50 protein-coding genes (1 of these 50 cut by a window edge) are annotated in these 57671 nt (G+C 72.3%); 29 read left to right on the forward strand and 21 right to left on the reverse strand.

Annotated elements, in window-relative coordinates; all coding sequences use genetic code 11:
• Positions 1-224: 224 nt before the first annotated feature.
• Together AC0KTA_RS13740 and AC0KTA_RS13745 are read left to right on the forward strand one after the other, a co-directional pair.
• A complete protein-coding gene (locus tag AC0KTA_RS13740) occupies positions 225-1364 on the forward strand; it encodes a ferredoxin reductase (RefSeq protein ID WP_481055415.1) in 1140 nt (379 codons plus the stop codon).
• A gap of 35 nt (positions 1365-1399) precedes the next feature.
• Complete coding sequence (locus AC0KTA_RS13745; RefSeq protein ID WP_481055416.1) at positions 1400-2473, forward strand: fatty acid desaturase family protein; 1074 nt, start codon at positions 1400-1402, stop codon at positions 2471-2473.
• A 134-nt stretch (positions 2474-2607) separates the two neighbouring features.
• Here the strand turns inward: AC0KTA_RS13745 and hutH are convergent, their stop codons facing one another.
• The 5 genes from hutH to AC0KTA_RS13770 all read right to left on the reverse strand — a co-directional run bounded on the left by hutH (position 2608) and on the right by AC0KTA_RS13770 (position 9521).
• Positions 2608-4155: a histidine ammonia-lyase gene (gene hutH / locus AC0KTA_RS13750; RefSeq protein ID WP_481056413.1), complete on the reverse strand. Its 1548-nt coding sequence runs from the start codon at positions 4153-4155 to the stop codon at positions 2608-2610.
• A 567-nt stretch (positions 4156-4722) separates the two neighbouring features.
• The gene (locus tag AC0KTA_RS13755) at positions 4723-5871 is read right to left on the reverse strand and encodes a GGDEF domain-containing protein (protein ID WP_481055417.1); all 1149 of its coding nucleotides are present in this window, start codon (positions 5869-5871) and stop codon (positions 4723-4725) included.
• Between the two features lie 106 nt (positions 5872-5977).
• Complete coding sequence (locus AC0KTA_RS13760) at positions 5978-6772, reverse strand: enoyl-CoA hydratase/isomerase family protein (protein ID WP_481055418.1); 795 nt, start codon at positions 6770-6772, stop codon at positions 5978-5980.
• Positions 6773-6846: 74 nt separating this feature from the next.
• Positions 6847-8076 carry an adenylate/guanylate cyclase domain-containing protein gene (locus tag AC0KTA_RS13765; RefSeq protein WP_481055419.1) on the reverse strand — a complete coding sequence of 410 codons (1230 nt, stop codon included), beginning with the start codon at positions 8074-8076 and terminating at the stop codon, positions 6847-6849.
• A gap of 473 nt (positions 8077-8549) precedes the next feature.
• A complete protein-coding gene (locus AC0KTA_RS13770; RefSeq protein WP_481055420.1) occupies positions 8550-9521 on the reverse strand; it encodes a biotin--[acetyl-CoA-carboxylase] ligase in 972 nt (323 codons plus the stop codon).
• A 127-nt stretch (positions 9522-9648) separates the two neighbouring features.
• Here AC0KTA_RS13770 and AC0KTA_RS13775 point away from each other — a divergent pair, with 127 nt between their 5' ends.
• From AC0KTA_RS13775 to AC0KTA_RS13790, 4 genes are all read left to right on the forward strand, one after another.
• Complete coding sequence (locus tag AC0KTA_RS13775) at positions 9649-11313, forward strand: acyl-CoA carboxylase subunit beta (RefSeq protein ID WP_481055421.1); 1665 nt, start codon at positions 9649-9651, stop codon at positions 11311-11313.
• 100 nt (positions 11314-11413) lie between these two features.
• Positions 11414-11620, forward strand: a complete 207-nt coding sequence (locus tag AC0KTA_RS13780) for an acyl-CoA carboxylase epsilon subunit (protein WP_481055422.1) — start codon at positions 11414-11416, stop codon at positions 11618-11620.
• An 80-nt stretch (positions 11621-11700) separates the two neighbouring features.
• On the forward strand, positions 11701-11829 hold the full coding sequence (gene mmpB, locus AC0KTA_RS13785) for a morphogenic membrane protein MmpB (protein WP_481055423.1): 129 nt from the start codon (positions 11701-11703) through the stop codon (positions 11827-11829).
• Between the two features lie 61 nt (positions 11830-11890).
• Entirely contained in the window at positions 11891-12496 is a 606-nt protein-coding gene (locus AC0KTA_RS13790) for a nucleoside triphosphate pyrophosphatase (protein ID WP_481055424.1), read from the forward strand.
• On the opposite strand, the gene AC0KTA_RS13795 is transcribed toward AC0KTA_RS13790, so the two are convergent.
• A complete protein-coding gene (locus tag AC0KTA_RS13795) occupies positions 12474-12923 on the reverse strand; it encodes a hypothetical protein (RefSeq protein WP_481055425.1) in 450 nt (149 codons plus the stop codon). The two genes, AC0KTA_RS13790 and AC0KTA_RS13795, sit on opposite strands and share 23 nt — an antisense overlap.
• 358 nt (positions 12924-13281) lie before the next feature.
• On the opposite strand from AC0KTA_RS13795, the gene AC0KTA_RS13800 reads away from it, so the two are divergent.
• Positions 13282-15054 carry an acetyl/propionyl/methylcrotonyl-CoA carboxylase subunit alpha gene (locus AC0KTA_RS13800; RefSeq protein ID WP_481055426.1) on the forward strand — a complete coding sequence of 591 codons (1773 nt, stop codon included), beginning with the start codon at positions 13282-13284 and terminating at the stop codon, positions 15052-15054.
• A 169-nt stretch (positions 15055-15223) separates the two neighbouring features.
• Positions 15224-15802: a TetR/AcrR family transcriptional regulator gene (locus AC0KTA_RS13805; RefSeq protein ID WP_481055427.1), complete on the forward strand. Its 579-nt coding sequence runs from the start codon at positions 15224-15226 to the stop codon at positions 15800-15802.
• A gap of 140 nt (positions 15803-15942) precedes the next feature.
• On the opposite strand, the gene AC0KTA_RS13810 is transcribed toward AC0KTA_RS13805, so the two are convergent.
• Together AC0KTA_RS13810 and AC0KTA_RS13815 are read right to left on the reverse strand one after the other, a co-directional pair.
• Positions 15943-16932 (reverse strand): DeoR/GlpR family DNA-binding transcription regulator, encoded by a 990-nt coding sequence (locus AC0KTA_RS13810; protein WP_481055428.1) that lies wholly within the window; start codon positions 16930-16932, stop codon positions 15943-15945.
• A gap of 216 nt (positions 16933-17148) precedes the next feature.
• Positions 17149-18597 carry an NAD(P)H-quinone dehydrogenase gene (locus AC0KTA_RS13815; RefSeq protein WP_481055429.1) on the reverse strand — a complete coding sequence of 483 codons (1449 nt, stop codon included), beginning with the start codon at positions 18595-18597 and terminating at the stop codon, positions 17149-17151.
• A gap of 87 nt (positions 18598-18684) precedes the next feature.
• Here AC0KTA_RS13815 and AC0KTA_RS13820 point away from each other — a divergent pair, with 87 nt between their 5' ends.
• From AC0KTA_RS13820 to AC0KTA_RS13835, 4 genes are all read left to right on the forward strand, one after another.
• On the forward strand, positions 18685-19122 hold the full coding sequence (locus tag AC0KTA_RS13820) for a gamma-glutamylcyclotransferase family protein (protein ID WP_481055430.1): 438 nt from the start codon (positions 18685-18687) through the stop codon (positions 19120-19122).
• A 447-nt stretch (positions 19123-19569) separates the two neighbouring features.
• On the forward strand, positions 19570-20394 hold the full coding sequence (locus AC0KTA_RS13825) for a purine-nucleoside phosphorylase (RefSeq protein ID WP_481055431.1): 825 nt from the start codon (positions 19570-19572) through the stop codon (positions 20392-20394).
• Positions 20395-20462: 68 nt separating this feature from the next.
• Positions 20463-22118: a phospho-sugar mutase gene (locus tag AC0KTA_RS13830; RefSeq protein WP_481055432.1), complete on the forward strand. Its 1656-nt coding sequence runs from the start codon at positions 20463-20465 to the stop codon at positions 22116-22118.
• A gap of 146 nt (positions 22119-22264) precedes the next feature.
• Complete coding sequence (locus AC0KTA_RS13835) at positions 22265-23482, forward strand: hypothetical protein (RefSeq protein WP_481055433.1); 1218 nt, start codon at positions 22265-22267, stop codon at positions 23480-23482.
• Between the two features lie 263 nt (positions 23483-23745).
• Here the strand turns inward: AC0KTA_RS13835 and AC0KTA_RS13840 are convergent, their stop codons facing one another.
• Positions 23746-24399: a PH domain-containing protein gene (locus tag AC0KTA_RS13840; protein ID WP_481055434.1), complete on the reverse strand. Its 654-nt coding sequence runs from the start codon at positions 24397-24399 to the stop codon at positions 23746-23748.
• Positions 24400-24577: 178 nt separating this feature from the next.
• Here AC0KTA_RS13840 and AC0KTA_RS13845 point away from each other — a divergent pair, with 178 nt between their 5' ends.
• The 4 genes from AC0KTA_RS13845 to AC0KTA_RS13860 all read left to right on the forward strand — a co-directional run bounded on the left by AC0KTA_RS13845 (position 24578) and on the right by AC0KTA_RS13860 (position 30567).
• Complete coding sequence (locus AC0KTA_RS13845; RefSeq protein ID WP_481055435.1) at positions 24578-26911, forward strand: glycosyl hydrolase family 18 protein; 2334 nt, start codon at positions 24578-24580, stop codon at positions 26909-26911.
• A 290-nt stretch (positions 26912-27201) separates the two neighbouring features.
• The gene (gene deoC, locus AC0KTA_RS13850; RefSeq protein WP_481056414.1) at positions 27202-28209 is read left to right on the forward strand and encodes a deoxyribose-phosphate aldolase; all 1008 of its coding nucleotides are present in this window, start codon (positions 27202-27204) and stop codon (positions 28207-28209) included.
• A 5-nt stretch (positions 28210-28214) separates the two neighbouring features.
• Positions 28215-29651, forward strand: a complete 1437-nt coding sequence (locus AC0KTA_RS13855) for an aldehyde dehydrogenase family protein (protein ID WP_481055436.1) — start codon at positions 28215-28217, stop codon at positions 29649-29651.
• Complete coding sequence (locus AC0KTA_RS13860; protein WP_481055437.1) at positions 29644-30567, forward strand: aldehyde dehydrogenase family protein; 924 nt, start codon at positions 29644-29646, stop codon at positions 30565-30567. Before AC0KTA_RS13855 ends, AC0KTA_RS13860 begins: the two co-directional genes overlap by 8 nt.
• A gap of 258 nt (positions 30568-30825) precedes the next feature.
• Here AC0KTA_RS13860 and AC0KTA_RS13865 read toward each other — a convergent pair whose 3' ends face one another.
• Positions 30826-31287 (reverse strand): hypothetical protein, encoded by a 462-nt coding sequence (locus AC0KTA_RS13865; protein ID WP_481055438.1) that lies wholly within the window; start codon positions 31285-31287, stop codon positions 30826-30828.
• Positions 31288-31671: 384 nt separating this feature from the next.
• On the opposite strand from AC0KTA_RS13865, the gene AC0KTA_RS13870 reads away from it, so the two are divergent.
• From AC0KTA_RS13870 to AC0KTA_RS13885, 4 genes are all read left to right on the forward strand, one after another.
• Positions 31672-32793, forward strand: a complete 1122-nt coding sequence (locus AC0KTA_RS13870) for a sensor histidine kinase (RefSeq protein ID WP_481056415.1) — start codon at positions 31672-31674, stop codon at positions 32791-32793.
• Positions 32790-33479, forward strand: a complete 690-nt coding sequence (locus tag AC0KTA_RS13875; protein WP_481055439.1) for a response regulator — start codon at positions 32790-32792, stop codon at positions 33477-33479. Before AC0KTA_RS13870 ends, AC0KTA_RS13875 begins: the two co-directional genes overlap by 4 nt.
• 135 nt (positions 33480-33614) lie before the next feature.
• Entirely contained in the window at positions 33615-34847 is a 1233-nt protein-coding gene (locus AC0KTA_RS13880) for an alpha/beta hydrolase family protein (RefSeq protein WP_481055440.1), read from the forward strand.
• Positions 34848-34896: 49 nt separating this feature from the next.
• On the forward strand, positions 34897-36186 hold the full coding sequence (locus AC0KTA_RS13885; protein ID WP_481055441.1) for an ROK family protein: 1290 nt from the start codon (positions 34897-34899) through the stop codon (positions 36184-36186).
• 22 nt (positions 36187-36208) lie between these two features.
• Here the strand turns inward: AC0KTA_RS13885 and AC0KTA_RS13890 are convergent, their stop codons facing one another.
• The 5 genes from AC0KTA_RS13890 to xylA are packed head-to-tail and all read right to left on the reverse strand — an operon-like array spanning position 36209 to position 41868.
• A complete protein-coding gene (locus AC0KTA_RS13890; RefSeq protein WP_481055442.1) occupies positions 36209-37588 on the reverse strand; it encodes a GH1 family beta-glucosidase in 1380 nt (459 codons plus the stop codon).
• An 8-nt stretch (positions 37589-37596) separates the two neighbouring features.
• Positions 37597-38433, reverse strand: coding sequence for a carbohydrate ABC transporter permease (locus AC0KTA_RS13895; RefSeq protein WP_481055443.1), 837 nt, complete (start codon positions 38431-38433; stop codon positions 37597-37599).
• Between the two features lie 5 nt (positions 38434-38438).
• Positions 38439-39389, reverse strand: a complete 951-nt coding sequence (locus AC0KTA_RS13900; RefSeq protein WP_481055444.1) for a carbohydrate ABC transporter permease — start codon at positions 39387-39389, stop codon at positions 38439-38441.
• Between the two features lie 15 nt (positions 39390-39404).
• A complete protein-coding gene (locus AC0KTA_RS13905; RefSeq protein WP_481055445.1) occupies positions 39405-40670 on the reverse strand; it encodes an ABC transporter substrate-binding protein in 1266 nt (421 codons plus the stop codon).
• A 28-nt stretch (positions 40671-40698) separates the two neighbouring features.
• The gene (gene xylA, locus AC0KTA_RS13910) at positions 40699-41868 is read right to left on the reverse strand and encodes a xylose isomerase (RefSeq protein ID WP_481055446.1); all 1170 of its coding nucleotides are present in this window, start codon (positions 41866-41868) and stop codon (positions 40699-40701) included.
• Positions 41869-42181: 313 nt separating this feature from the next.
• Between xylA and yicI the strand changes: the two genes are divergently transcribed.
• Together yicI and AC0KTA_RS13920 are read left to right on the forward strand one after the other, a co-directional pair.
• A complete protein-coding gene (gene yicI, locus AC0KTA_RS13915) occupies positions 42182-44410 on the forward strand; it encodes an alpha-xylosidase (RefSeq protein ID WP_481055447.1) in 2229 nt (742 codons plus the stop codon).
• Positions 44411-44516: 106 nt separating this feature from the next.
• Positions 44517-45197, forward strand: coding sequence for a uridine kinase family protein (locus AC0KTA_RS13920; RefSeq protein ID WP_481055448.1), 681 nt, complete (start codon positions 44517-44519; stop codon positions 45195-45197).
• Positions 45198-45476: 279 nt separating this feature from the next.
• On the opposite strand, the gene AC0KTA_RS13925 is transcribed toward AC0KTA_RS13920, so the two are convergent.
• A complete protein-coding gene (locus AC0KTA_RS13925; RefSeq protein ID WP_481055449.1) occupies positions 45477-46253 on the reverse strand; it encodes a SigE family RNA polymerase sigma factor in 777 nt (258 codons plus the stop codon).
• Positions 46254-46454: 201 nt separating this feature from the next.
• On the opposite strand from AC0KTA_RS13925, the gene afsQ1 reads away from it, so the two are divergent.
• From afsQ1 to AC0KTA_RS13950, 5 genes are all read left to right on the forward strand, one after another.
• Positions 46455-47132 (forward strand): two-component system response regulator AfsQ1, encoded by a 678-nt coding sequence (gene afsQ1, locus AC0KTA_RS13930; protein ID WP_037659607.1) that lies wholly within the window; start codon positions 46455-46457, stop codon positions 47130-47132.
• Positions 47129-48733, forward strand: coding sequence for an ATP-binding protein (locus tag AC0KTA_RS13935; RefSeq protein ID WP_481055450.1), 1605 nt, complete (start codon positions 47129-47131; stop codon positions 48731-48733). The genes afsQ1 and AC0KTA_RS13935 overlap by 4 nt, the downstream gene beginning before the upstream one ends.
• Positions 48730-49338 (forward strand): hypothetical protein, encoded by a 609-nt coding sequence (locus AC0KTA_RS13940; protein WP_481055451.1) that lies wholly within the window; start codon positions 48730-48732, stop codon positions 49336-49338. Before AC0KTA_RS13935 ends, AC0KTA_RS13940 begins: the two co-directional genes overlap by 4 nt.
• Positions 49339-49513: 175 nt before the next feature.
• The gene (locus AC0KTA_RS13945) at positions 49514-50011 is read left to right on the forward strand and encodes a VanZ family protein (protein ID WP_481055452.1); all 498 of its coding nucleotides are present in this window, start codon (positions 49514-49516) and stop codon (positions 50009-50011) included.
• Between the two features lie 103 nt (positions 50012-50114).
• The gene (locus AC0KTA_RS13950) at positions 50115-50315 is read left to right on the forward strand and encodes a PspC domain-containing protein (protein WP_481055453.1); all 201 of its coding nucleotides are present in this window, start codon (positions 50115-50117) and stop codon (positions 50313-50315) included.
• Between the two features lie 112 nt (positions 50316-50427).
• On the opposite strand, the gene AC0KTA_RS13955 is transcribed toward AC0KTA_RS13950, so the two are convergent.
• On the reverse strand, positions 50428-50991 hold the full coding sequence (locus AC0KTA_RS13955; RefSeq protein ID WP_481056416.1) for a hypothetical protein: 564 nt from the start codon (positions 50989-50991) through the stop codon (positions 50428-50430).
• A gap of 79 nt (positions 50992-51070) precedes the next feature.
• On the reverse strand, positions 51071-52255 hold the full coding sequence (locus tag AC0KTA_RS13960; protein WP_481055454.1) for an adenosine deaminase: 1185 nt from the start codon (positions 52253-52255) through the stop codon (positions 51071-51073).
• A gap of 102 nt (positions 52256-52357) precedes the next feature.
• Between AC0KTA_RS13960 and AC0KTA_RS13965 the strand changes: the two genes are divergently transcribed.
• Positions 52358-53119, forward strand: a complete 762-nt coding sequence (locus AC0KTA_RS13965; protein WP_481055455.1) for an alpha/beta hydrolase — start codon at positions 52358-52360, stop codon at positions 53117-53119.
• Between the two features lie 426 nt (positions 53120-53545).
• Positions 53546-55249: an ATP-binding cassette domain-containing protein gene (locus tag AC0KTA_RS13970; protein WP_481055456.1), complete on the forward strand. Its 1704-nt coding sequence runs from the start codon at positions 53546-53548 to the stop codon at positions 55247-55249.
• A gap of 26 nt (positions 55250-55275) precedes the next feature.
• Here the strand turns inward: AC0KTA_RS13970 and AC0KTA_RS13975 are convergent, their stop codons facing one another.
• The 3 genes in view from AC0KTA_RS13975 to AC0KTA_RS13985 are tightly spaced (each overlapping or abutting the next) and all read right to left on the reverse strand, a layout consistent with a single transcriptional unit that may run on beyond the window.
• Positions 55276-55704, reverse strand: coding sequence for a lasso peptide biosynthesis B2 protein (locus tag AC0KTA_RS13975; RefSeq protein ID WP_481055457.1), 429 nt, complete (start codon positions 55702-55704; stop codon positions 55276-55278).
• Complete coding sequence (locus AC0KTA_RS13980; RefSeq protein WP_481055458.1) at positions 55701-55964, reverse strand: lasso peptide biosynthesis PqqD family chaperone; 264 nt, start codon at positions 55962-55964, stop codon at positions 55701-55703. The genes AC0KTA_RS13975 and AC0KTA_RS13980 overlap by 4 nt, the downstream gene beginning before the upstream one ends.
• Positions 55961-57671, reverse strand: partial view of an asparagine synthase-related protein gene (locus AC0KTA_RS13985; protein WP_481055459.1) — the 3' portion only. 224 nt of this gene lie beyond the right edge of the window; 1711 of the gene's 1935 nt are visible here — the last part of the coding sequence; the start codon falls outside the window, past its right edge; the stop codon is at positions 55961-55963. The genes AC0KTA_RS13980 and AC0KTA_RS13985 overlap by 4 nt, the downstream gene beginning before the upstream one ends.

The raw sequence follows: 57671 nt of genomic DNA on the forward strand, positions 1-57671 counted from the left end.
GACCGCCCCCGTGTTACGCGCCAGTATCCCCGCAGCGCAGCACGCCGCGCGGCCGCCGACCCCCCGTGCGCGGGCCCGCGGGCGCGTGGCGGGATCTCCGCCCGCGTTCTCCCCACCGCCGCCGCGGTGTGTCTACGGTGACGGAGTCGGGCCGACCCCCTCGTACCCCGAGGGCTCAACACGCGTGTGCCTCCCACCACTTGGGCAACGAGAGGACTTCGCGTATGCCGCCGCACCCGGCCGCCCTCAGCGGGCTGTTACCCGGCTTGCCCGAGCGCCTCGCCCGGCAACTCATCACCCCGCTCCTGCGCGCGGCCGCCCCGCTGACCAGCCCGCTGGCCCCGGACGACTATCTCGGCCTGCTCGACCCCCTGCTCGACGCCCGCCACCCGGCGGGCCGCGTCACGGCGCTCCGGGCGGAGACCGACGACGCCACGACGCTGCTCATCCGGCCAGGACGCGGCTGGGCGGGGCACCTGGCAGGGCAGTACCTGCCCGTCGGCGTGGAGCTCGACGGCTCCTGGCACTGGCGTACGTACTCCCTCACCTCGCCGCCCGAGCGACGCGACGGGCTCCTGACGATCACCGTCAAGGCCGTTCCCGGCGGCCGGGTCTCCCCGTACCTGGCGCACCGCGTACGGCCCGGCACGGTGCTCCGCCTCGGCCCGGCCCAAGGCGAGTTCACACTGCCGCCCGCGCCGCGCCCACGCATGCTGATGATCACGGCGGGCAGCGGCCTCACCCCGGTGATGGGACTGCTGCGTACGCTGCTGGACCGCCGCGACGCCTGCGGCCAGCCCGACGTGGTGCTGCTGCACAGCGCGCCCGACGCCGCCGCCTCGATCTTCCGTACCGAACTGCGGCTCGCGCGGGAGCGGTTGGCGTGGCTGCGCTACCACGAACACCACACGCGGACCGCCGGTCGCCTCACCCCGAAGGACTTCGAGCGGCTCTGTCCGGACTGGCGCGAGCGCGAGACCTGGGCCTGCGGTCCGGCGCCCCTCCTCGACGCGATCGAGGAGCACTGGGCGAGGGCGGGGCTCACGGACCGGCTGCGCGTCGAGCGCTTCCGCCTCACCCCCTTCACACCGGCCGCCGCCACCGCCGTCGGCGGCCCCCTCCGCTTCACCCGCTCCGGCGCCGAGACCACGACCGACGGTTCCGAACCGCTCCTTGAGGCCGGGGAGCGCGCGGGGGTGGCGATGCCGTACGGCTGCCGGCGCGGCATCTGCTTCGGCTGCCTCGCCCCGCTGGCGTACGGCAGGGTCCGTGATCTGCGGACCGGCGACATCCACGACGAGCCCGGCCGGCTGCTCCAGACCTGTGTGACGGCGGCGGTCGGCCCGACGGCACTCGACCTCTGAGCAGCACCACATCCGTACTCCGGCCAAGGAGGACCATGGTGACCACGACGCCCACGGCACCCCAGCTGTCCCCGTCCCAGATCGAGGACCTCGGCAAGGAACTCGACGAACTGCGCGCCGAGATCACCGCCGCGCGCGGCCACGAGGACGCCCGCTACATCCGGACGGTGATCGCCACCCAGCGCGGCCTGGAGGCCGGCGGGCGCCTGGCCCTCGCCGTGTCGATCCTGCCGCCCGCCTGGCTGGCGGGCACGGCCATGCTCACCACCGCCAAGATCCTGGAGAACATGGAGCTCGGCCACAACATCCTGCACGGCCAGTGGGACTGGCTGGGCGACCCGGCCATCCACTCCACCACCTGGGAGTGGGACGCCATCGGTCCCGTGGACGCCTGGAAGCACTCCCACAACCTGCTGCACCACACCTGGACCAACGTCCTCGGCCGTGACCGCGACTTCGGGTACACGGTCTCGCGCCTGAGCCCCGACCAGCCCTGGTACCCCTTCCACCTCCTGCAGCCGCTCTACAACGCCCTGGCCATCCCGTTCTTCGACTTCGGCGTCGCGGTGTACGACATGGAGCCGGACGGGGTCGTCTCCGGCCGCAAAAGCCTGCGCGGCCTCCTGCGCGACGCCGCCGCCCTGACGCGGAAGGCGACCCGCCAGCTCGCCAAGGACTACGTCTTCTTCCCGCTGCTCGCCGGGCCCTCGGCGCTGCCCTGTCTCCTCGGCAACCTCACCGCGAACACCGCACGCAACATCTGGACGCACACCGTCATCTTCTGCGGCCACTTCCCCGACGGAGTGCGGACCTTCACCGAGGAGGAAGTGGCGGACGAGACGCGGGGCCAGTGGTATCTGCGGCAGATCCAGGGCTCGGCCAACATCGAGGGCAGCACCCTCTTCCACGTGCTCAGCGGCAACCTCAGCCACCAGATCGAGCACCATGTCTTCCCCGACCTGCCCAGCAACCGCTACGCGCAGATCGCTCCCCGCGTGCGGGACCTGTGCGAGCGCTACGGCATTCCCTACGTCACCGGGCCACTGACCCGGCAGTACGCCTCCATGTGGGCCCGCATCCTGCGCCACGCGCTCCCGAACAGGGCATGACGGCACCCCGGCGACCGGCCGCCGCCGGGCGTCACCGGGCGGGCGACGGCCCGGCTCCGGACGAACCGGAGCCGGAGCCGGAGCCGCGCGGGTGACTGCCTGGAGCAGCCGATGGGTGACTTCCGGAGCAGTCGCTAGGCCAGCGGCCCGGTGACCGGCTCCACCGCCGCGACGAGGCGCCCCTCGCGTACGAAGGTGTCGGCGGCCGCGAGGTCGGGGGCGAGGTAGCGGTCGGGGCCGGGGCCCTCGACGCCCGCCTTGCGGACCGCCTCGATGACGGCGCGGCTCGCGGGGGCCGGGGTCAGGGCGTTGTCCTGGGAGCGCAGCTCGATCGCGCGGGTGGCGGCGTACAGCTCGACGGCGATGATCCGGCCCAGGTTGGCCACCGCCGTACGCAGCTTGCGCGCGGCCGACCAGCCCATGGAGACGTGGTCCTCCTGCATCGCGGAGGAGGGGATGGAGTCGGCGGAGGCAGGCACGGCGAGCCGCTTCATCTCGCTCACCAGCGCCGCCTGCGTGTACTGGGCGATCATCAGGCCCGAGTCGACGCCCGCGTCGTCCGCGAGGAAGGGCGGCAGGCCGTGCGACCGGTTCTTGTCGAGGAGCCGGTCGGTGCGGCGCTCGGCGATGGAGCCGAGGTCGGCGGCGGCGATGGCCAGGAAGTCCAGTACGTACGCCACGGGGGCGCCGTGGAAGTTGCCGTTCGACTCGACGCGGCCGTCGGGCAGCACGACGGGGTTGTCGACGGCGGAGGCGAGTTCGCGCTCGGCGACGGTGCGGGCGTGCGCGAGGGTGTCCCGGCCCGCGCCCGCGACCTGCGGGGCGCAGCGCACCGAGTACGCGTCCTGCACGCGCGGCGCGTCGTCCTGGTGATGGCCCGTCAGGCCCGAACCGGCAAGCACCGCCAGCATGTTGGCGGCGGAGGCGGCCTGGCCCGGGTGCGGGCGGATGGCGTGCAGCTCCGGGGCGAGCACCTTGGCGGTGCCGAGCAGCGCCTCCAGGCTGAGCGCGGCGGTGACGTCGGCGGACTTGTAGAGGGTTTCGAGGTCGGCGAGGGCCATGACCAGCATGCCGAGCATGCCGTCGGTGCCGTTGAGGAGGGCGAGGCCCTCCTTCTCGCGGAGTTCGACGGGGGTGATGCCGTGCTCGGCGAGCAGTTCGCCGGCGGGGCGGGTGGTGCCGTCGGGGCCCTCGGCGTCCCCCTCGCCCATCAGCGTCAGCGCGCAGTGGCTGAGCGGGGCGAGGTCTCCGGAGCAGCCGAGGGAGCCGTACTCGTGGACGACCGGGGTGATGCCCGCGTTCAGTACGTCCGCCATGGTCTGCGCGACCTCGGGGCGTACGCCGGTGTGGCCCGAGCAGACCGTCTTCAGGCGCAGGAACATCAGCGCGCGCACGACCTCGCGCTCCACGCGCGGGCCCATGCCGGCCGCGTGCGACCGCACGATGTTCCGCTGGAGCTGAGCTCGCAGATCCTGCCCGATGTGCCGGGTGGCGAGGGCGCCGAAGCCGGTGCTGACGCCGTAGACGGGGTCCGGCTTGGCCGCGAGCGCGTCCACGATCTCGCGGGCCGCGGCGAGGGCGGTGACGGCTTCCTCGCCGAGTTCGACGCGTGCGTTGTGGCGTGCGACGGCTACGACGTCCTCTGCGGTTGTGCCGGTGGTTCCCAGCACCACGGTCTGCATATCCATATTCAGGGAGCCTACGCACTGAATCGCCTCGTGTCACGAGTCCGTCTGCTCCCCTGTTTCCGGGCGCCGCTCCGCGGCGAAACTCTCCCACCCGCCCACCCGTTTCCAGCACACCGGCAGCTCCGGGCCGGAACAGTGGCCACCGCCCACCTGCCGTCCACGCAGTCCGGACTTCCGGTGCCGGGACAGGCCGTCCGGCGACGACGGGTGGGTGGGTGCACAGCAGGACACCTCCCTGCTGTGGACGCCTGACCGCCACCACGGGCCCCCGCTGCGCGCACCTCGGCCGACGGCCCCCGTCAGGCCGCTCCTGCTGTGGGCGCTGGGCCCCAGATCCCGGCTCCCGGTTCCCGTCACCTGCTGTGGGCAGCTGGGCCGACGCCCCCCTCCCGCTCCTGCTGTGGGCAGCTGGGCCGCCAGGGGCGGCACGGGTGGGCACAGCCCAGGCCGACGGTGCCGGTATATGGAGGGAGCACAGCCCCAGGCCGACGGTGCCGGAATGCGGAGGGGGGCACCGCCCACGCCAACGGGGCCGTTACGCCCGGGGCCACCACGGTCCCCCTACCCCCCGCGGAAGCGCCGCCGCTCCCCCGCCCCCGCCGGGCGGGCCGAGTCGGCGAGGCGGAGGACCGGGTCGTCGACGCCCTCGCGCCCGGCCACCACGGGCCCCCGCGCCCGCGCGGCCTTGGCCCGGTACTGCGCCGCGTCCGCAAGCCGGAACAACCGCCGCGCGGACCGCACCGCACCGATCGGATCCCCCGTGGACGCCACACCGCAGGCGACCCCGTCGCCGATCTCCAACTCCCCCGCCCGCAGGCACAGTTCCTCGGCGACCCGCACCACCTCGTCCGACGAGGGCCCCACCGAAAGCAGACAGAACTCGTCGCCGCCGAGCCGCGCCGCCAGCGCCCCCGGCAGCATCGCCCCGCACAGCGAGAGCACCGACCCGAACCGCTCCAGAAGCCGGTCGCCCACCGCGTGCCCGAGGCTGTCGTTGACCCGCTTGAGCCCGTTGACGTCGCACACGACGAGGCTCACCACCACCCCCTCGGCCCGGTGCCGCTCCACGGCCTCGTCGAGCCGCTGATCGACCGCGCGCCGGTTGGCGAGCCCGGTCAGGGAGTCCGTGAAGGCGAGCCGCCGCGCCTCCTCGAGCCGCTCGGTCTGGGCGATACCGGCGGCGACCACGGAGACGAGCACCGAAGCGAAGTCCGCGTCCTCCCGCCCGAAGCCGCGCTCCCCCGCCGCCCGCGCCACATACAGCTCGCCCCACGCCCGCCCGTGCAGCACGATCGGCGCGACCACACAGCACCCGCGCCCGCGCCGCCGCAGCGCGGCCACCCGCTGATGGCAGTAGCCCGCACGGGCCCCGTCGCCGGGCCCGGGCCCGGCCGCCGTCTCGACCCAGGCGTGCGGCTCCCCGCCCCCGGCCCACCGCTCGTGCAGAAACTCGGTGATCTCCGGGAACTGGTGCACGGGGTAGGCCTCGTTCTCGGGGAACTCCTCCTCCCCGGCGGCGCGTTCACCGACGTTGGCGAGCACCCGCAGCCGCCCGCGCTCGCGCTCCCACACGGACAGCGCGGCGAAGCTCCCGCCCAGGGCGGTCATCGCGCCCTGGGCGGCGGCCCGCCAGGCCTCGCGCGGGGTGTGCGCGGCGGCCATGCCCTGCGCCAGGGCCACGACGGCGCGCAGCCGGACGTCCTCACCCATTGCTCCAGGTTACGGACATTTCACGCAACGCGAGCTCCAGCGGTCCAAAAGCCCGTGGTCACGGCCCTCCCGCGGCCGCCCGCACCGCTCCCGCCCCCGGGACCGGCTACTCCCCGGGCCACTCCGGCTTCCGCTTCTCGTTGAACGCGGCGACGCCCTCCGCCCGGTCCCCGGAGAAGGCCACCGACCGCCAGGCCGCGTCCTCGACCTCGAGGCCCGCGCGCAGGTCGAGCCCGTGGCCGAGCCGCAGCGCGCGCTTGGCGGCGCGCAGCCCGACGGGCGAGTTCCCGGCCATGCGCGCGGCGAGCGCGAGAGCCTCATCCCGATCCTCACCGACTCCCGCCACCACATCCACGAGGCCCAACTCCTTGGCCTCGGCGGCCTCCACGCGCCGCGCGGAGAAGATCAGCTCGGCAGCCCGCGCGGCCCCGACCCGGCGCGGCAGCAACTGCGTACCGCCGCCCCCGGGAATGACCCCGACGGAAACCTCCGGCAGCCCGACGACAGCCGTCGGATCGGCGACGATGACGTCGCAGGACAAGGCGAGCTCGAACCCGCCCCCCAGCGCGAAGCCGTGCACGGCGGCGATGGTGGGCATCGGCAGTTCGAGCACACCGGTGTACGCGGCCCGCGCCACGGGCCGCTGCCGCACCAACTCGGCGTCCGTGAAGGAGTTCCGCTCCTTGAGGTCGGCGCCCACGCAGAAGGCCCGCTCGTGCGTGGAGCTGAGTACGACCACGCGTACGTCACGGTCCTCGGCGAGCGCGGCGCAGGCCTCGCCGATCGACCGGGCCATGGCGCTGGACACGGCGTTCATGGCCTTGGGCCGGTCCAGCGCGAGCTCGGCCACGTACCCGTGCCGCCGCACCTCCACGAAGTCCCCGAACCGACGCTCGCCCATGACCCCTCCATCTCCGGTTAACGACCGTTACCCGGCGATCATGTCAGCCGCGCGGGCCGATGGGTACCCGCCGCTCAGCCGCGGCGAGCGAGCAGCCAGGGTTCGACGATGCCGAGCCCGCGGACGGGCCGCTGCCACATGGGCTGCAGGGCGAAGCGGTACGCGGGCGGCTCCTCGCCCTCCTTCTCGGCCTTCTCGGCCAGGGCGGCGGCCTCGGTCTCGGAGGCGGGCGCGTCGCCGGTCCTGACGAGTTCCTCCGCAAGCGCACCGTCCACGAGCACGGCGTCACGGGGCGCTATCGAGGTGAGCCGGGACGCCAGATTCACCGTCGTACCGAACACATCGCCCATACGCGTGGTGACGGTCCCGAAGGCGATGCCGACGCGCAGCTCGGGCATGGTCTCGTCGTTGGCCATGGTTTCAATGAGCCGCAGCGCGATTTCCGCGGCGGTCCCGGCATCGTCGGCGGCGTACAGAACCTCATCACCGAGCGTCTTGATGAGCCGCCCACCGTGCGCGGCCACGAGATCCGCCGCAGTGGTCTCGAACGCCTCGACCAACTCGCCGAGTTCCTCTTCCTCCATGCGTCGCGTGAGCCGCGTAAATCCGACGAGATCGGCGAACCCGACGGCGAGCCGCCGATCCACCATCTCTTCATCATCGGCGGCCTGAACGACCCGCCCCGTGGCCGCGGCGAGCTGCCGCCGCCACACATACACAAGAAATTCCTCGAGCTCCGGCAGCAACAGCTCGACCAGCGGATACGTCACTTCCGTACGGGTCATGCCCGGCTCCGGGGGCTCGGTCAGCCCCTCCAGGAACGAGTCGATCTGCCATTCGGCCAGCCGGGCGGTGGTCTGCCCCGTCGAACGGGCCACCTGCACCGCCATGGCCTCGCTGAGCAGCCCCGCCTCCACGAGACCGGCGAGCCGCCGCAGGGCGAGCACGTCCGCCTCCGTCAGAGCCTTGGCCTGGCCGATGTCCGGGAAGCCCATGGCGCGCCAGAAGCGCGAGGCCAGTTCCATGGAGACGCCGGCGCTGCGGGCCGCCTGGAACGGCGTGTAGCGCCGGTCCGCCCCGAGAATCAACTGCTCCAGCCGCAGGGCGAGCGGATTGCTGTCCTCGCCGAGCTCGGGCTCATCGGGCTTCTCGGACCCCGCTTCCGCGGGGCCGGGGGCGCCGGTCCCCGCAGGACGGGAGTCACCCCCTTCCGCAGGGCGGAGGTCACCCGCTTCCGCGGGGCGGGGGTCACCGTCGGGGGCGGGGTGTGCGCCCTGGCCGGAGCCGGTGTCGTCGACGGTCACGCCTGCTGCCCTTCCGATCTGCCGCGGTCAGATATCGACCGGCGCCAACTTTACGGCAGGTGTGCCGCAGCTCACTCCCAACGTGCCCCTGGACCGCGCGCCACCCCTCCCCACACCTTGAACACCCCGCCGACCTGGGCACCTCTCCACACCCACATATCGGCCCTGTCGGCCTGGGGCTGCCTTTAAGGGTCGGGAGCCGCCCTGCGGCACGACTGCCCACAGCGGTGGACGGACAGGCAGGAGTCACCCCCACCGGGGGAGAGCCGCCGACGGACCGCAGGGGACGTGGCGGTATGTCCGCGCGCAGCTCGCCCGGCCACGCCGTCCGTACCGACAACGTTTCCGGCGCCCCAGGCGCGAGCACGGACATACCGCCGCGGCCCCGCCCCACAACCGGACAAAAGGCGAACCACCCACCGGGGGACGGGCAAAAGCCAAGGCAGCACCCCCCACCGGACAGGGGGAAACCCTCACCCCCCAGCCGGCCGCAAGTGCACCACATCCCCCGCGCCCACAGGCTCCCGCACCCCGTCCTCCGTAGCCAGGACCAGCCGCCCGTCACCGTCCACGGCCACCGCCTCCCCCGTGACGGACCGCCCCCCGGGCAACTCCGCCCGCACCACCCGCCCCAACGTCGCGCACCCCGCCGCGTAAGCCTCCTGAAGCCGCGCCGCCCCCGGATCCCCCCCGGCGGCCCGCCACGCCCCGTACCACCGCTCCAGCTCCCGCAGCACGGCCCGCAGCACCGGATCCCGGTCCGTACTCACCGCCCCGGCCAGCGCCAGCGACCCCGCCCCGGGCACCGGCAGCTCGTCGGCGCGCAGCGTGACGTTGATGCCGATGCCGACGACGACACCGCCCCCGCCGACGGACCCGGCGCGCTCGGCGAGGATGCCCCCGGCCTTGCGCTCCTCGTCGCCGACGGTGACCAGGAGGTCGTTGGGCCACTTCAGGGCGGTGTCGACACCGGCGGTACGGGAGATGCCGGCGGCGACGGCGACACCGGTGAGCAGCGGCAGCCACCCCCACCGTTCAACGGGCACGCCGTCCGGCTTGAGCAGGACGGAGAAGAAGAGCCCGGAGCGCGCGGGCGCGCTCCAGCGCCGGTCGAGCCGCCCGCGCCCGGCGCTCTGCCGCTCGGCGACGAGGACGGCCCCCTCGGGCAGCTCGTCCGCGCGGGCCGCGAGGTCGGTATTGGTGGAGCCGGTGTCGGGGACGACGTCGAGGGAGGTCCACAGGGACCCCTCGCGGACGAGGGCGCGACGCAGGGCGCCGGCGTCGAGAGGCGGCCGGTCGAGGTCGGACCACCGGCTGGGAACGTCGCTAGACCCGGAAGACGAACCGGAAGACGAACCGGGAGACGAACCGGGCGACGAACCGGGGGACGAACCCGAAGACGAATCGGGCGACGAGTCGGGCGATGAGTCATTGGACGGCGTCATGCAAGCCACCCTAGGTGTGGTAAACGCCGCACTGCACAGGCGTATCCACGCCGATACGCTACGAGTCAGTAGCCAGCAGCCGTGAGCCGTCACCGTCCCCTCTGAGCAGGCAGGGAGCCGCGCCCCGATGTCCGAGCCGCAAGTGCCCAACGAGCAGTCAGCGCAGCCCTCGCAGCCCCAGCCGTCACAGACGCAGCCGGAGCCACAGGCCGCCGGGATCGACATCCACACGACGGCGGGAAAGCTGGCGGACCTGCAGCGCCGTATCGACGAGGCGAAGCACGCGGGCAGCGCCCGGGCCGTCGAGAAGCAGCACGCGAAGGGCAAGCTGACCGCGAGGGAGCGGGTCGAACTGCTCCTGGACGAGGGTTCGTTCGTGGAGCTGGACGAGTTCGCGAGGCACCGCTCGACGAACTTCGGCCTGGAGCAGAACCGCCCGTACGGAGACGGCGTCGTCACCGGCTACGGCACGGTGGACGGCCGCCCCGTGGCGGTGTTCTCGCAGGACTTCACCGTGTTCGGCGGCGCCCTCGGCGAGGTCTTCGGCCAGAAGACCGTGAAGGTGATGGACTTCGCGCTCAAGACAGGCTGCCCCGTCGTCGGCATCAACGACTCGGGAGGCGCCCGCATCCAGGAGGGCGTCATGGCCCTCGGGATGTACGGGGAGATCTTCCGCCGCAACACCCACGCGTCCGGTGTGATCCCCCAGATCAGCCTGGTCGTCGGCCCGTGCGCGGGAGGCGCCGTCTACTCCCCCGCGATCACGGACTTCACGGTGATGGTGGACCAGACGTCGCACATGTTCATCACGGGCCCGGACGTCATCAAGACGGTCACGGGCGAGGACGTCGGCTTCGAGGAACTGGGCGGCGCGCGCACGCACAACGCGACGTCCGGCGTGGCCCACCACATGGCGGGCGACGAGAAGGACGCGATCGAGTACGTCAAGTCGCTCCTCTCCTACCTCCCGTCGAACAACCTGAGCGAGCCCCCGGCGTTCCCGGAGGAGGCGGACATCGAACCGACCGCCGAGGACCGCGACCTGGACACGCTCGTACCGGACAGCGCGAACCAGCCGTACGACATGCACACGGTGATCGAGCACGTCCTGGACGACACGGAGTTCTTCGAGACGCAGCCGCTGTTCGCGCCGAACATCATCACCGGCTTCGGCCGGGTCGAGGGCCACCCCGTGGGCATCGTGGCGAACCAGCCGATGCAGTTCGCGGGCTGCCTGGACATCGACGCGTCCGAGAAGGCGGCGCGCTTCGTGCGCACCTGCGACGCGTTCAACGTGCCGGTGATCACGTTCGTGGACGTGCCGGGCTTCCTGCCGGGCGTGGACCAGGAGCACACCGGGATCATCCGCCGCGGCGCGAAGCTGATCTACGCCTACGCCGAGGCGACGGTGCCGCTCATCACGGTCATCACGCGCAAGGCGTTCGGCGGAGCGTACGACGTGATGGGCTCCAAGCACCTGGGCGCCGACCTCAACCTCGCCTGGCCGACGGCGCAGATCGCCGTGATGGGCGCGCAGGGCGCGGTGAACATCCTGCACCGCCGCACGATCGCCGCGGCCGGCGAGCCGGAGGCCCAGGAGGCCACGCGCGCACGGCTGATCCAGGAGTACGAGGACACGCTCCTGAACCCGTACACCGCGGCGGAGCGCGGTTACATCGACGCGGTGATCCTGCCGTCGGAGACGCGCTCGCACCTGGTGCGGGGCCTGCGTCAGCTCCGTACGAAGAGGGAATCGCTGCCGCCGAAGAAGCACGGAAACATCCCGCTGTAATAACCACCCGACAAAACACCCAAGCCCCCACCAACACAAAGCTCCCACCGCAACCACCCCCAAAGCTCCCCACCCTCCCCCGCCCCCGAGGAGCCACTTCGTGATCAAGGTCGTACGAGGCAATCCGACCCCCGAGGAGCTGGCCGCCGCCCTGGCGGTGGTCCAGGCGCGCGCCGCGGCGGCCGCGAACGCGCCGTCCGGCGCGCCCCGGCTCCCGGACGCCTGGGCCGACCCGGCACGGGTGGCCCGCGAGCGGATGCCCGCACCGGGCCCGGCGGCGTGGGGCCGCACGTACTGGCCGGGCTGAGCCGCACGGGAAGGAGCCGCGCCGGAAGTTGAGTACGCGTACTCAGGCGCGCGCTCCGGGGCGACCGCACCATCGAAGGCATGCTGTGGTCCGACCCGGAGAACGACCCGCCCAAGGACATGCGGGACATGCAGGCGAAGATGCGCCGTGCGGGAGTCCTGCTGGCCTTGGCGATGGTGGTCGCGATGCTGATCCTGGGCGTGATCTGAGGCCCGACGGCCTCCCCGCACCTGTTGAGCTCCCGGCAGGGCCCGCAGCTACCCTGACCGCATGAGTGATCAGCGCCGCCTAGTCCTGGCCTCCCAGTCCCCCGCCCGCCTGGGCCTGCTGCGGCAGGCGGGCCTCGCCCCCGAGGTGATCGTCAGCGGCGTGGACGAGGACGCCGTGACCGCGCCGACCCCCGCCGAACTGGCCAAGGCCCTCGCGGAGGCGAAGGCGTCGGTGGTGGCGGCCCGCCCGGACGCCAAGGGCGCCCTGGTCGTCGGCTGCGACTCGGTCCTGGAGCTGGACGGCCGGGCGCTCGGCAAGCCCGCGGACGCGGAGGAGGCGACGGCCCGCTGGAAGGACATGCGGGGCCGCGCGGGCGTCCTGCAGACCGGGCACTGTGTGTACGACACACTGACCGGCCGGCACGCGGCGGCGACGGCGTCGACGGTGGTGCGCTTCGGCGAGCCGTCGGACGCGGAGATCGCCGCGTACGTGGCGAGCGGCGAACCGCTGCACGTGGCGGGCGCGTTCACCCTGGACGGCCGTTCGGCACCGTTCATCGAGGGCATCGACGGCGATCACGGCAACGTCATCGGCCTCTCGCTGCCGATGCTGCGCCGCCTCCTCGCGGAACTGGGCGTCGGGATCACGGAGTTGTGGGCGAGCTAGAGACGCCCCGCACGCCCGACCCGACGTCCGCGGCCTCCTGCTTGTCGTACGCCATCAGCGTCAACACGATGAGCCCGAGCACCACCATCATGAAGAGGAACGCGGCCCAGCCCACCAGGCCGACGGCGAACGCGCCGAGCAGGCCGTGCACGACGGCGGCGCTGATCAGCAGGATCTTCCCGAAGCGGCCGGGGGTCCGGTCGCGGACGGCGGTGCGGGCCAGGACGAGGCCGCACAGCGCGAGATAGAGCCCGAAGAGCCCGCCCGCGACCCACGCGCCGACGCTCATCGCGCGCGGGTCGAGCCCGGCCATCGACATGTCCTGCTTGTCGACGACGAGGCCGAGGAACCAGTTGAGAAGCGCGATACCGACCGCCTCCACCCAGAGCACGACCGCGCCCACCCACGCCACTGGTCTGCGCGCCACGGCGTCCACCCACTCTCTACCGGCTGCTGTTACCCCTAGTACGTACGAGACATCGGGCACGCTACTAACGGGTAAAGCGCGGGACAAGGGCCGTACCGAAGGCAAAGAATCATTGGGCCATTCGTAGGGACTCCACAAAGAATGGCCGCTTGCCGCAGCGCGGCCTCACAGAGACCTTGACCACATCGGAGGGCTACGCTGCCGAGGAGGGACCCTGCGTACCGCGGTGCGACAAGGGATTTCGGGGAACGAGTCGACCTCGGATCACGCTCCGTGTGGGCAAGCTCACCAGTGGGGACGGGTCGTAAGCCCGTGTCGGCAGTCCCTAAACTCGGCTTGTTTCAAGGAGGGAGCCATCGTGCGCAAGGTGCTCATCGCCAACCGTGGCGAAATCGCTGTCCGGGTCGCCCGGGCGTGCCGGGATGCAGGGATCGCGAGCGTTGCCGTCTACGCGGACCCGGACCGGGACGCACTGCATGTGCGGGCCGCAGACGAGGCGTTCGCCCTTGGCGGTGACACTCCGGCCACCAGCTATCTGGACATGGCGAAGGTCCTCGCCGCGGCCAAGGACTCCGGGGCGGACGCGGTCCATCCGGGCTACGGCTTCCTCTCGGAGAACGCGGAGTTCGCGCAGGCGGTCCTGGACGCGGGGCTGATCTGGATCGGCCCGCCGCCGCAGGCGATCCGGGACCTGGGCGACAAGGTCGCCGCCCGGCACATCGCGCAGCGCGCGGGCGCGCCGCTGGTCGCGGGCACGCCGGACCCGGTCTCGGGCGCCGACGAGGTGGTGGCCTTCGCCGCGGAGCACGGCCTGCCGATCGCGATCAAGGCGGCGTTCGGCGGTGGCGGCCGCGGTCTGAAGGTGGCCCGCACCCTCGAAGAGGTGCCGGAGCTGTACGACTCCGCGGTGCGCGAGGCCGTCGCGGCCTTCGGGCGCGGCGAGTGCTTCGTGGAGCGCTACCTGGACAAGCCCCGGCACGTGGAGACCCAGTGCCTGGCCGACCAGCACGGCAACGTGGTCGTCGTCTCCACCCGTGACTGCTCCCTCCAGCGCCGCCACCAGAAGCTCGTCGAGGAGGCCCCGGCGCCGTTCCTGTCCGAGGAGCAGAACGCCGAGCTGTACCGCGCGTCCAAGGCGATCCTGCGCGAGGCGGGCTATGTCGGCGCGGGCACCGTGGAGTTCCTGGTCGGCGTGGACGGCACGATCTCCTTCCTGGAGGTCAACACCCGTCTCCAGGTCGAGCACCCGGTCACCGAGGAGGTCGCCGGGATCGATCTCGTACGGGAGATGTTCCGCATCGCCGACGGCGGGGAACTGGGCTACGACGACCCGCAGTTGCGCGGTCACTCCTTCGAGTTCCGCATCAACGGCGAGGACCCGGGCCGCAACTTCCTGCCCGCCCCCGGCACGGTGACGGCGTTCGCGCCGCCGTCGGGTCCGGGTGTGCGGCTCGACGCGGGCGTGGAGTCCGGCGCGGTCATCGGCCCGGCCTGGGACTCGCTGCTCGCGAAGCTCATCGTCACCGGCGCGACCCGTGAGCAGGCGCTGCAGCGCGCCGCGCGCGCCCTGGCCGAGTTCGACGTCGAGGGCATGGCCACCGCCATCCCCTTCCACCGCAAGGTCGTCGCCGACCCGGCGTTCGCCCCCGAACTCACCGGCTCCGCCGAGCCGTTCACGGTCCACACCCGCTGGATCGAGACCGAGTTCGTCAACGACATCCCCGCCTTCTCGGCGGTGGCGGACGCCGAGGCCGAGGAGGAGCCGGGCCGCGAGACCGTCGTCGTCGAGGTCGGCGGCAAGCGCCTGGAGGTCTCCCTCCCCTCCTCCCTCGGCATGTCGCTCGCCCGGACCGGCCTCGCGGCCGGGGCCAAGCCGAAGCGGCGTGCGGCGAAGAAGTCCGGGCCCGCCGCGTCCGGGGACACGCTCGCCTCGCCCATGCAGGGCACGATCGTCAAGGTCGCCGTGGAGGAGGGCCAGGAGGTCAAGGAGGGCGATCTGATCGTCGTCCTCGAGGCCATGAAGATGGAACAGCCCCTGAACGCCCACCGCTCCGGCACGGTCAAGGGCCTCCTCGCGGAGGTGGGGGCGTCGCTGACGTCGGGCGCCGTGATCTGCGAGATCAAGGACTGAGACATTCCCCACTGCGTCCATCAGCGCGCTCCGCGCGCGGGCGCCCCTTCCCGAAACCCGGACATGTGCCGGTAGGTTCTAGCCCCTCCGGCGTTTGAGGAGCGGGGTCTGGGGCGGAGCCCCGGTTTCGGGAAGGGGCGGGACTGGGGCGCCCCCGCGAGGAGACCACATGCGAGCCGACGCCCGCCGCAACTACCAGCGGCTCCTGAGCGAGGCCCGCGCCGCGTTCGCGGAGCACGGCACGGACACCTCCCTGGAGGACGTCGCCCGCCGCGCAGGCGTGGGCATCGGCACGCTGTACCGCCACTTCCCCACCCGCCACGCCCTCCTGAGCGCCGTCTTCGAGGACGCGGTGAGCGACCTGCTCACCCGCTCCCACGCCCTCCTGAACGCCCCGCAGCCGTGCACCGCCCTGGTGGAGTGGCTACGGGCGATCATCACGCACGCGGGCGAGTACCGGGGCCTCGCCCGGGCCCTCATGTCGGCCTCGCGGGACGACAGTTCGGCACTGGCGAGTTGCAGTCGCCCGATGCGGGAGGCCGGCGCCCGGCTCCTGGCCCGCGCCCAGGAGGCGGGCGCGGTACGCAAGGGCGTGTCGATCGAGGACCTCATGCAGCTCACGAACGCGATCGCGCTGGCGGCCGAGGAGTCTCCGGACGACCCGGAACTGGCGGACCGCCTCCTGACCTTGACACTGCGCGGCCTGAAGGCGGACCCTCCGACACCCGCGTACCGAAACTGTCAGTAACTGGGACCGTCGACAACCGAGGCACCACCCACTGGGGCAGCCACCCGACGACGGCCCCAGGTCGAACGCGTCGGCCCCCGAGCCACCCAGGCTCACGGCCCAGGGGCCAGACGACGCTCAAGACCCAGGGGCCAGACGCCTCAACGCCGACGCAGATCCGCCACCCGCGCCGCCCGCTCCCCGGGAGGCTGCTCGCCGAGCACGGACGCGCTGCGCAGCTGCGGCCCGGCGCCGGGCCCCGCGCCATGGCCCCCGTGCCCGCGCCGCTGGCCGGGCAGCGGCACGTCCCGGCGTGGCTGCCGGCCCGCTGGGACGGAGTCAACTCCGGGGGCCTGGCCGGGGCCCGCCGACGCTCCGGCGACGGCGATCTGCACGCCCTGGTCGGCCAGTGCCTGCAGTTCGGTCGCCGCGCGGTCGTCGTGCGCGGGCGGATCGTCCGTGACCAGTCGTGTGATGACGTCCGTCGGCACCGTCTGGAACATCGTGTCGGTGCCGAGCTTGGTGTGGTCGGCGAGGACCACCACCTCCGCGGCGGCCTGCACGAGCGCGCGGTCCACGCTCGCCGACAGCATGTTGGAGGTGGACAGGCCGCGTTCGGCGGTCAGGCCGCTGCCCGACAGGAACGCCCGCGACACCCTCAGCCCCTGTAGGGACTGCTCGGCGCCGCTGCCCACCAGTGCGTAGTTGGAGCCGCGCAGGGTGCCGCCGGTCATGACGACTTCCACCCGGTTGGCGTGTGCCAGGGCCTGCGCCACCAGCAGGGAGTTGGTGACGACCGTCAGGCCGGGCACCCGCGCGAGCCGGCGGGCCAGCTCCTGCGTGGTCGTACCCGCCCCGACGACGATGGCTTCGCCCTCTTCGACGAGACCCGCCGCGAGATCGGCGATGGCCGTCTTCTCGGCGGACGCGAGATGTGATTTCTGCGGAAAGCCGGACTCCCGCGTGAATCCGCCCGGCAATACCGCACCGCCATGCCGGCGGTCGAGGAGTCCTTCTGCCTCCAGCGCGCGCACGTCCCGCCGTACGGTCACTTCGGAGGTCTGGACGACGCGGGCGAGCTCACGGAGCGACACCGCTCCGTTGGCCCGCACCATTTCGAGGATCAATTGGCGACGTTCTGCAGCGAACACGAAACTGACAGTAACCCCAACGACCGTCTGCTTTCAGCAGTTTGCGCCGAATTACAGAAGTTGTTCGCACGGCAGGGGTGAAGGTGGTATAGGGGGTACTCCCCCCGACTATGCCCCGCGAATGGGCGGCAACAGGCTGTGACCTGCGACGAGTTGTTTCCGGCCGCCCGGACGATCACATCGGAGGGCCGCCGTCCGCGCGGCGGACCGCAGGGATCAAGCCTCGCCGTTGACCTTCCGGGTGTGCAGCTGGCGTGCCACTTCGGCGATCGAGCCCGAAAGCGATGGGTACACGGTGAAGGCGTTAGCGATCTGTTCCACCGTCAGATTGTTGTCGACCGCGATCGAGATGGGGTGGATCAGTTCCGAGGCGCGCGGCGCCACGACGACGCCGCCGACCACGATGCCCGTACCGGGACGGCAGAAGATCTTGACGAAGCCGTCGCGGATGCCCTGCATCTTCGCGCGCGGGTTGCGCAGGAGCGGGAGCTTGACGACGCGGGCGTCGATCTTCCCGGCGTCGACGTCGGCCTGGCTGTAGCCGACGGTCGCGATCTCCGGGTCGGTGAAGACGTTCGACGAGACGGTCTTCAGGTTCAGCGGGGTGACCGCGTCGCCCAGGAAGTGGTACATCGCGATGCGGCCCTGCATGGCGGCGACCGACGCGAGGGCGAAGATGCCGGTGACGTCACCGGCGGCGTACACGCCGGGGGCGGAGGTGCGCGAGACCCGGTCGGTCCAGATGTGCCCGGACTCCTTGACCTTGACCCCGGCCTCCTCCAGGCCCATCCCGCTGCTGTTGGGGATGGCGCCGACGGCCATCAGGCAGTGCGAGCCGGAGATGACGCGGCCGTCGGCGAGGGTGACCTCGACGCGGTCGCCCACGCGCTTGGCGGAGGCGGCGCGGGTGCGGCCCATCACGTTCATCCCGCGGCGGCGGAAGACGTCCTCCAGGACGGCGGCGGCGTCCGGGTCCTCGCCGGGCAGCACCCGGTCGCGGGACGACACGAGCGTGACCCGCGACCCGAGCGCCTGATAGGCACCGGCGAACTCGGCGCCCGTGACACCGGAACCGACCACGATGAGCTCCTCGGGCAGCTCGTCGAGGTCGTACACCTGCGTCCAGTTGAGGATGCGCTCGCCGTCGGGCTGGGCGTCGGGCAGCTCGCGCGGGTGGCCGCCGGTCGCGATCAGGACGGCGTCGGCGGTCAGGGTCTCCTCGGAGCCGTCGGCGGCGCGCACGACGACCTTGCGGGAGCCGTCCATGGCCTGCTGGCCCTGGAGCCGGCCGCGGCCGCGCATCACGCGGGCGCCGGCGCGCGTCACGGAGGCGGTGATGTCGTGCGACTGGGCGAGCGCGAGGCGCTTCACGCGGCGGTTGACCTTGCCGAGATCCACCCCCACGACGCGGGCCGCCTGGTCGATGTGCGGGGTGTCGTCCTCGACGATGATGCCCAGCTCCTCGTACGAGGAGTCGAAGGTGGTCATCACCTCGGCCGTCGCGATCAGGGTCTTCGACGGCACGCAGTCGGTGAGCACCGACGCCCCGCCCAGACCGTCGCAGTCGACGACGGTCACCTCCGCGCCGAGCTGGGCGGCCACCAGGGCCGCCTCATAACCGCCGGGTCCGCCGCCAATGATCACGATCCGAGTCACGTACTCCATTGTCCCGCACAGTCCGGTACCGCGTGTCCCCGGGGGGTCCGTAGCCCGTGTGAGGCGCCCACGCCAAAAACCCGTACTCTCGACCCCATGTCGCTCTACGCCGCGTACGCCGGCAATCTCGACGCGCGGCTGATGACGCGCCGCGCCCCGCACTCGCCGCTGCGCGCGACCGGCTGGCTCAACGACTGGCGGCTGACGTTCGGGGGCGAGCACATGGGCTGGGAGGGTGCGCTCGCGACGATCGTCGAGGCGCCGCGTTCGCAGGTGTTCGTCGCGCTGTACGACATCGCTCCGATGGACGAGGAGTCCATGGACCGGTGGGAGGGGGTCGGGCTCGACATCTACCGGCGTATGCGGGTTCGTGTGCACACGCTTGAGGGGGAGGAGGCGGCCTGGGTGTATGTCCTCAACGGGTACGAGGGTGGGTTGCCGTCGGCCCGCTATCTCGGGGAGATCGCGGACGCCGCGGAGTCTGGCGGGGCGCCTCACGACTACGTGATGGGTCTGCGCAAGCGCCCCTGCTGATGGGGCTGCGCCCCTTTCCCCCCTCATCGGCGCTCCGCGCCTCGCCCTCAAACGCCGGGCGGGCTCTTTCCCCACCCACCCGCCCTTACTACCTGCCGGAACAACCCGCGCGGCGGAATTTCAGCGCGCGCGGCGCGAGAAGGGGCGGGTGGGCGGGAAATAGCCCGTCCGGCGCTTGAGGACGAGCCGCGAAGCGGCGATCGGCGGGGGGCTGTCCCACCCGCACGGGATACCCACCCCGACAGGGGTCTGTCCCACCCGCACGGGACCTCCAGCCCGGCTGGGGTCCAGGGGGCGCAGCGCCCCTGGTTTCGGAGAAGGGGCGGGACTGGGGCGCCCCGCGAGGGCCCACCCGCCCCCCTTTGTCGGAAACGACAACGCAACGATCCGGATCCCGTGAGCATCGTCATCTACGCGCGTAGGGCGTAAGCGGCTACCCTCGTCGGCGTGAACGCTTCAGTTATTCCGGACGACATCCAGGGCGACCCGTACGCCGCCGCCGACGCCGCCGCCGCGCGCCTGCGCGAGCTGACGGGCGCCGAGACCCACGACGTCGCCCTCGTGATGGGCTCCGGCTGGGCGCCGGCCGTCGACGCGCTCGGGGCTCCCGAGGCCGAGTTCCCGGTCACCGAGCTGCCGGGGTTCCCGCCGCCGGCCGTCGCGGGCCACGGCGGGCGGATCCGCTCCTTCAAGGTCGGCGCGAAGCGCGCCCTGGTCTTCCTGGGCCGCACGCACTACTACGAGGGCCGCGGTGTGGCCGCCGTCGCGCACGGCGTACGGACCGCCGTCGCCGCCGGCTGCAAGACGATCGTGCTGACCAACGGCTGCGGCGGTCTGCGCGAGGGCATGCGCCCCGGCCAGCCCGTGCTGATCAGCGACCACCTGAACCTGACCGCGACGTCGCCGATCGTCGGCGCGAACTTCGTGGACCTCACCGATCTGTACTCGCCGCGGCTGCGCGCGCTCTGCAAGGAGATCGACCCGAGCCTCGAAGAGGGCGTGTACGCGCAGTTCCCCGGCCCGCACTACGAGACCCCGGCCGAGATCCGGATGGCCCGCACCATCGGGGCGGACCTCGTCGGCATGTCGACCGTGCTGGAGGCCATCGCGGCGCGCGAGGCCGGGGCGGAGGTGCTCGGCATCTCCCTGGTGACGAACCTCGCCGCGGGCATGACGGGTGAGCCCCTCAACCACGAAGAGGTCCTCCAGGCGGGCCGCGACTCCGCCACGCGGATGGGCGAGCTGCTCGGCCAGGTGCTGGGCCGCATCTGACCCGGCCCCGGGGCCCCGTCCACGGCTCGGACGCCGAAGAAGAAACCTCACGGAGAGGCTGACCACACGTGCAGGATCACGGAGAACTCATCACGCGGGCGCGGGCCTGGCTCGACGAGGACCCCGACCAGGAGACCCGCGAGGAGCTGGCGAAGCTGGTCGACGCGGCGCCGGGCGACCCGGCCGCCGCCGACGACCTGGCGGCACGCTTCGCGGGCACCCTCCAGTTCGGCACCGCCGGCCTCCGCGGCGAGCTGGGCGCGGGCCCCATGCGGATGAACCGCTCCGTGGTCATCCGCGCGGCCGCGGGCCTGGCGGCGTATCTGAAGGGCAAGGGCCACGCCGACGGCCTCGTGGTGATCGGCTACGACGCGCGGTACAAGTCGGCGGACTTCGCGCGGGACACGGCCGCCGTGATGACCGGCGCGGGCCTGCGCGCCGCCGTCCTGCCGCGCCCCCTGCCCACCCCCGTCCTGGCCTTCGCCATACGGCACCTGGGCGCGGTCGCGGGCGTGGAGGTCACCGCCAGCCACAACCCGCCGCGCGACAACGGCTACAAGGTCTACCTGGGCGACGGCTCGCAGATCGTGCCGCCCGCCGACGGGGAGATCGCCGCCGAGATCGACGCGGTGCGCAGCCTGCACGACGTACCGCGGCCGGAGAGCGGCTGGGAAACCCTCGGCGAGGAGGTCCTGGAGGCCTATCTGGCGCGCACGGACGCCGTCCTGGCCGCCGGTTCCCCCCGCACCGCCCGCACCGTCTACACGGCGATGCACGGCGTCGGCAAGGACACGCTGCTCGCGGCGTTCGCGCGGGCCGGCTTCCCCGAGCCGGTGCTCGTCGCGGAGCAGGCGGAGCCCGACCCGGACTTCCCGACGGTCGCGTTCCCGAACCCGGAGGAGCCGGGCGCGATGGACCTGTCCTTCGCGACGGCCCGCGAGGCGCGCCCCGACCTGGTGATCGCCAACGACCCGGACGCGGACCGCTGCGCGGTGGCCGTCCCGGTGGGCGACGGCGACTGGCGGATGCTGCGCGGCGACGAGGTGGGCGCGCTCCTCGCCGCGCACCTGGTCCGCAGGGGCGCGGCGGGCACCTTCGCCGAGTCCATCGTGTCGTCGTCGCTGCTCGGCCGGATCGCCGAGGCGGCGGGCCTGCCGTACGAGGAGACGCTCACGGGCTTCAAGTGGATCGCCCGCGTCGAGGGCCTGCGGTACGGCTACGAGGAGGCGCTGGGCTACTGCGTCGACCCCGAGGGCGTACGCGACAAGGACGGCATCACGGCGGCGCTGCTGATCACGGAGCTGGCCTCGGAGCTCAAGGAGGAGGGGCGCACCCTCCTCGACCTGCTCGACGACCTCGCCGTCGCGCACGGGCTGCACGCCACCGACCAGCTCTCGGTGCGCGTGGACGACCTGTCGCTGATCGCGGCCGCGATGCGGCGCCTGCGCGAGCGGCGGCCGGAGCGCCTCGCGGGCCTGCCGGTGACGCGCGCCGAGGACCTGACCAAGGGCACGGAGACGCTGCCGCCGACGGACGGGCTGCGGTACACGCTCGACGGCGCCCGCGTCATCGTGCGCCCCAGCGGCACCGAGCCGAAGCTCAAGTGCTACCTGGAGGTCGTGGTGCCGGTGGCGGACCGGTCCGGGCTGCCCCAGGCCCACGAGAGGGCCGCGGAGCTGCTCGCGGCCCTGAAGCGGGACCTCGCGGCGGCCGCGGGCATCTGACCCGTACGGGTGGCGGGGCGCCACCCGCCCCACCGGTCCACCCGAACGGGTGGTTCCCGTACGACAACTGACGCAGCTCCCCGGTGCGCTGCCGGTCCCTCAGGAAGGTTCGACCGGTAGCGCACCTTCACGTACCGGGAGCCGCAGTGCCGCACGGACCCCTCTCCGACCCTTCCGCCGTTCCGGCGGCCGCGCCGTCCCGCGTACCCGCGTCGCGCCGCTCCCGCTCGGCGGCCCCGCGCGCGGCCGCGCGCCGGCGCGTGCTCTTCGCGCTGCGGCACGCCGCGCCCGCCCTCCTCGCGTTCGCGGCCGTGCGCGCCCTGGGCGTCCTCGTACTCGCCGTCTGGGCGCGCCGCGAGCACCGCGGGCTGTGGCATCTGCTGGCCGAATCCTGGGACTGCGACTGGTACTTGAAGATCGCCGCGCATGGGTACGCGGACACGCTCGGGAATGCCTTCGACACCAACAACCTGGCCTTCTTCCCGCTGTTCCCGCTCCTGATCCGGGCGGGCGACGCACTGCTTCCGGCGCCGCGCGGCGGGGTGGGCCTGGCGATCGCCGTGGGCTCTTCGTTCCTCGCGGCGTGGGGGATCTTCAAGATCGGCGACCGGCTGCACGGGCGCCGCGCGGGCGTGCTCCTGGTGACGCTGTGGGCGTGTCTGCCGGTCTCGCTGGTGCAGTGGATGGGCTACACGGAGTCGCTGTTCACGGCGCTCGCGGCGTGGTCGCTGTACGCGGTGCTCACCGGCCGCTGGGTGTGGGCGGGGGCGCTGGCCGCGCTCGCGGGCCTGACGCGTCCGACCGGCATCGCCGTCGCCGCGGCGGTGTCGGTCTCGGCGCTGCTCGCCCTGCGGGGCCGCTTCGATGCCCGCGTCCTGGCCGGCGCGCTGCTCGCCCCGCTCGGCTGGCTCGCGTACGTCGGCTGGGTGGGGGCTCGACTCGGCCGCTGGGACGGCTACTTCGCCGTACAGAAGCTGTGGCACAACGAGTGGGACGGCGGCGTCGGCACCCTGCTCTGGATGAAGAGGCTGTTCCTGGTGGAGCGGCCGCAACTGTTCCTGGTGATGGTAACGATCGTTCTATTTAGTGCGCTGGTGTTGTTCGTGATGTCGCTGACCGGGGGCGGGCAGCCGCTGCCGCTGCTGGTGTTCACGGGGCTGCTCGTCGCGATCGTGCTGGGCTCCAGCGGCGTGTACTTCCCGCGCGCCCGCTTCCTGCTGCCCGGCTTTCCGCTGCTGCTGCCGGTGGCGCTCGCCCTCGCGCGGGTGCGTACGCACGTGACGGTGGCGGTGCTCTCGGGGGCGGCGCTGACATCGGCGGCGTTCGGCGGCCATATGCTCCTGGTGTGGCTCGGCCCGCCGTGACCTGCGTGAACGGCCCGTTCGGCGGAGCCAACCAGGGCTGATTCACGGGGAGTTGGGAAACTGTACGCCCCCCCGGTCGCCACGCTCGAACCCCTGTACGGCACTATGGAAGCGCTGTCTGTCGCCCCCCTCGCCCCCCTTGGGGAGCGCGTCGGCACCTTGGTGCTCCGCCGACCCCCCTCGCGCGGGCACCGCACGGGCCGGGCACGGCCGAAGTCCGTGTCCGGCCCTACGCACGACCGCCGGGCGACCGGGAGGCCCGGTCAGCCCAGGCCGAGCAGCACCGCGAGCAGCACCGCCCCGGCGGCGCACGGCGCCAGGACCTCGTAGGCCCAGCGCACCACGGGCTCGCCCTGCGCCGACTCGGCGCCCTCGCGCCGCTCGGCGATCTCACGCAGGTCGTCCATGGCCTGGTCGCCGGCGTCGCGCGTGTGGGGCTGCGTCGCGCCGGGGGCGCCGGGCCGGACCCGGCTCGCGACCGGGTCGTCCGAGGCGACCTGCTGGGCGTGGCGCCGCGCGGCCTTCTTGCGGCCGCGCAGCGAGACGGGGATGGCCCACAGCTGGAACTTGGTGCCGTCCTGCGTGAACACCTCGTTCGAGTAGCCGGAGCGCAGGCCCGAGACCGCCCCCCAGGGCAGCACGATGGTGCGGAAGGGATTGCGGACGCGCAGCCGGTCGTCGTTGGCGTACACCGCGGGCCGCACGGTGTAGGCGACGACGAGCGGCACGGCGAAGAGAAGCCCGGCGAGCGCCACCCACGGGGTGCGCCCCTCGCCGCGGATCAGCGCGTCGACGCCGAGCCAGGCGCCGATCGCGAGCAGCAGGACGCCTCCGGCGATGGCTGCGTGGGACCGGTAGACGCGGTCCTTGTAGGCCGGGTCCTGCTCCGCCGGCGTGGGCTGCGGGTCGCTCGTCATACGGCTGATTCTGCCTGACGCGATGACGCCCGCGGCGAGCGGCGGGGGTATGGGGATTGGTCCAGACCTAGTACGGTCGAGAGTTGTCATGTACGCCTAACCGCCGTCCGGCGACGCGACGAACCGGCGCCACCCGACCCCCAAGGAGTCACCCGCACGACACACCCCGAGGAGAGCCATGACCCCCACACGAAGAGGAACCAGGAGCACACCCGGAGTCTTACGACGAGCGACCAGAGTCCTGCGCGGCCGCACCGCCGTCCTGCTCGCCGCCCTGCTGCTGCCCGCCGCCCTGCTCACCGCGCTGACCGCCGGCGCGGCCCCCAAGGCAGGCACCCTCACCGCGGCCTTCAGCACCGAGGGCAGCGGCTCGTCCTGGCAGGGCAAGTACGTCGTCCACAACAGCGGCTCCACCGCGTCCACCGACTGGACCCTTGAGTTCGACCTGCCGCCGGGCGTCACCGTCAGCGGGCACACTCACGGCGAGGCGACCGTCTCGGGCAGCCACGTCACCGTGAAGAACGCGTACTACAACGGCAGGGTCCCGGCGGGCGGTTCGACCGAGCCGTACAGCTACCAGTTCACGGCGAACGGCCCGATGGGCACGCCGACGGGCTGCACCATCAACGGTGACAAGTGCGACGGCACCCCCGACAAGCCGCCCACGGCCCCCGGCACCCCGACGGTCACCACGGCCACGGCCCGCACGGTCTCGCTGAGCTGGCCCCCGGCCGGAGCGGGCGACCACCCGGTCACGACGTACGAGGTCTTGAACGGCACCGACGTGGCCGCGACCAGCACGACGACGACCGCGACCGTCAAGGACCTCACCCCGGCCACCCGCTACACCTTCACCGTCCGGGCCAAGGACCGCCGCGGCAACACGGGCCCGCCGAGCGCCCCGGTCACGGCCACCACGGTCGACCCGGCCACCGACCCCACCCCGCCCACGGCCCCCGGCAACCTCCGCGCCACCGCCACGACGTCGTCCTCCGTGGCGCTGGCCTGGAGCAGGTCGACGGACAACGTCGCCGTGGCCGCGTACGACGTCTACCGCGGGCAGACACTGGCGAAGACGGTCCCGGCGGACACCACGGCCACGACGGTCGAGGGCCTGTCGCCCGCCACGGCCTACACCTTCACGGTCAAGGCGCGCGACACCGCGGACAACGCGTCACCGGCCTCGAACGCCCTGTCCGTCACCACCGACGACGTGGCGGGCCCCGGCAACCACCTCAAGGTCGGCTACTTCGCGCAGTGGGGCATCTACGGCCGCCAGCACTTCGTGAAGAACCTGGACACGTCCGGCGCCGCCGCGAAGCTCGACGTCATCAACTACGCCTTCGAGAACGTCGATCCGGTGAACCACACCTGCCTGGCCGGGGTGGTCAAGGGCGTCTCGGGCAACCCGCAGGACCCGGACGAGGGCACGGGCGCGGGGGACGCGGAGGCGGACTACGGCCGCGCGTTCTCCGCCGCACAGTCGGTGGACGGCGTGGCGGACGACGGCTGGGGGAAGCTGCGCGGCAACTTCAACCAGCTGAAGAAGCTCAAGGCCAAGCACCCGCACCTCAAGGTCGTCGTCTCCCTCGGCGGCTGGACGTTCTCGAAGTTCTTCGCGGACGCGGCGGCGACACCCGCTTCCCGGGAGAAGTTCGTGAAGTCCTGCGTGGACGTGTGGATCAAGGGCAACCTGCCGGTCTACAACGGCGCGGGCGGCCCCGGTTCCGGCGCGGGCGTGTTCGACGGCATCGACATCGACTGGGAGTGGCCGGGCTCCGAGGGCCACCCGGGCAACCACTGGGGCCCCGCCGACAAGAACAACCTCACCGCGCTCCTCGCCGAGTTCCGCACACAGCTCGACGCACTCGGCGGCGAGCACAAGCTCCTGACCGCGTTCACCCCCGCGGACCCGGCGAAGATCGAGGCGGGCTGGGACCTCTCCAAGATCTTCGACTCCCTCGACTACGCCAACGTCCAGGGGTACGACTTCCACGGCGCCGGAAGCGACAACTCCTGGGAGCCAAAGCGGACCGGCCACCAGGCCAACCTGCACCGCGACGCGCAGGACCCCTACCCCTTCGACTTCAGCGTCGAGCGCGCCGTCAAGACGTACCTCGACGCGGGCGTCCACCCGCGCAAGCTCACCATCGGCTTCCCCTTCTACGGCCGCGGCTGGAAGGAGGTCGCCGACGGCGGCGCCAAGGGCGAATGGCAGTCGGCGAACGGCGCGGCGCCCGGCCAGTTCCCGGAGGAGGCGGGCACCAGGGGCTACCACAACCTGCTGACCAGCATCCCGAACCTCACGGTCCACCACGACGAACAGTCCGTCTCCACCTACGGCTACACCGGCAACGGCGGCCAGTGGTGGAGCTTCGACGACCCCTGGTCGATCACCAAGAAGACCGACTGGCTCAAGTCCAAGGGCCTGCTCGGCGGAATGGTCTGGGAGATGTCGGGCGACACCCCCACCGGCACGCTCATGACGGCACTGGACAACGGCCTGAAGTGAGGCGAGCCCACCCCCGTGGTGGAAGCAGGCAGCGCAACGAGGGACCACCCCAAGTCCGACAGCAAACGGGGGGCGGGTGGGAAACACCCACCACAAAGCAGGCAGCGCAACGAGGGACCACCCCAAGTCCGACAGCAAACGGGGGGGGGTGGGTGGGAGACATCCGCCGCGAAGCAGGCGGTGCACGTGCGGCCACCCCGGCCGGGGTCACCCCACCCCCGCCCGGCCGGGCGCCCTAGCCCACCCCCCTGTACAGCTGCTACGCGCGTAGATATGCTCCCCTCGTGACCATGCGGACGACTCCACCCACACAGACAGACGCGGCCGCCGCGGCACCGCCCCCCGCCCAGGCCGCCCCCGGCGCCGGCGCCTTCGACGACGTCACCGCGTCGGCGACCACCCTGCGCCGGTTCCTGCACGGCCTGCCGGGCGTGGACGCGGTCGGCCTGGAGGCCCGCGCGGCGGCGCTCGGGACGCGTTCGATCAAGACCACGGCGAAGGCGTACGCCATCGACCTGGCCATCTCCATGATCGACCTGACGACCCTGGAGGGCGCGGACACCGCGGGCAAGGTCCGGGCGCTCGGCGCGAAGGCGGTCCACCCGGACCCGACCGACCGCACCACCCCGACGACCGCCGCGGTCTGCGTGTATCCGGACATGGTGGCGACGGCCAAGCAGGCCGTGGCCGGCAGCGGCGTCAAGGTCGCCTCGGTCGCGACCGCCTTCCCGGCGGGCCGCGCCGCCCTCGGCGTGAAGCTCGCCGACGTCCGCGACGCCGTCGCGGCGGGCGCGGACGAGATCGACATGGTCATCGACCGCGGCGCGTTCCTCGCGGGCGACTACATGAAGGTGTACGAGGAGATCGTCGCCGTGAAGGAGGCCTCCGCGCAGGCCCGCCTGAAAGTCATCTTCGAGACCGGCGAACTCTCGACGTACGACAACATCCGCCGCGCGAGCTGGATCGGCATGCTCGCCGGCGCGGACTTCATCAAGACGTCGACCGGCAAGGTCGGGGTGAACGCGACCCCCGCGAACACCCTCCTCATGCTGGAGGCCGTCCGCGACTTCCGCGCCCAGACCGGCGTCCAGGTGGGCGTGAAGCCCGCGGGCGGCATCCGCACCTCCAAGGACGCCGTCAAGTTCCTGGTCCTGGTCAACGAGACCGCGGGCGCGGACTGGCTGGACAACCACTGGTTCCGCTTCGGCGCGTCCAGCCTGCTCAACGACCTGCTGATGCAGCGCCAGAAGCTGGCCACCGGCCGCTACTCCGGTCCTGACTACGTGACGGTGGACTGATCACCATGGCATCGACTTTCGACTACGCACCGGCGCCCGAGTCCCGCTCGGTCGTCGACATCGCCCCCTCCTACGGCCTGTTCATCGACGGCGAGTTCACCGACGCCGCGGACGGCAAGGTCTTCAAGTCCGTCAGCCCGGCCACCGAAGAGGTGCTCTCCGAGGTCGCGCGGGCGGGCACGGAAGACGTGGACCGCGCCGTCAGGGCGGCCCGCAAGGCCTTCGAGAAGTGGTCCGCGCTCCCCGGCGCCGAGCGCGCGAAGTACCTCTTCCGCATCGCCCGCATCATCCAGGAGCGCAGCCGCGAGCTGGCCGTCCTGGAGACCCTCGACAACGGCAAGCCGATCAGGGAGACCCGCGACGCGGACCTCCCCCTGGTCGCCGCGCACTTCTTCTACTACGCGGGCTGGGCCGACAAGCTCGACCACGCGGGCTACGGCGCGAATCCGAAGCCGCTGGGCGTCGCGGGCCAGGTCATCCCCTGGAACTTCCCGCTCCTGATGCTGGCCTGGAAGATCGCCCCGGCCCTCGCGACCGGCAACACGGTGGTCCTCAAGCCCGCCGAGACGACCCCCCTCTCGGCCCTGTTCTTCGCGGACATCTGCCGCCAGGCGGGCCTGCCCAAGGGCGTCGTCAACATCCTTCCCGGGTACGGCGACGCGGGCGCGGCCCTGACCGCCCACCCGGACGTGAACAAGGTCGCCTTCACCGGCTCCACGGCCGTCGGCAAGGAGATCGCCCGCACCGTCGCCGGTACGGACAAGAAGCTCACGCTCGAACTGGGCGGCAAGGGCGCCAACATCGTCTTCGACGACGCGCCGATCGACCAGGCCGTCGAGGGCATCGTCACGGGCATCTTCTTCAACCAGGGCCAGGTCTGCTGCGCGGGCTCCCGCCTCCTCGTACAGGAGTCGATCCAGGAGGAACTCCTGGACTCCCTCAAGCGCCGCCTCACCACCCTCCGCCTGGGCGACCCGCTCGACAAGAACACCGACATCGGCGCGATCAACTCCGCCGAGCAGCTCGCCCGCATCACCGCGCTCGCCGAGACGGGCGAGGCGGAGGGCGCCGAGCGCTGGTCGGCCCCCTGCGAACTGCCGAGCTCCGGCTACTGGTTCGCCCCGACGCTCTTCACGAACGTCACGCAGGCGCACACCGTCGCCCGCGACGAGATCTTCGGCCCGGTCCTGTCCGTCCTCACCTTCCGCACCCCGGAAGAGGCCGTCGCCAAGGCCAACAACACGCAGTACGGCCTGTCGGCGGGCATCTGGACGGAGAAGGGCTCGCGCATCCTCGCGGTCGCGAACAAGCTCCGCGCCGGGGTCGTCTGGGCCAACACGTTCAACAAGTTCGACCCGACCTCGCCCTTCGGCGGCTACAAGGAGTCGGGCTTCGGCCGCGAGGGCGGCCGCCACGGCCTGGAGGCGTACCTCGATGTCTAAGGAATCACTGGGCGGCTCCGCCGCGGGCGCAACGCGCCTGAGCGTCTTCAAGACCTACAAGCTGTACGTGGGCGGCAAGTTCCCGCGTTCCGAGAGCGGCCGGGTGTACGAGGTGACGGACCCTAAGGGCAAGTGGCTGGCCAACGCGCCGCAGTCGTCCCGCAAGGACGCCCGTGACGCGGTCGTGGCCGCGCGCAAGGCGTTCGGCGGCTGGTCGGGGGCGACCGCGTACAACCGCGGGCAGGTCCTCTACCGCGTCGCGGAGATGCTGGAGGGCCGCCGCGAGCAGTTCGTCCGCGAGGTCGCCGACGCGGAGGGGCTGTCCAAGTCCAAGGCCGCCGCGGTCGTGGACGCGACGGTCGACCGCTGGGTCTGGTACGCGGGCTGGACGGACAAGATCGCCCAGGTCGTGGGCGGGGCGAACCCGGTCGCGGGTCCCTTCTTCAACCTCTCCACGCCGGAGCCGACGGGCGTCGTCACCGTCGTCGCCCCCCAGGAGTCGTCCTTCCTGGGCCTGGTGTCGGTCGTCGCCCCCGTGATCGCGGCCGGCAACACGGCCGTCGTCATCGCCTCCGAGAAGGCCCCGCTCCCCGCCCTCTCCCTGGGCGAGGTCCTGGCCACGTCGGACGTGCCCGGCGGCGTCGTCAACGTACTGAGCGGCAACACCCGGGAGCTCGCCCTCCCGCTGGCCGCCCACCAGGACGTGAACGGCATCGACCTGGCCGGTGCGGGCGCCGAGCTGGCGAAGGAGTTGGAGGTGGCCGCGGCGGACAACCTGAAGCGTGTGCTTCGTCCACAGGCTGTGGACGCGGACTTCGCCGGCTCCCCCGGCACTCACCGTCTGACCGCCTTCCTCGAGACGAAGACGGTCTGGCACCCGACGGGGTCGCTGGGCGCCTCGGGCTCGTCGTACTAGGCCCCCTGGGGGGGCTCCGCCCCCCCAGACCCCCCTTTCCCACCCACCCGCCCTTGCTGCTCCTGACGGGACGTAGTCGGCACACCCCGGCAACTACCGACCCGCCCGGCGACGTTCCAGCCCGTCCGGCGTTTGAGGACGAGGCCGCAGGCCGATCGGCGGGGGCCTGTCCCACCCGCCCGGGACCCCCACCTCGGGGGCCCGGGGGCGGAGCCCCCGGTTTCGGGAAGGGGCGGGATTGGGGAGAGCCCCGCAGGGTCACCCCGGCAGCGCCCCCGTCACCGCCCCCACCCCCGGCATCTCCGACAGCGACCCCTGGGTCAGCGGTCCCGTCACCATCCCGGTGGACACCGGCTTGAAGTCGGCTACTTGTGTGCCCACACCGTTGTCGAGCGGATCCACCCCGGTCCCCGCCAGGGGGTTGAGCTTCAGGTTCTTGACGGGCGCCAACCCCCCACCCGCGGCCCGCTGCACCCCATAGAGCAACGCGTTCCCCGCGGTGGCCGGATCGACGTCACCGATCGGCGTGGCAACCCCGGGCGCGGGCGCCTCCGCGGGCGCGGCACCCGCGGCCCCGCCCCCGAGCCCCAGCGCCGCCCCCGCCACGGAGAGACCGAGCCCCGCCCGCAGCAGCGCACGGCCCGCAGAGGAAAACGTGGACGTCGTGGAAGTCGTCGGTGCCGCGTGCCGCGCCGCGTGCCGTTCAGGGTGTCGAGCCATGGGGACCGCCTCCACGGAATATACGTAAGTAATCGAGCGTGCACGAAGAGTAGTTGACCCAGGCGCCCCGTATCAAAGACCGCACAGCCCCTCCGAGGCCCACGGAACCGTCACCACCCCCACTCCCCTAGAGGCACATCCCCACCTCCCCCTGAAGAGCTACGCCCCAAAACCGCCCCCCAGCGGGACGCGCACCACCCCCGCGGTCGCTTAGCGTCACCAAGGCCACCACCGCCCCGCCAACAGGCCGACCGGCACCGCCTCCTGGCCCCGGGCCCAGCTCGAAGGACACCCGCCGTGCCCGACCGCACACTCCCTCCGAAAGCCCTCCCCCTCCCACCCCTGACGTGGCCCCGCCCTCTCCGCCGCCTCCCCCACACCTTGGTGGTCCTCGCCGCCGTGGCCCTCTCCGCGACCGGCGCGGACCTGACCGCCAGGCTCCTGGCGGTCGTCCACGCGGTCACGCTGGTGCTGGCGCTGCGCAACCCCGTCCAGGCCTGCTGGCTCTCCCTCGCGTGCTTCGTCGGCATCAGCGTCGGCCACCCGCCGACGCCGGACAACGACATCTGGGCATGGGTGGTGCACGCGTGCGTCCTGTTCTTGCTGTCCCTGCGGATCCCGCTGCCCCCGGCGGCCGCGGCGGCGGCCGTGAGCGCCGCCGCGGGCGCGGCCTTGAAGGCGGCCGGAGCGGGCGTCGGCTCCTGGTCGACGGTCGCGGCGGGCACCGCTCTCTTCGGCGCCGCCCTCCTCGTGGGCGCCGTCCGCCGGGGCCGCCGCGAGGACCGGGCCCGCCTCGCGGAGCAGACCGCGGCGACCGCGCACGAGCGGGCGCGGCGCACCGTACTGGAGGAGCGCGCACGCATCGCCCGCGAGCTGCACGACGTGGTGGCCCACCACATGTCCCTCATCTCCATCCAGGCCGACGCCGCGCCCTACCGCGTACCGGACCCGCCGCACGAACTGGTCACCGAGCTGGCGGCGATCCGCGCCAACGCCCTCGAAGGCCTCGCCGAACTGCGCAGGCTGCTCGGCCTGCTGCGCCCGGACGCCCCCGGCGACGCCCCGGCCGACACCACCCCGCAGCCCTCCCTCGCCCAACTCGACGCCCTGCTGGACCAGGTGCGGGCCGCCGGGCTTCCGGTGGCCGCGCGGGTCGAGGGGACGCGGCGCCCGCTGCCGCCGGGCGTGGAGCTGTCGGCGTACCGCATGGTCCAGGAGGCGCTGAGCAACACCCTGCGGCACGCCCCCGGCGCCGATACGGCCGTCGAACTCGCCTACGGCCACGCGACGTTGGCGCTGCGCGTCACGAACGGCCGGGCCGCGTGGCCCGCCCCGCCCTCGCCCGGCGCGGGCCACGGCGTCACCGGCATGCGGGAGCGCGCCGCGATGCTCGGCGGCGACTTCGCGGCGGGTCCCACGCCGGAGGGCGGGTATGAAGTCACCGCGACCCTCCCGACCGCCGCCGCACCCACTCCGGCCCCCACGGACAAGGACACCCCCGCATGACGATCCGCGTGGTGATCGCCGACGACCAGGCGATGGTCCGCGACGCCTTCTCGGTGTTGCTCGGCGCCCAGCCCGGCATCGAGGTCGTCGGCACGGCGCGGGACGGCGCGGAGGCCGTCACCCTCGCCGAGGAGCTGCGGCCGGACGTGATCGTGATGGACATCCGCATGCCCGGAGTCGACGGCCTCGACGCCACCCGCCGGATCACCGCACACCCCGACGCACACCCGAAGATCCTCGTCCTGACCACCTTCAATCTCGACGAGTACGTGTACGAGGCGCTGCGCGCGGGCGCCGCCGGCTTCCTGCTCAAGGACGCCTCGGGCGTCGAACTCGCCGAAGCGGTACGGGTGGTGGCGGGCGGCGACGCGCTGCTCTCCCCCGACCTCACCCGGCGTCTCATCGCGGAGTTCGCGCGCCTGAGCGCCGGGGCCGGGCCCGGGCCTGGTCAGCAGCGGTCCGACGTGCGGATCGACGCCCTCACCGGCCGGGAGACCGAGGTGCTCGCGCGGATCGCGCAGGGCCTGTCCAACGCGGAGATCGCCGCCGCCCTGACCGTCGCCGAGGAGACGGTCAAGACGCACGTGGGCCGCATCCTGCACAAGCTCGGGCTGCGCGACCGTACGCAGGCGGCGGTCTTCGCGTACGAGAGCGGCCTCGTCGTACCGGGCGGCACGGTGCCGTAAGGCCGCCTGGCTCTGCGGAGCCACCCGCGAGGTTGGCTCCGCGGCGGGATTCGCCGCCCCGGCTCGGCTCCTACTTTCGAAGGGCCGAGGCCGCCGCAGCACGGTGCGCGGCCACGAGACCGGGAGCTCCCGCACATGAAAACGACCAAGCCGCGCCGTCGCGGAGCCATGGCCGCCCTCCTCACCTGTGCCCTCGCCACTGAATCGATCGTTCTATCTACTGGCGAGGACAAGACCCCGGCCCACTCGTCCACCATCGCCACGCAGTCCCGGATCCCGCGCCTCCAACTGCCGACCCCCACGGGCCCGCACGCCGTCGGCCGTACCTCCCTCCACCTCGTCGACCACAGCCGCCGCGACCCGTGGGTGCCGAAGGCCGGCGCGCGGGAGCTGATGGTGACGCTGTACTACCCGGCGCGGAAGGGCACCGGCACCCCGGCCCCGTACATGACCACCAAGGGCGCCCGGCTCCTCCTTAAGGACCGCGGGATCGACGACGTCCCGCCGAAGGTCCTGAGCGGCACCCGCACCCACGGCCGCACGGGCGCGACGCCCGCCCGCGGAACGTATCCGCTGGTGCTCCTCTCGCCCGGCTTCGAGGTTCCCGGCACCACGCTCACGGGCCTGGCCGAGGACCTGACGAGCCGCGGGTACGTCGTCGCGGTGACGGACCACGCGTACGAAGCCGTGGGCGTCGAGTTCCCCGGCAAGGGCACCCTGCCGTGCGCGGCCTGCGGCCGGGTCGACGAGAACACCTTCGAGCCCGCGGCGCGCGGCCGCGGCGATGATCTCTCGTACGTCCTCGACGTACTGACCGGAAAGCCGAAAGAAGCGACGGACGGCGAGCGGCCGGCGTGGCGGCATGCGGGCCTGATCGACAAGAAGCGCGTCGGCATGGCCGGGCACTCGCTCGGCGGCGCGGGCACCGCCGCCGCCATGGCGAACGACGGCCGGATCCGCGCGGGCGCGAACCTCGACGGCCCCTTCCCGGGCCTCGGGCCCGCGGCGGACCTGTCCGGCCGCCCGTTCCTGATGCTGGGCACCGCGGCCGACCACAGCCCGGGAGGCAGGGACAGGACCTGGGACACGGCATGGGACCGGCTGGGCGGCTGGAAGCGGTGGGCGACGGTGACCGGCGCCGACCACTTCGCGTTCACCGACCTGGCCACCCTGGCCGGGCAGTTGGGCGAGGACGACCCCGAGGGGCTGCCGGGCAAGCGGGCCGCGGAGATCACCCGCGACTACGTCGGTGCCTTCCTCGACCTGCACCTGCGCGGCAGGCACAGCCCGCTCCTGGACGGCCCGAGCGCGGCGAACCCGGAGGTCGTCCTCCAGCACCACCCGCGCCGGGCGCCCCGTCCTCGCTGACGGCTCCTGAGGGTCGCTCGCGGATGCGTCGCATAGGCTCACACCCACGATGAACAGCAGTGATACGTCCGCGACCCCGCCCAAGGCCGACAAGGCGACGGTGCGCAGACACAACCTCGGTCTTGTCCTGCGCACCGTTCACGGCGAGGGCAAGGCGACCCGGGCCGGGGTCGCCGCTCGGGTCGGGCTGACCCGGGCCGCGGTCTCCTCTCTCGTCGACCAGCTCCTCACCGACGGCTTCCTGACCGAGTGGGGCAAGACGTTCAGCGGACAGGCGGGCCGCCCGGGCACGGCCCTGAAAGTGGCGCGCACCGGTCCCGCCGGGCTCGGCGTCGAGATCAACATCGACTACGTCACCGTGTGCGTCGTCGATCTGGCGGGCACCGATCGCGTACGCCTGGTGGAGCGGATGGACAACCGGGGCGCCACGCCCGGCCCTGTCCTCGCGCAGGCGGCACAGATCGCGGCGCGGGCTTTCGAGTCGGCGGCCGAGCAGGAACTGCGCCCGGTCGCCGCCGAGTTGGCGCTGCCCGGCCTGGTGTCGGGCGGCACGGTGCGGCAGGCACCGAACCTCGGGTGGAACCGGGTGCCGGTCGAGGGGCTGTTCGCGCAGGCGCTCACCGCGCTGCGGCCCGCGCAGCGCGCGCTGCCGGTCGGCGCGGACAACGAGGCGAACCTGGCGGCGATGGCCGAGCTCTGGTTCGGCGGCTGCGCGGGCGACGGCGGCGGGGACCGGGACCAGGACCGGGACCGGGGCCAGGGCCGGGTGGACAGCTTCATCTATCTCAGCGGCGAGATCGGCATCGGCGGCGCGCTCGTCCTGAACGGTCAGCTGCTGCGCGGGGCGCACGGGTTCGCCGGTGAGATCGGGCATGTCGTGCTGGATCCGGACGGGCCGAACTGCCGGTGCGGAGCGCGCGGATGTCTGGAGCAGTATGCGGGCCAGGCGGCCCTGTTGCGTGCGGCGGGTCTCGACGAGGCGGCGGGGGCGGCAGGCATCACGGAGCTGGAGACCCGGGCCCGCGCTGGCGACGATCGCGCCCTGACCACGCTGGAGAGCGCCGGGCGGCATCTTGGCCGGGTGCTGTCCGGCGCGGTGAATCTGGTCGATCCGGACGCGGTGGTGCTCGGCGGGGTCTTCCGCCGCCTGACGCCGTGGCTGGCGCCCGCCGCGGACGAGGAGCTGACGGCCCGTGTCGTCTCGGGCCTGTGGTCGCCCGGCAACGGCCGGCTGCGCGCGTCGTCCTCGTCCGGCGACGCGGCGCGCGGCGCGGCCGCCCGGGTCGTCCGCGAGGTCCTGGCGGACCCGGCGGCGTACGCGGAACACGGGGCGGGCTGAGGGCTTCCGGCTCTCCCGCGCATCACCCGCGATGCGCCGCGATCAGCTTCCGGTACCAGTGGTAGCTGTCCTTCGGCGTGCGCCGCTGCGTGTCGTAGTCGACGCGGACGATGCCGAACCGCTTCGCGTAGCCGAGGGCCCACTCGAAGTTGTCCAGGAGCGACCAGACGTAGTAGCCGCGCACGTCGACGCCCGCGTCCATGGCGGCGCGCAGGGCCGTGAGGTGGTCGTGCAGGTAGGCGACGCGGTCGGCGTCGTGCACGGCGCCGTCCGCGGCGGCCTCGTCGTGCTCCGCCGAGCCGTTCTCCGTGATGTGGATCGGCGGCAGCGCGTCACCGTACGTCTCCTTGAGGGAGGTCAGCAGGTCCGTGAAGGTCTCGGGGACGACCGGCCAGCCCATCGCCGTGCGGCGCACGCCCGGATACGCCGTCTCCGCGTACCGGTTGTCGGTGGCGACGCGCAGCGCGGGGTCGGGCTCGCGGTGCGGGGCGTCGGCGACGACGATCGGCCGGTAGTAGTTGACGCCGAGGAAGTCCAGTGGCTGGGCGATGAGTTCGAGGTCGCCGTCGCGCCGGAAGTCCTGCCGGGTGATGAGCTCGCCCCAGGTGTCCTCGTCCGTGGCCGGGTAGCGGCCCGCGAGGAGCGGCTCGGTCCACACGAGGTTGTGCTGGGTGTCGGCGCGGACGACGGCGGCACGGTCGGCGGCCGAGCCGGTGGCGGGGACGTTCCGGTCGAGGTTGAGGGTGATGCCCGCCTCGCGCACGCCGGCCGCCCGCAGCGCCTGCATGGCCAGGCCGTGGCCGACGAGCAGATGGTGTGCGGCGGCGAGCGCGCCGGTGCCTTCCTGGGCGCCGGGCGCGTGGCGGCCCACCGAGTAGCCGAGGAAGGCGCTGCACCAGGGCTCGTTGAGGGTGATCCAGCGCGGGACCCGGTCGGCGAGGTGCTCGGCGACGATCGCCGCGTACTCGGCGAACCGCTCCGCGGTCGCACGGACCCGCCAGCCACCTCGGTCCTCCAGGGCCTGCGGCAGGTCCCAGTGGTAGAGGGTGGCGGCGGGTTCGATGCCCGCCTCCAGCAACTCGTCCACCAGGCGGGAGTAGAAGTCGAGGCCCTTCTGGTTCGCGGGCCCCTCCCCGGTCGGCTGGATGCGCGGCCAGGCGATCGAGAAACGGTACGAGTCGACGCCGAGGGCGCGCAGGAGCGCCACGTCCTCGGGGTAGCGGTGGTAGTGGTCGCAGGCCACGTCGCCGGTGTCGCCGCCGACGGTCCGGCCGGGGGTGTGGCTGTAGGTGTCCCAGATGGAGGGTCCGCGTCCGTCCTCGTCCGCGGCGCCCTCGATCTGGTACGAGGCGGTGGCCGCGCCGAACACGAAGCCCGGCGGGAAGGTGGGGAACTCGTTCATGAACAGCCTTACTTGACGGATCCGCCGGTGATGCCGGCGGCGATGTACTTCTGGGCGAGGACGAGCAGAACGGCCGCCGGGATGGCCGACAGGACGGCGGCGGCCATCACCGAGCCCCAGTCGCCGACGTGGGCGCCGATGTACTGGTAGATGCCGAGGGTGACGGGCTTGACGTCGTCGGTGGTGTTGAGGGTGAGCGCGAACATGAAGTCGCTCCACGCGTACAGGAACGAGAACAGCCCCGCGGTGATCAGGGAGTTGCGGCTCATCGGCAGCACGACCTGGACGAACGTGCGCAGCCTGCCCGCGCCGTCGACCTCCGCCGCCTCGATGACCTCCCTGGGGATGGCCACCATGAAGGAGCGCATCAGGACGATGGCGAAGGGGATGCCGAGCGAGGCGTCGGCGAGCATCAGGCCGAAGTAGGAGTTGACCAGGCCGAGATCGACGTACGCGCTGTAGAGGGCGTTGGCGATGACGATGCCCGGCACCATCTGCGTGATGAGGGTGCCGAACACGATGGACTTGGTGCCGGGCAGCCGGAACTGGGCGAGCCCGTACGCGGCGGGCGCGGCGATCGCCAGACAGATGCCGACGGCGCCGAGCGAGACGACGAGGGACGTCAGCAGGTGGCCGCCCTGCTCGCTGATGGCGGAGGTGAAGCCGGACAGGTCCACCGAGTGCGGAACGGGCGAGACCTCAAGGAGCCCGGACTCGGGCTGCAGCGCCGTATTGATCATCCAGTACAGCGGGAACAGCATCACGCACAGGATGACGACGCCCGCGACGGTGGCGCCCCGGCGGCGCTTCGGCTTCCGCACGACGGGCGGATGAGTGGTCGCCATGCCGGTCACTTCCCCTCGGAGCGGTTGGCCCGCAGGTAGAACACCGCGAAGACGGCGGAGATCAGGATGAGGACGTTGCCGACGACGGCGCCCGCGCCGAAGTCCAGCTGGACGAAGGAGCTCTGGTAGGTGAGGGTGCCGAGCGTCTGGGTGGCGTCGGCGGGGCCGCCGTCGGTCAGCGCGAGGATCAGGTCGAGGATCTTGACCGTCGACATGAAGCCCAGGACCAGGACGACGGTGATGACGGGCTTGAGCAGCGGCAGGGTGACGGAGCGGAAGGTGCGCCAGGCGGAGGCGCCGTCCAGGGACGCGGCCTCGTACAGCTCCTTGGGGATCTCCTGGAGTCCGCCGTAGAGGATCACCATGTTGAACGGGATGCCGATCCAGATGTTCACCATGATCACGGAGAACAGGGCCATGCCGGGGCTGGTCAGCCACGGGGTGTGGCCGCCGAGGCCGAGGGTGTCGGCGAACGAGTTCAGCACGCCGGTGTCCTGGTCGAGGATGCGGCGCCACACGATGCCCGAGACGACCATCGGCACCAGCCAGGGCAGCAGGATCAGCGAGCGCAGGAACCCGTTGAGCGGGAATTTCTTCGTGAAGAAGACGGCGAGCGCGAGGCCGATGCCGAACTGGCCGATCAGGGAGCCGACGGTGAAGACGATGGTGTGCCACAGCGCCTTGCCGAAGAGGTCGTCCTGGAAGACCTTGCTCCAGTTGTCGGTGCCGTTGAAGGGGGCCTTGCCGTCGAAGAACGTGGACGGCGAGAAGTCCTGGAAGCTCATCACGACGTTGCGGACGAGCGGATAGCCGAAGAACAGCAGCATGAAGACGACGGCGGGCGCGACGAAGCCCCACTGGGAGAGTCTGCGGCGGCGCCGGGCGCGCAGCGGGTCGGTCTTCTTCGTGCTGACGGTGCGCCGGGCGGCGGGCGTCGAGGCGGTGGTGGTCGACATGGTCGTTCAGTCCCCTCAGTTCCCGCTCGTGGCGCGGTCCTGCGCCTGCTTCAGCGCGGCCTCGCTGGACCGGCCGGTCAGCGCCGACTGGAAGGCGCTCTGCAGAGCGAGCGACACGGACGACCAGCGGGCTCCGACCTTCGCGGTGCGGGAGCGGGCGGTGGCCACCTGGTCGGCGAGGGCGTCGAGTTCGGGCACTTCCTTGCGCCAGATCGCGGCGGCCTTCTCGTTGGCCGGGACCATCCAGCTGTTGCGCGCGTAGGAGATCTGCTCCTTCTCGCTCGACATGCAGCCGATGATCTTCGCGGCGGTCTGCTCGCGCGCGCTGTCACCGGTCTTGGGCACGGTGAGCACGGCGCCGCCCAGCGGGCCGACGGACTTGTCGCCCGCCTTCGGGACGGGTATCCGCGCGATGCCCCAGTGCAGGCTCTTCTTGGTGTTGAGGGTCTCGACCTGCCAGGGACCGTTGATCATCATCGCGGCGTTGCCGGCCATGAACTGGTCGTTGACGTCGGCCTGGGTCCAGGTGACGGTCGACTTGGACAGCGAGCCGTCCTTGATGAGGTCCTTCCAGTAGTCGAGGGCCCCGGCGACATCCGGGGTGGCGAGGTTCGTCTCGTCGCCGCCGTTGGACCACATGAACGGGGTGAACTGGAAGACGCCGTCCTCGGCACCGCCCGCGCTCAGCCCGATGCCGTACTGCCTGCCGCGGGTGAGCTTCTTCGCGGCCTGCCTCATCTCGCCCCAGGTGGTGGGGACTTGGAGGCCGGCCTTCTTGAGGATGTCCTTGTTGTAGAACAGAGCGAGGGTGTTCACCGTGCGCGCGGCACCGTAGTACGTCCCTTTGTACGAGCCGAACTCGACGATGCCCCGGGGGATGTCCTTGGTGGACAGGCCCAGGGTGCGCAGGTCGATCAGGCCGCCCGCCTCGGCGAACGTCGGCACCTCGGAGGCATCGAACTGGATGACGTCCGGGAGCGACTTGGACGACGCCATGCGCAGCGCCTTCGTCATGACCTGCGCGGCAGGGACGCTCTGCTGCTCGATGGTGATGCCAAGCCGCTTGCCGCAGCGCGAGAGCGCGGCGGCGTCCCAGCTGTGGTACGAGTCGTCGGTCGAGGAGTTGAGGACGGTGTAGACGTCGTCGTCGCGCTGCTGCCCGCAGCCGGCGAGCGCCGTGGTCGCGACGAGTGCGGAGACAACGGTGAGCGGGACCAGTGCCCGTCGGCCGGTTCGGCGGCGCCCGGCGCGCGTCGCCTCCGGTGAGGTTACTGCTGTCACGGTGGTTGCCCTTGCCTGGGAGGGGTGATCAGCGGACGCCGAGCAGGTGCTCCATGGCGAGCTGGTCGAGCCGCTCGAAGGCCATGGACCGCTGGGCGGCGGCGGTGACGTCGAAGTCCTCGAACGCGCCCTTGTCCGCGAGGAGTCCGGCGAGGCCGTCGGCGGCGGTGGGCCGGGCGAGCTCGTCGAGCCGGGAGTCGCGCAGCGCCTGCCGCACCTCGGCGTCGGCGCGGAAGGCGGCCGCACGCTCCTTGAGGATCAGATAGTTGCGCATGCAGTTCTTCGCGGACTCCCAGACGCCGTCGAAGCCGTCGGTGCGCACCGGCTTGAAGTCGAAGTGGCGCGGCCCCTCGTACCCGGCGCTCTCCAGCAGGTCGACGAGCCAGAACGCCTGGCGCACGTCACCGGCGCCGAAACGGAGGTCCTGGTCGTACTTGATGCCGTTCTGGCCGTTGAGGTCGATGTGGAAGAGCTTGCCCGCCCACAGGGCCTGGGCGATGCCGTGCGGGACGTTCAGGCCCGCCATCTGCTCGTGTCCCACCTCGGGGTTCACGCCGTACAGTTCGGGCCGCTCCAGGCGCTCGATGAACGCGAGGGCGTGGCCGACGGTGGGCAGCAGGATGTCGCCGCGCGGCTCGTTCGGCTTGGGCTCGATGGCGAAGCGCAGGTCGTAGCCCTGCGACGTGACGTACTCGCCGAGCAGGTCGAAGGCTTCCTTCATGCGGTCAAGGGCGTCGCGGACGTCCTTCGCGCCGCCCGACTCGGCACCCTCGCGGCCGCCCCAGGCGACGTAGGTGGTGGCGCCGAGCTCGACGGCGAGATCGATGTTGCGGATCGTCTTGCGCAGCGCGTAGCGGCGCACGTCGCGGTCGTTGGCGGTGAAGCCGCCGTCCTTGAACACCGGGTGCGTGAAGAGGTTCGTCGTCGCCATCGGCACGGTGAGCCCGGTCTCGTCGAGCGCGGCGCGGAACCGCTTGACGACGGCCTCGCGCTCGCTGTCCGAGGCGCCGAAGGGGATCAGGTCGTCGTCGTGGAACGTCACGCCGTGCGCGCCGAGTCCGGCCAGGCGCCGCACCGACTCGACGGGGTCGAGCGCGGGACGCGTGGCGTCGCCGAACGGGTCGTTGCCCCGCCAGCCGACGGTCCACAGACCGAACGTGAACTTGTCGTCAGGGGTGGGAGTGAAGCGATCGGACATGGTGCGGCCCTTTACTGCTTGCTGCTGCTTGCGGCTTGTCGCGGCTTGCTCGCTGCGCGACCCGATGGCCGACGGAGGTTTGTTTTCCGACATGACTAATACGCCATGCACCGTCGAAGCGCTAGCCCCATGCACCCTGCCAACTCGAGGGCCGCCCGCAGCCACCTGGAGTTATATGAATCGAAGCGCTTCACCGATCCTCCACCACGCGACCCTTGCCCTTTTGTTTTCTGCACGATCAAATGGCGACGGCAGATCGTTCGCCTTCAAGATCGCAAGCAAGTTGAGAGCCCCCTGCTCACCTGGGAAGTTCATGAAGTTCACCGACGGCTTCTGGCTGCTGCGCGACGGGGTCCAGGCCTCGTACGCCACCGAGGTCCGAGACATCCGCACGAGCACCGACCGATTCACCGCGTACGCCGCCGTCAAGCGCGTCGAGCGCCGCGGGGACACCCTCAACTCCCCGCTGCTGACCGCCGACTGCTTCTCCCCCGCCGAGGGCGTCATCGGCGTCCGCGTCACGCACCTCGCGGGCGGGCGCCGCCCCGGCCCCGACTTCGCGCTGCCCGGCGCGCACACCTCCGCCGGGCAGGTGCGCCGCGACGGCAACGTTGTCGAGCTGACGAGCGGCGCCCTGTCCGTCCGCCTGGACGCCGCCGCACCCTGGACGCTGTCCTTCCGCGACGCGAACGGACGCGAGGTGACACAGGCGGGCCGCAAGGGCACGGCCTTCTTCACCACCGCCGACGGCGCCCACCACATGGCCGGACAGCTCACCCTCGGCGTCGGCGAGCAGGTCTACGGCCTCGGCGAACGCTTCACCCCGTTCGTCAAGAACGGCCAGGTCGTCGACATGTGGCAGGCCGACGGCGGCACCAGCAGCGAACAGGCCTACAAGAACGTGCCGTTCAGCCTCCACCTCTCCCCCGCCGGCGCGTACGGCGTGTTCGTCGGCCACCCCGGCAAGGTCGGCTACGAGATCGGCTCCGAGTCGGTCGGCCGGATGCAGTTCAGCGTCGAGGACCAGACACTCACGTACTACGTCGTCGCGGGCCCCACCCCCAAGGACGTACTGCGCCGCTACACCGCGCTCACCGGCCGCCCGGCGCTGCCGCCGGCCTGGTCCTTCGGCCTGTGGCTGACCACGTCGTTCACCACGCGGTACGACGAGGAGACCGTCACGTCCTTCGTCGACGGCATGGCCGAACGGGACATCCCGCTGAGCGTCTTCCACTTCGACTGCTTCTGGATGCGCGAGTACCAGTGGTCGGACTTCCGCTGGGACCCGGACGTCTTCCCCGACCCGGAGGGCATGCTGGCCCGCCTCAAGAAACGTGGCCTGCGGATCTCCGTCTGGATCAATCCGTACATCGCCCAGAAGTCCGCCCTGTTCGACGAGGCCGCGCGGCGGGGGTATCTGGTGCGGCGGCCGAACGGCGACATCTGGCAGTGGGACCTGTGGCAGGCCGGCATGGGCCTGGTCGACTTCACGAACCCGGACGCCTGCGCCTGGTTCCAGGGGAAGTTGAAGGTGCTCCTCGACCAAGGTGTCGACTGCTTCAAGACGGACTTCGGCGAGCGCATCCCCACCGACGTCGTCTGGCACGACGGCTCCGACCCGGAGCGCATGCACAACTACTACACGCACCTGTACAACCAGGTCGTCTTCGAGCTGCTGCAGAAGGAGCGCGGCACCGGCGAGGCGGTGCTGTTCGCGCGCTCGGCCACGGCGGGCGGCCAGCAGTTCCCGGTGCACTGGGGCGGCGACTGCTGGGCGTCGTTCGGCGCGATGGCGGAGTCGTTGCGCGGCGGGCTCTCGCTGTCCCTGTCCGGCTTCGGCTTCTGGTCGCACGACATCGGCGGCTTCGAGGGCACGCCCGACGCGGCCGTCTTCAAGCGCTGGCTGGCCTTCGGCCTGCTGTCCTCGCACAGCCGCCTGCACGGCTCCAGTTCGTACCGGGTGCCGTGGGAGTTCGGCGACGAAGCGGTCGACGTGGCCCGGAAGTTCACCCGGCTCAAGCACCGCCTGATGCCGTATCTGTACGGTGCGGCGGCCGAGGCCCACCGCGACGGTGTGCCCCTGATGCGGCCCATGCTCCTGGAGTTCCCCGAGGACCCGGCGTCCCGCACGCTCGACCGGCAGTACATGCTCGGCCCGGACCTGCTCGTGGCGCCGGTGTTCACCGAGCACGGCGACGTCGAGTTCTACCTCCCCGAAGGCACCTGGACGCACCTGCTGACCGGTGAGCGGGTGCGGGGCCCGGGCTGGCGCCGTGAGACGCACGGCTTCGACAGCCTGCCGCTGTACGTCCGCCCGGGCGCGGTGCTCCCGCTCGCCGCCGACGAGCAGCGGCCCGACGGTGACTGGGCCGACGGCCTCACCCTGCTGGTCACGCCCGGCGCGCACGACGCGACCGTCAGACTTCCCGACCACGAGGGCTGCACGGCCGCGACCTACCGGGTGAGCCGGGACGCGGGGAGCGGTGCGGTGGCGGTGACGGCGCCTGATGGGGGCGCGGTGCCGCACGTCAGGGAGCTGTGAGCTGCTGACCGTGGGCGCACCCGTCTAGGCGCCTGCTGGGCGTCGGTTGATAATGGCTGTCGACCATGCTGACGAGCCGCGCCAAACGGGATCAAAAAGAACGCAGATGCCCGATTCGCCAGCGACGCCATATGTGAAGAGGTTCACAGAATTGGGTTCCCATCCCCCGATACCCACCCGAGTCGTGCTGCTCGCCGGCCCCTCCGGCTCGGGCAAGTCGTCGTTCGCGGCCCGCACGGGACTGCCCGTGCTGTGCCTCGACGACTTCTACAAGGAAGGCACCGACCCGTCGCTGCCTCAGGTCGCCGGCACGTCGGACATCGACTGGGACTCCCCGCTGTCCTGGGACGCGGACGTCGCGCTCGCCGCGATCGGCGAGCTGTGCCGCACCGGCCGCACCCGGGTCCCGGTGTACGACATCGCGACGAGCGCGCGGGTCGGCGAGGAGTCGCTGGACATCGAGCGCACGCCGCTGTTCATCGCGGAGGGCATCTTCGCCGCCGACATCGTGGAGCGCTGCCGTGATCTTGGCGTCCTGGCGGACGCGATCTGCCTGCGCGGGCGCCCCGCGACGACGTTCCGGCGCCGCCTCCTGCGCGATCTGCGCGAGGGCCGCAAGTCCGTGCCGTTCCTGCTGCGCCGGGGCTGGCGCCTGATGCGCGCGGAGCGCTCCATCGTGGCCCGCCAGACCGCGCTCGGCGCGCACCCCTGCGGCAAGGAGGAGGCCCTTGGCCGGCTCGCGGCCGCGGCGGCGGGCCGCTGCGTCAAGGCCCGCGCGACGGCCTGAGCCCAGGCACCGCCCACGCCGGACAGGTCCGGGCACGACCAACGCCAGGCCTGTCCAGGCACCGCCCAGGCCAGGCAGGACCAGGCACCACCCACGGCAAACAGCGGGCCCGGAAAGACCCCCCGGCCCTCCGGTCCCGCTGTCTGTTTCCCCGTTGGTCCCCCGTGTCCCCCCGTGGACCCCCGTTTCCCCCGTGGGTTCCCACCACCCCCCAGTTCCCCCGGTGGGTCCCCCATCACCTGCTTCCGCCGCTTCCCCCGAAGCGACGGCCCCCCGTCCTCAGGCGACCAGTTCGCCGAAGGACTCCTCCTGGTCACGGCCGAAGCTGAGGACCTCGTCCTCGCGCAGCCGGCGGAGCGACCGCCAGATGCTGGACTTCACCGTGCCCACGCTGATGTCGAGGATGTCCGCGATCTCCGGGTCCGTACGGCCCTCGTAGTAACGCAGGACCAGCATGGTGCGCTGGAGCTCGGGCAGCCGGGCGAGGGCCTGCCACAGCACGGCGCGCAGCTCGGTGCCGCGCATCGCGTCCGTGTCGCCCACCGTCTCCGGCAGTTCCTCGGTCGGGTACTCGTTGAGCTTGCGGCGGCGCCAGGCACTGATGTGCAGGTTCGTCATGGTGCGCCGCAGATAGCCGCCGACGGCGGCCTTGTCGCTGATCCGGTCCCAGGCGCGGTACGTCGAGAACAGCGCGCTCTGCAGCAGGTCCTCGGCCTCGAACCGGTCACCGGTCAGGTGGTAGGCGGTGGCGTACAGGGAGGCGCGGCGCTCCTGGACGTAGGCGGTGAACGCCGCTTCGGCGTCCTCGCTCTCCGTCCGGGACTGCGTCCGCTCCCCCGAGACCTCCCTGTACGCGGCTCCCCCGTGAGCTCCCCCGTCACCGCCGCCCTTGAGTGCGTCAACCACCGTCATGTACGCGGTGTGCTGACGCCCGGTGCCGCGAGCGCACCCCCGCCCGCTCACGGCACCGGACTTCTCGTGCTTCTCAGAACTCCGGCCCAGGTCGTGCAGACGCGTGACAACTGCGCTTGAGCTGGTGCTGTGCAGCGTGTTCATCTCGCGCCCCCCGTCGTGGAGTCTGGGATTTCCGTGTGACCAAAACTCTGCCGGAGCCACTTCATGGCGGTGTCCCCCGACTGTCACAGGCCTGCAACAGGCCTCGTGGCACCGCAAGGGCACCGCTTACTCGTGTGGGTGAGGTGTGAGACCCCCGCCAACAGTCGAACTGGGCCCGCACCATGGGACAGAATGACGTTTGTGCCTTCCCTGTTGCTGATCGAGGACGACGACGCCATCCGGACGGCCCTGGAGCTTTCGCTGACGCGCCAGGGCCACCGGGTGGCCACCGCTGCCACCGGCGAAGACGGTCTGAAACTGCTGAGCGAACAGCGGCCGGACCTGATCGTGCTGGATGTGATGCTGCCGGGCATCGACGGCTTCGAGGTGTGCCGCCGCATCCGGCGCACCGACCAGTTGCCGATCATCCTGCTGACCGCGCGCAACGACGACATCGACGTGGTCGTGGGCCTGGAGTCGGGCGCCGACGACTATGTGGTCAAGCCCGTGCAGGGGCGGGTGCTCGACGCTCGTATCCGCGCTGTCCTGCGCCGCGGCGAGCGCGAGGCCAATGACGCGGCGACGTTCGGTTCGCTGGTGATCGACCGCGCGGCGATGACGGTGACGAAGAACGGCGAGGACCTGCAGCTCACGCCGACCGAGCTGCGGCTGCTCCTGGAGCTGAGCCGGCGGCCCGGGCAGGCCCTGTCGCGGCAGCAGCTGCTGCGCCTGGTGTGGGAGCACGACTACCTCGGCGACTCGCGGCTCGTCGACGCCTGCGTGCAGCGGCTGCGCGCCAAGGTCGAGGACGTGCCGTCCTCGCCGACGCTGATCCGTACGGTGCGTGGCGTGGGATACCGGCTGGACACGCCTCAGTGACCAAACCGCACGACAAGCTCCGCGGCCTGCCCGCGGCCCGCAAGGCGATCCTGTCCGGCCTGCGCTTCACCAGCCTGCGGCTGCGCCTTGTCGTGGTCTTCGCCCTGGTGGCGCTGACCGCCGCGGTCTCGGCGTCCGGCATCGCGTACTGGCTGAACCGCGAGGCCGTCCTCACGCGTGCGCAGGACGCGGCCCTGAAGGACTTCCGGCAGCAGTTGCAGACCCGCGCGGGCGCGCTGCCGCCGAACCCCACGCAGGACGAGCTGCAGGCCGCCGCCGGCCAGATGGCCAACAGCAGCCAGCGCTACAGCGTGCTGCTGATCAGCGAGAACGCCGCCGGTGACCAGGTGTTCGGCTACTCCGACCTGGACGCCTTCACGCTCGCCAAGGTGCCGAAGTCGCTGCGTGAGGCGGTCAAGAAGGAGCAGCCGGTCTCGTCCGGCAACAAGAGCCCGTACCACCTGTACTGGCAGCGGACGATGGATCACGGCACGCCCTACCTGGTGGGCGGGGCGCAGGTGATCGGCGGCGGGCCGACGGGCTACATGCTCAAATCGCTCGAGCCGGAGGCCAAGGACCTCAGCTCGCTCGGCTGGTCCCTGGCGATCGCCACGGCGCTCGCGCTCGTCGGCTCGGCGCTGCTCGCGCAGGCCGCCGCGACGACCGTGCTGAAACCCGTGCACCGCCTGGGGGTCGCCGCGCGCCGGCTCGGCGAGGGGAAGCTGGACACGCGGCTACGGGTGTCGGGCACCGACGAACTGGCGGATCTGTCGCGGACGTTCAACCGCACCGCGGAGAACCTGGAGAAGAAGGTCGCGGACATGAGCGCCCGCGACGAGGCGAGCCGCCGCTTCGTGGCGGACATGTCGCACGAGCTGCGCACCCCGCTCACCGCGATCACCGCAGTGACGGAGGTCCTGGAGGAGGAGCTGGACGCCGAGACCGGCTCCGTCGACCCCATGATCGAGCCCGCCGTGCGCCTCGTCGTCAGCGAGACCCGGCGCCTGAACGACCTGGTCGAGAACCTGATGGAGGTCACCCGCTTCGACGCGGGCACCGCCCGCCTCGTCCTCGACGACGTCGACATCGCCGACCAGATCACCGCGTGCATCGACGCCCGCGCCTGGCTGGACGCCGTCGATCTCGACGCCGAGCGCGGCATCACCGCCCGCCTGGACCCGCGCCGCCTCGACGTCATCCTCGCCAACCTCATCGGCAACGCCCTCAAGCACGGCGGTTCCCCGGTGAAGGTCTCGGTGCGCCTCGACGGCGACAGCCTGGTCATCTCCGTACGGGACGGCGGCCCGGGCATCCCCGAGGACGTACTGCCGCACGTCTTCGACCGGTTCTACAAGGCCAGCGCGTCCCGGCCGCGGTCGGAGGGCAGCGGGCTCGGGCTCTCCATCGCCCTGGAGAACGCGCACATCCACGGCGGCGGGATCACCGCGGCCAACTCGCCCGCCGGGGGCGCGGTGTTCACGCTGCGGCTGCCGCGCGACGCCTCGCCGCTGACGGCGGAGCCCGGACCACCGGACTCCGAGGACGAGCCGGACGGGGACGGGGAACGGGAACGCCCCGAGGAAGGCAAGGAAGAGTCATGACGAGGCGACGGCTGAGGGCCGCGACGGCCGCCGCCGCGCTCACGGCCACGCTGGCGGGCTGCGGGATCCGCTCCACGGAGGTACCGACGGACTTCGGTGCCGCGCCCTCGCGGGTGCCGTGCGTGGCGTCGGACCCGGGCATCTCGCCGCAGGACGAGGCCGCCGGCGTACCGGTGCAGATCTTCCTGGTGTGCGCGTCCCAGCTCGTGTCCGTGGACCGGACGGTGCGGCTCCCCACCGAGCAGGCGTCCACGGACCGGGTCCGTATCGCGCAGGCGCTCCTCGACGAGCTGTCCACGCCGCCCTCCCAGGCCGCGAAGCAGGCGGGGTACGCGACGGACGTGCGCCGCGGCATGACGGTCACGGGACCGCGGCGCGGCGACCCGGCCGAGGCGCTGCGCCTGAACCGGTCCCCGCGGGACCTGTCCGCGTACGCCCTCGCCCAGATCGTGTGCACGTACGCGGACAGCGCGGCCTCCGACGGCGGTGGCTCGGTCGTCCTGGGCGGCCCGACCGACTCCCCGCCGCGCCGCTACGAATGCACCCCGGAGGTGCGCGCCCGGCCGGGGACCGTGGCGCCCCCGTCACGGGCCGTGGAGGGCTGATCCGGCAAGGCGGCGCGCCGCCCCGCAAAGCCGCCCCACAAAGCCGTCCCGCCAGAGCCTCCCGCCAAAGCGGACGCTCACACACGGAACCGATCCTGCCGCACCCGGCGTCTTGGGTGGCGTGCGTCAAGGCTCGGGCGGGCGCGGTGCCGCCATTCGCTTTCGCGCGGCGGGAGTGGTCCTCCTCGTCGCGCATCTCCTGGTCGTCGCGTGGATCACGCTGCGCCCGCTGGACGTGCCCTGGGTGAGCGCGGCGAATCTGGAGCCGCTCGCCGGCATCAAGGCCGACCTGGAGCGCGGTCCCGAGCAGGCGGCCCGGCAGATCGGCGGGGCGCTGCTGCTGCTCGCGCCGCTCGGGGTGCTGCTGCCGCTGGCCGGGGGGCGTCTCGACGTGTCGCCGCTGGCCTCGCTCGCGCGCACGGTCGCCGCGGGCGCGCTGCTTTCCCTGGGCATCGAGCTGCTGCAGACCGGGGTGCCTGGCCAGGTCGTGGACGTGGACTCGCTGCTCCTGAACACCCTGGGCGTGGGGCTCGCGCATGTCGCCGTGGTGCCTGCCGTGCGGGCCCGGCTGCGCCGCCGCCGCTCCGCCGCGCGGCCCCGGGCGGCCCGCCTCAGGGAGGAGGCCCCTCAGGGGGCGACCCCGAAGATTCCCAGGGTCGGCATCGCCCCCTAGCCTGACGCTTTGCCCGTTTCGCGGACCTACCTTGGGTATATCGAGACGGCGACAAGCCGCCGCCTCCCGCCCCGACCCGGCAACGGTCCACGAAGGAGCCCCCATGTCCGCCCTTGTCCGCCCCAGCGACGGCCGCATGATCGGCGGCGTGTGCGCCGCGCTCGCCCGCCGCTTCGGCTGGTCCACCACGACCGTGCGCGTGCTGTTCGTCGTGTCCTGCCTGCTGCCCGGCCCCCAGTTCCTGCTCTACATCGCGCTGTGGATCGCGCTCCCCAGCGAGAAGAGGGCGAAGACGGCCTGGTGACGGCGGCGACCGCCCGGTACGACGACGGGCATGGCCCAGTCCGGCCTGCAGTCCGGTACGACGACGGGGCGCACCCTCAAGGGTGCGCCCCGTGGTGCGTCTGCGGTGGGGTTCAGCCGAACGGCGTGGCCTCGACCGGCAGGCCCTTGCCCATCAGGCCCTGGGTGGGCAGGTTCTGCGTGGGGAGGGAGCCGAGAGCCTTGGTGGGGAGCGTCGTGGGCAGGGAGTTGGTCTCCAGGCCGTTCACGATCGGCAGGCCGCCGAGCAGGCCGGCGACCGGGTCGGCCGGCTTCGCGGGGGCGGGCTCGGTGGTCTTCACGGCCTTGTCGGCCTTGGCGCCGTCCTCGCCCTCGTCGTCACCGGAGGTCGTCAGCTTGTCGACCGTGGGCTGCGCGGCGTTCAGGCCGCTCTGGAGGGCGTTCTGGCCGCCGGACAGCGACTCGGGCGCACCTTGGGGCAGGACACCGGAGAGCTCACCGGCCGGCACCGCCGAGGTGACGGATCCGACGGTGCCCGCGGCATCCGGCACGGCCGAGGCCGCGTTCGCCGCGCCGGCGGCCGTGGCGGCGAAGGCGGCACCGAGGGCGGCGACACCGAGGGTCTTGGCAGCAGACTGCTTCATCTTCAATGCGTCCTTGATGACGAGGGCGTTGAGCGGGTCCTCGACCGTAAACACCCTCAAGGTCGCCCCGCAAACATCCGAAAACGGCCGGGGAGTCGTGTCCCCGGCCGTTTTTTCGGCTCCGTCGCGCCGGTCAGGCCTCGGAAGAACCGCTGGTGGAGACGGTCTGACGGAACAGCCACTCGGACTTCAGCTCGGCGTAACCCGGCTTGATGACGTCGTTGATCATGGCCAGCCTTTCATCGAAAGGAATGAACGCCGACTTCATCGCATTGACGGTGAACCACTGCATGTCGTCGAGCGAATAACCGAATGTCTCGACGAGGTGCTCGAATTCGCCGCTCATGCTGGTGCCGGACATCAGGCGGTTGTCGGTGTTCACGGTGGCCCGGAAGTGCAGCTTGCGGAGCAGGCCGATGGGGTGGTCGGCGTACGAGGCCGCAGCACCGGTCTGCAGGTTGGAGCTCGGGCAGAGCTCCAGCGGGATGCGCTTGTCGCGGACGTACGAGGCGAGCCTGCCGAGCTGCACCGTGCCGTCGGCGGCGACCTTGATGTCGTCGATGATGCGCACGCCGTGGCCGAGCCGGTCGGCGCCGCACCACTGCAGGGCCTGCCAGATGGACGGCAGGCCGAAGGCCTCGCCGGCGTGGATGGTGAAGTGGTTGTTCTCCCGCTTCAGGTACTCGAAGGCGTCCAGGTGGCGGGTGGGAGGGAAGCCGGCCTCGGCGCCCGCGATGTCGAAGCCGACGACGCCCAGGTCGCGGTAGCGGTTGGCGAGTTCGGCGATCTCCAGGGCGCGGGCGGCGTGCCGCATGGCGGTGAGCAGCGCGCCCACGCGGATGCGGTGACCGTTCGCCTTGGCGCGGCGCTCGCCCTCGCGGAAGCCGTCGGTCACGGCCTCGACGACCTCTTCGAGGGTCAGGCCGGCCTCCAGGTGCTGCTCGGGGGCGTACCGGATCTCCGCGTACACGACGCCGTCCTCGGCCAGGTCCTCGGCGCACTCGGCGGCGACGCGGAACAGCGCGTCGCGGGTCTGCATGACGGCGCAGGTGTGCGCGAAGGTCTCCAAGTACCGCTCCAGGGAGCCGGAGTCGGCCGCCTCGCGGAACCAGACGCCGAGCTTGTCGGGGTCGGTCTCGGGCAGGCCCTCGTAGCCGTTCTCCCGGGCCAGGTCGACGATGGTGCCGGGGCGCAGGCCGCCGTCGAGGTGGTCGTGGAGGAGGACCTTCGGGGCGCGGCGGATCTGCTCCGAGTCGGGGGTGCCGGGGTGGCCCGCGGGACCGCTCGCTGCGCTGATCTTGCTGGTCTGGCTCGTCATTTCCGCACTCTAACTCCTACGCGCGTAGATCTCACTGGTCGATATGTAACAGTGACCCTGCGGACGGGTGGCAGACACCATGACTTCTGACACTGTTCTGCCATGGCACAGCAAGCGACGTCCCGTCCCGTGCGTACGGCCAGGCTCGGGCGTGTGATCGGCACGCGCCCCTCGACGGTGAGCGCGGTGGCGCTGCTGTTGCCCGGCGGCCATGAGGCGTCCGCCCGCAGGCCCTCCCCGCTCGCCGCCGCGGCGGTGCGGTCCCTGGGGCGGCATCTGGCCCGCACCGGGCAGCCGGACGGGCTCGCCGCGCACGTCGTGCACTATCGCGTCGGCGGGTGGAACGGCGCGGAGGCGGAGCTCGCGCGGGACGCGGAGTGGGCCGCCGACGAGGTCGTACGCCGCTACGGCGACGTGCCCGTGTGTCTCGCCGGGGTCGACATGGGCGGGCGCGCGGCGCTGCACGCCGCCGGTCATGCCGCGGTCAACTCCGTTCTGGCGCTGGCTCCTTGGCTGCCCGAGGAGGATGTGGCCGCGCCGCCCGAGCCGGTGAAGCAGCTTGCGGGGCGGCAGGTGCTCATCGTGCACGGCACGAACGATCAGCGGACCGATCCCGAGCTGTCCTTCCGGCTCGCGGAGCGGGCGAAGAAGGCGAACCGGGACGTGTGCCGGTTCGAGGTCCACTCGGACGGGCACCGGCTCAGCCAGCACCATGCCGAGGTGCACGCGCTTGCCTCGAACTTCGTTCAGGGGGCGCTGTTCGGGCATCCCTATGCCCGGCCGGTCGAGGACGCGTTGGCTGCGCCGCCGCCTTTGGGGTTACGGATGCCGTTGGCTTCCGGGTTCGGGCGGACGCTGCGCTGAGCGGCGTTGCACTGGGCTGAGCCCGTGTCAGGTGCGGGTGGGACTACCCGCCGCTGATCGGCCTTCGGCCTCGTCCTCAAACGCCGGACGGGCTCTTTCCCACCCGCCCGCCCTTTTTCGCCCTTCGGGCGGAGTGGGGTGGGCGGGCGGGGAAATATAGCCCCTCCGGCGTTTGAGGAGCGGGGGTCCGGGGGCGGAGCCCCCGGCAGGGCCCCACCCTGGGGCTAATTCGGGGGATTCGGCCCCGCCTGGGTCGGGCGGCGCACCAGCATGGGCGGGGTGACCGATTCCCCGCAGCAAGTCGGACTCCGCAGTGATCCACGCTTCGAGGACATCGCTGACGCCTCTTGGTGGCGGATGGCGTCGCGGCTGCCGCGGACGTTGAGGGCCGCTGTCCTACTCGGGTGGGCCGCCGACCGTCCGGCGATGCTCTGGCTGGGCGGGTGTCAGTTGGGCATCGTGGCGGCCTCGGCCGTGGGGCTCGCCGCTCTGCCGGGTGCGCTGGCGCAGTTGTTCCACGGGGGTCCGGTGGGCGAAAGGGTGGCGGCGGCCGCTCCCGCGCTGGTCGTGGTCGCGGTCGCCGCCGGGGTGCGCGCGGGGGCGGACGCCCTCGCCGTGTACGCCTCCGCGCGGCTCGCCCCGGAAGTCGCGTCCGAGGCGGACCTCCAGATCCTGGCGGCCGCGCCGCGGGTGGAGCTGGAGGCGTACGACCGGCCGGGCTTCGCCGACCGGCTGCAGGCCGCGGGCCGGGGCGCGGAGGCGACCGAGCACCTGATCGCGGACGCCCAGGCGCTCGTCTCCGCGCTCGGCCAACTCGTGGCTGCCGCCTCGGTGTTGGCGCTGCTGCATCCCGTACTGCTGCCGCTGCTCCTGCTCGCCGTGGTGCCCAAGGGCGCCGCGGCCGTCACCACCGCGCGCATCCAGCACCGCGCCGACCACCAGAACATCGCGGACAGCCATCTGCGGTATCTGCTGCGGCACTACGCCACGCACCAGCGCACCGCGGCCGAGGTCCGCGCCACCACCATGGCCGCGTTCCTCGCGGGCTGGTACGAGGAGATCACCGGCCGGATCAAGGCCACCCACCGCCGTGCCGCCCCGCGCGTCCTGCGCGTCACCCTGCTCGGCGCCTGCGTCAGCGGCCTCATGCTCGCCGCGACCTGGGCCGCGCTCGGCTGGCTCGCCGCGAGCGGGCGGATGGACCTCGCGCTCGCGACCACCGCCGTCGTCGCCGTGCGCACCTCCACCGGCGCGCTGACGTCCCTGGTCCTGGCCGCCGCCCGGCTGTTCCGCACCAGCCTGTATCTGGAGGACTGGCAGGCGTTCCTGCGGCGCGCGAAGGAACTGCGCGCGGTCCGCGGGGCCACCGCGATTCCCGACGGCGCTCCCGCCGAGATCCGCGCGGAGCACGTCAGTTACACCTATCCCGGTGCCGCGAAACCGGCGGTCGACGACGTCAGCCTCACCCTGCGGCGCGGCGAACTCATCGCGCTGGTGGGCGAGAACGGGTCCGGCAAGACCACGCTGTCCGCCCTGCTCACCGGGCTCCGCATCGCCTCCACCGGCACCGTGAGCTGGGACGGGACCGACCTGGCCGAGGCCGATCCGGAGAGCGTGTGGACGAAGGTCGGCCTGGTGCCCCAGGACTACACCCGCTGGCCGATGGACCTGCGCGCCAACATCCATCTGGGCCAGCCCCGTTCCGAGAACGACGCCCTGCTCCTGGACGCCGCGCGGGCAGCCGGCGCGGACAGCGTCATCGCGAACGTCCCGCACGGCCTGGACACGCTGGTCGCGGGTTCCCACTGGGGCGGCACCGATCTGTCCGGCGGGCAGTGGCAACGTATCGCCGTCGCGCGAGCCTTCTACCGCAACGCCACCATGCTCATGCTGGACGAACCCACCTCGGCGATGGACCCCCGCGCCGAGTACCTGGTGATCCGCCGCTTCAAGGAACTGGCCGCGGGCAAGACCGCCGTCTTCGTCACCCAGGGCCTGGAGAACGCCCGGATCGCGGACCGCATCGTCGTCCTCGACCGAGGGCACGTGCACGAAGAGGGCGATTTTCAGAGCCTGTTGGCGCGGGGCGGGCTGTTCGCCGAGCTGTATCGGCTGGCTCAGGACCGGTGAGAGGTGAGGGCCGGAGACCTGTGCTCTCAGGATCGCCTTCCCGGGAGACACGGCACCACCATCATGCGGTGGTACGCCGCCGACTGGTGCGGCTCGCCCACCGGGAGGCCGTCGACCTCCACCCAGGCGTGGGCGCGGAACGGCGCGGTGCGCACCCCCGTGCACCAGTCCGGCCAGACCCCGCGCATCCGGCACAGCAGCGCCGTGGCCACGGAACGCTGCAGGCAGCCCTCCCCCGCGCAGCGCGCGCTCACCGCGACGACCGCCCGGCGCGCGGCGAGGGCCTCGTCCGCGATGGCGGGGACGGCCCCGCGCCGGACCACGGTCAGGACACGGCGGATGCGGTGCGGCTTGAGGGTGACGATCAGCCGGGCGGCGGCCGTGGCGAGGAGCACGGGAGGGCGGCGGCGCAGGGGCAGTCGGTCGCGGGCGGCGGGGGTCATCGGCTGGCTCATCGGGGCACCACCAGGCGGGCCGCGAGCAGCTGGTTCGTGATCGCGGCCGTGTCGGCGCCGGCGCGCTCGGCGGTCAGCCGGGGGTGGGCGTCGCGGAGCGCGCGTGCCGTGTCGGGCGGATCGGCGCCGTCGAGGAGGCTGCGCAGGACGAGTGCCGCGGTGCGGTTGAGCTGCCAGTAGCGGCCGGTGACTTCGTCGAGGAGCACCATGCCGTCCGCTGTGTCCGTCGCGCAGACGTCGGGTCGCAGGGTGAGGCTCACGGCGCTCCTTCGGTGATCGCGGTGCTCGGCGGGCGGGTGCTCGTGCTTCCGGGGCGGGAGCGGAGCCAGATCTCGGTGCCCAGGCTGGAGTTGAGGGAGCGCAGCGCCTCCGGAGTGGGGTGCACCCCGAGCAGGCATGCGCGGAACGCGGCGTCGTCGACCAGGCCCGCGCGAGCGAGGTGCGAGCCGTCGAACAGCGCCACCAGCGCGGCACGGTTGTGGCGCAGGCCGGCATGGAAGTCCGTGCTGTACTCGCCCTTGGTGTTCCGGTGCAGTACGACATCGGGGGCGATGCCGCGCATCGCCTCGGCGAGCACCGGCTTGTACCGTCCCGGTGTGCTGCGCTCGGCGACGCGGATGGCCAGGGCCGCCTCGATGACGTGGTCGTCGAGGAAGGGCGCGGCCTGCCGCAGGCCGCCGGCGGAGGTCACCTGGTCCAGTTGGCGCAGGCCGCGCCCGCCGGTCCGGACGCAGGCCAGTGCCGTGTGCTGTCCGCGCCCGGGCGCGAGGGGTTCGGCGGTCTCGGCGGTTTCGGCGGCTTCCAGGAGCAGACTTCGTACGGCTTCCGCCGCGTCCCGGGTCGCCCACGGCGGCATGCGCAGGTCCGCGCCCCAGGCCGTCGAGGGGGCGCTGCGGACCAGGGCCGCGGAGCCGGGCGCGGGTGCGGTGAGTCGCTTCGCCCAATCGGCCAGCCACTGGCCGTACGTCCTGCGGTCCGCGAGCTGCCGAAGGAGCTGCCCGAGGGGCCAGTGCTGGGAGGCGCGGTGGGTGCGGATACGGGCGTACGCCGCCAGCGGGTGGCGTCGTACATAGTCGTGCAGGTGCGCGGGGAATGCGCTGAACAGCTCGTCCCCGCCGCCGCCCATCAGGTGCAGGCGTGATCCGCGCCCGGTCATCAGGCGGCAGAGCGCGGTCATCCTGGCACCGTCGCGCACCCACGGCCCCGGCTCGTCGGTGGGCACGGCGGCACCGGTGAGGGCCGTCAAGTCGCTGTACCAGAGCGGCCATTGGTCGCGGGCGGGCACGAGGTGCTCGACGTCAGGCAGGTGGGCCACCGCACGGGCGGCCCAGGTCGCGTCGTCGTTGTCCGGGTCGAGGCTCTGCCAGCGCATCGTCACCAGCTTCGCCTCGGCGGGCCCGGGGAGCTCCTGCTCGCGGGCGGCCAGGAAGCACAGGCTGGTGGAGTCCATGCCTCCGGTGAGATCCGCGCTCACCGTGCCGTGGCCCGCCACGCAGGCCCCCACCGCGGCGGTCAGCGCCGCACGCACCGCGGGCACGCCCTCGCGTCGGCCGAGCTCCGGCTCCGGCGGGGTCCACCACCGCCGCGTGCGGGCCCGCCCGTCCGCGTCGAGCAGCAGACAGTCGTACGACCGCAGGGCCCGCACGCCCCGCCACACGCACAGGTCGTCCAAGGGATACGGAAGCGGCGACATCAGCAGGTGCGCGGCGAGGAGCCGTTCGTCGGGGCTCGCGCCGCTCGCGGCGGCGAGCCGGTCCGACCTGTCGGCCGCGACCGTGGCCTCGCCCAGGCGGGCGGAGAAGAGCCGCCGCACACCGGAGGCGCTCCCCCTGGCCCGGACCGATCCGTCGACCGAGGCGAGGAGGTGGAAGCTGCCGGTCAGGCCGTGGGCGACGCGCTCCATGTCCTCGATGGCCTCGATGTCCCTGCTGCCTCCGACGGCCCCGTCGGCCCGCAGCCGTCCCGCC

This window comes from Streptomyces sp. Y309 (assembly GCF_056712025.1).

Coding starts and splice junctions, on each gene's coding strand:
- AC0KTA_RS13740 (WP_481055415.1), top strand. CDS start 225: ATGCCGCCGCACCCGGCCGCCCTCAGCGGGCTGTTACCCGGCTTGCCC.
- AC0KTA_RS13745 (WP_481055416.1), top strand. CDS start 1,400: ATGGTGACCACGACGCCCACGGCACCCCAGCTGTCCCCGTCCCAGATC.
- hutH (WP_481056413.1), bottom strand. CDS start 4,155: ATGCAGACCGTGGTGCTGGGAACCACCGGCACAACCGCAGAGGACGTC.
- AC0KTA_RS13755 (WP_481055417.1), bottom strand. CDS start 5,871: ATGGGTGAGGACGTCCGGCTGCGCGCCGTCGTGGCCCTGGCGCAGGGC.
- AC0KTA_RS13760 (WP_481055418.1), bottom strand. CDS start 6,772: ATGGGCGAGCGTCGGTTCGGGGACTTCGTGGAGGTGCGGCGGCACGGG.
- AC0KTA_RS13770 (WP_481055420.1), bottom strand. CDS start 9,521: ATGACGCCGTCCAATGACTCATCGCCCGACTCGTCGCCCGATTCGTCT.
- AC0KTA_RS13775 (WP_481055421.1), top strand. CDS start 9,649: ATGTCCGAGCCGCAAGTGCCCAACGAGCAGTCAGCGCAGCCCTCGCAG.
- mmpB (WP_481055423.1), top strand. CDS start 11,701: ATGCTGTGGTCCGACCCGGAGAACGACCCGCCCAAGGACATGCGGGAC.
- AC0KTA_RS13790 (WP_481055424.1), top strand. CDS start 11,891: ATGAGTGATCAGCGCCGCCTAGTCCTGGCCTCCCAGTCCCCCGCCCGC.
- AC0KTA_RS13805 (WP_481055427.1), top strand. CDS start 15,224: ATGCGAGCCGACGCCCGCCGCAACTACCAGCGGCTCCTGAGCGAGGCC.
- AC0KTA_RS13815 (WP_481055429.1), bottom strand. CDS start 18,597: ATGGAGTACGTGACTCGGATCGTGATCATTGGCGGCGGACCCGGCGGT.
- AC0KTA_RS13820 (WP_481055430.1), top strand. CDS start 18,685: ATGTCGCTCTACGCCGCGTACGCCGGCAATCTCGACGCGCGGCTGATG.
- AC0KTA_RS13840 (WP_481055434.1), bottom strand. CDS start 24,399: ATGACGAGCGACCCGCAGCCCACGCCGGCGGAGCAGGACCCGGCCTAC.
- AC0KTA_RS13845 (WP_481055435.1), top strand. CDS start 24,578: ATGACCCCCACACGAAGAGGAACCAGGAGCACACCCGGAGTCTTACGA.
- deoC (WP_481056414.1), top strand. CDS start 27,202: ATGCGGACGACTCCACCCACACAGACAGACGCGGCCGCCGCGGCACCG.
- AC0KTA_RS13855 (WP_481055436.1), top strand. CDS start 28,215: ATGGCATCGACTTTCGACTACGCACCGGCGCCCGAGTCCCGCTCGGTC.
- AC0KTA_RS13860 (WP_481055437.1), top strand. CDS start 29,644: ATGTCTAAGGAATCACTGGGCGGCTCCGCCGCGGGCGCAACGCGCCTG.
- AC0KTA_RS13865 (WP_481055438.1), bottom strand. CDS start 31,287: ATGGCTCGACACCCTGAACGGCACGCGGCGCGGCACGCGGCACCGACG.
- AC0KTA_RS13875 (WP_481055439.1), top strand. CDS start 32,790: ATGACGATCCGCGTGGTGATCGCCGACGACCAGGCGATGGTCCGCGAC.
- AC0KTA_RS13880 (WP_481055440.1), top strand. CDS start 33,615: ATGAAAACGACCAAGCCGCGCCGTCGCGGAGCCATGGCCGCCCTCCTC.
- AC0KTA_RS13885 (WP_481055441.1), top strand. CDS start 34,897: ATGAACAGCAGTGATACGTCCGCGACCCCGCCCAAGGCCGACAAGGCG.
- AC0KTA_RS13890 (WP_481055442.1), bottom strand. CDS start 37,588: ATGAACGAGTTCCCCACCTTCCCGCCGGGCTTCGTGTTCGGCGCGGCC.
- AC0KTA_RS13895 (WP_481055443.1), bottom strand. CDS start 38,433: ATGGCGACCACTCATCCGCCCGTCGTGCGGAAGCCGAAGCGCCGCCGG.
- AC0KTA_RS13900 (WP_481055444.1), bottom strand. CDS start 39,389: ATGTCGACCACCACCGCCTCGACGCCCGCCGCCCGGCGCACCGTCAGC.
- xylA (WP_481055446.1), bottom strand. CDS start 41,868: ATGTCCGATCGCTTCACTCCCACCCCTGACGACAAGTTCACGTTCGGT.
- yicI (WP_481055447.1), top strand. CDS start 42,182: ATGAAGTTCACCGACGGCTTCTGGCTGCTGCGCGACGGGGTCCAGGCC.
- AC0KTA_RS13920 (WP_481055448.1), top strand. CDS start 44,517: ATGCCCGATTCGCCAGCGACGCCATATGTGAAGAGGTTCACAGAATTG.
- AC0KTA_RS13925 (WP_481055449.1), bottom strand. CDS start 46,253: ATGAACACGCTGCACAGCACCAGCTCAAGCGCAGTTGTCACGCGTCTG.
- AC0KTA_RS13940 (WP_481055451.1), top strand. CDS start 48,730: ATGACGAGGCGACGGCTGAGGGCCGCGACGGCCGCCGCCGCGCTCACG.
- AC0KTA_RS13950 (WP_481055453.1), top strand. CDS start 50,115: ATGTCCGCCCTTGTCCGCCCCAGCGACGGCCGCATGATCGGCGGCGTG.
- AC0KTA_RS13960 (WP_481055454.1), bottom strand. CDS start 52,255: ATGACGAGCCAGACCAGCAAGATCAGCGCAGCGAGCGGTCCCGCGGGC.
- AC0KTA_RS13965 (WP_481055455.1), top strand. CDS start 52,358: ATGGCACAGCAAGCGACGTCCCGTCCCGTGCGTACGGCCAGGCTCGGG.
- AC0KTA_RS13970 (WP_481055456.1), top strand. CDS start 53,546: ATGCTCTGGCTGGGCGGGTGTCAGTTGGGCATCGTGGCGGCCTCGGCC.
- AC0KTA_RS13975 (WP_481055457.1), bottom strand. CDS start 55,704: ATGAGCCAGCCGATGACCCCCGCCGCCCGCGACCGACTGCCCCTGCGC.